This window comes from Mucilaginibacter sp. CAU 1740, from assembly GCF_039839285.1.
In the GTDB taxonomy this organism is placed as follows: Bacteria; Bacteroidota; Bacteroidia; order Sphingobacteriales; family Sphingobacteriaceae; genus Mucilaginibacter.
The window spans coordinates 114535-172205 of sequence record NZ_JBDOQS010000018.1 but is presented as its reverse complement, the minus strand read 5'-3'; the positions used below and the strand labels follow the sequence as shown (position 1 = coordinate 172205).

The 57671-nt window shown below is 44.2% G+C and carries 43 protein-coding genes (2 of these 43 only partly in view); 19 read left to right on the top strand and 24 right to left on the bottom strand.

Annotated features, from left to right (window positions below):
• The 11 genes from AAFN85_RS29600 to AAFN85_RS29550 all read right to left on the bottom strand — a co-directional run.
• Window positions 1-1442, bottom strand: the 5' portion of a protein-coding gene (locus tag AAFN85_RS29600) for a zinc-dependent metalloprotease (protein WP_347531583.1). It extends 1090 nt beyond the left edge of the window; 1442 of the gene's 2532 nt are visible here — the first part of the coding sequence; the start codon lies at window positions 1440-1442; the stop codon falls past the left edge of the window.
• A gap of 196 nt (window positions 1443-1638) precedes the next feature.
• On the bottom strand, window positions 1639-3072 hold the full coding sequence (locus AAFN85_RS29595) for a RagB/SusD family nutrient uptake outer membrane protein (protein ID WP_347531582.1): 1434 nt from the start codon (window positions 3070-3072) through the stop codon (window positions 1639-1641).
• A gap of 12 nt (window positions 3073-3084) precedes the next feature.
• Window positions 3085-6360 carry a SusC/RagA family TonB-linked outer membrane protein gene (locus AAFN85_RS29590; RefSeq protein ID WP_347531593.1) on the bottom strand — a complete coding sequence of 1092 codons (3276 nt, stop codon included), beginning with the start codon at window positions 6358-6360 and terminating at the stop codon, window positions 3085-3087.
• Window positions 6361-6588: 228 nt separating this feature from the next.
• Window positions 6589-7743, bottom strand: a complete 1155-nt coding sequence (locus AAFN85_RS29585; protein WP_347531581.1) for a FecR domain-containing protein — start codon at window positions 7741-7743, stop codon at window positions 6589-6591.
• A 76-nt stretch (window positions 7744-7819) separates the two neighbouring features.
• Window positions 7820-8419: a sigma-70 family RNA polymerase sigma factor gene (locus tag AAFN85_RS29580; RefSeq protein WP_347531580.1), complete on the bottom strand. Its 600-nt coding sequence runs from the start codon at window positions 8417-8419 to the stop codon at window positions 7820-7822.
• A gap of 582 nt (window positions 8420-9001) precedes the next feature.
• The gene (locus tag AAFN85_RS29575) at window positions 9002-10081 is read right to left on the bottom strand and encodes a hypothetical protein (RefSeq protein ID WP_347531579.1); all 1080 of its coding nucleotides are present in this window, start codon (window positions 10079-10081) and stop codon (window positions 9002-9004) included.
• Window positions 10068-11747 (bottom strand): FAD-dependent oxidoreductase, encoded by a 1680-nt coding sequence (locus tag AAFN85_RS29570; RefSeq protein ID WP_347531578.1) that lies wholly within the window; start codon window positions 11745-11747, stop codon window positions 10068-10070. The genes AAFN85_RS29575 and AAFN85_RS29570 overlap by 14 nt, the downstream gene beginning before the upstream one ends.
• Window positions 11725-13233, bottom strand: a complete 1509-nt coding sequence (locus AAFN85_RS29565; protein ID WP_347531577.1) for a polyamine aminopropyltransferase — start codon at window positions 13231-13233, stop codon at window positions 11725-11727. The genes AAFN85_RS29570 and AAFN85_RS29565 overlap by 23 nt, the downstream gene beginning before the upstream one ends.
• A gap of 5 nt (window positions 13234-13238) precedes the next feature.
• Window positions 13239-13418 (bottom strand): hypothetical protein, encoded by a 180-nt coding sequence (locus AAFN85_RS29560; RefSeq protein WP_347531576.1) that lies wholly within the window; start codon window positions 13416-13418, stop codon window positions 13239-13241.
• A complete protein-coding gene (locus AAFN85_RS29555) occupies window positions 13415-14872 on the bottom strand; it encodes a DUF4178 domain-containing protein (protein WP_347531575.1) in 1458 nt (485 codons plus the stop codon). Before AAFN85_RS29555 ends, AAFN85_RS29560 begins: the two co-directional genes overlap by 4 nt.
• Window position 14873: 1 nt before the next feature.
• The gene (locus tag AAFN85_RS29550; protein WP_347531574.1) at window positions 14874-15227 is read right to left on the bottom strand and encodes an S-adenosylmethionine decarboxylase; all 354 of its coding nucleotides are present in this window, start codon (window positions 15225-15227) and stop codon (window positions 14874-14876) included.
• Between the two features lie 518 nt (window positions 15228-15745).
• On the opposite strand from AAFN85_RS29550, the gene AAFN85_RS29545 reads away from it, so the two are divergent.
• The 11 genes from AAFN85_RS29545 to AAFN85_RS29495 all read left to right on the top strand — a co-directional run bounded on the left by AAFN85_RS29545 (window position 15746) and on the right by AAFN85_RS29495 (window position 28986).
• Window positions 15746-16336: an RNA polymerase sigma-70 factor gene (locus tag AAFN85_RS29545; RefSeq protein WP_347531573.1), complete on the top strand. Its 591-nt coding sequence runs from the start codon at window positions 15746-15748 to the stop codon at window positions 16334-16336.
• A 63-nt stretch (window positions 16337-16399) separates the two neighbouring features.
• Window positions 16400-16729 (top strand): metalloregulator ArsR/SmtB family transcription factor, encoded by a 330-nt coding sequence (locus tag AAFN85_RS29540; RefSeq protein WP_347531572.1) that lies wholly within the window; start codon window positions 16400-16402, stop codon window positions 16727-16729.
• A 32-nt stretch (window positions 16730-16761) separates the two neighbouring features.
• The gene (locus tag AAFN85_RS29535; protein WP_347531571.1) at window positions 16762-17616 is read left to right on the top strand and encodes an arsenite methyltransferase; all 855 of its coding nucleotides are present in this window, start codon (window positions 16762-16764) and stop codon (window positions 17614-17616) included.
• 13 nt (window positions 17617-17629) lie between these two features.
• Entirely contained in the window at window positions 17630-18046 is a 417-nt protein-coding gene (locus tag AAFN85_RS29530) for an arsenate reductase ArsC (protein ID WP_347531570.1), read from the top strand.
• Window positions 18043-18714, top strand: a complete 672-nt coding sequence (locus AAFN85_RS29525) for an aquaporin (protein ID WP_347531569.1) — start codon at window positions 18043-18045, stop codon at window positions 18712-18714. The genes AAFN85_RS29530 and AAFN85_RS29525 overlap by 4 nt, the downstream gene beginning before the upstream one ends.
• A gap of 378 nt (window positions 18715-19092) precedes the next feature.
• Window positions 19093-20181, top strand: a complete 1089-nt coding sequence (locus tag AAFN85_RS29520; RefSeq protein WP_347531568.1) for a FecR family protein — start codon at window positions 19093-19095, stop codon at window positions 20179-20181.
• A 169-nt stretch (window positions 20182-20350) separates the two neighbouring features.
• Window positions 20351-23695 carry a TonB-dependent receptor gene (locus tag AAFN85_RS29515; protein WP_347531567.1) on the top strand — a complete coding sequence of 1115 codons (3345 nt, stop codon included), beginning with the start codon at window positions 20351-20353 and terminating at the stop codon, window positions 23693-23695.
• A gap of 30 nt (window positions 23696-23725) precedes the next feature.
• Window positions 23726-25282, top strand: a complete 1557-nt coding sequence (locus AAFN85_RS29510; RefSeq protein ID WP_347531566.1) for a RagB/SusD family nutrient uptake outer membrane protein — start codon at window positions 23726-23728, stop codon at window positions 25280-25282.
• A 215-nt stretch (window positions 25283-25497) separates the two neighbouring features.
• Window positions 25498-26979, top strand: coding sequence for an arabinan endo-1,5-alpha-L-arabinosidase (locus AAFN85_RS29505; RefSeq protein ID WP_347531565.1), 1482 nt, complete (start codon window positions 25498-25500; stop codon window positions 26977-26979).
• 180 nt (window positions 26980-27159) lie between these two features.
• Entirely contained in the window at window positions 27160-27594 is a 435-nt protein-coding gene (locus AAFN85_RS29500; protein WP_347531564.1) for a CBS domain-containing protein, read from the top strand.
• Window positions 27595-27690: 96 nt separating this feature from the next.
• Window positions 27691-28986 carry a DUF885 domain-containing protein gene (locus AAFN85_RS29495; protein WP_347531563.1) on the top strand — a complete coding sequence of 432 codons (1296 nt, stop codon included), beginning with the start codon at window positions 27691-27693 and terminating at the stop codon, window positions 28984-28986.
• 237 nt (window positions 28987-29223) lie between these two features.
• On the opposite strand, the gene AAFN85_RS29490 is transcribed toward AAFN85_RS29495, so the two are convergent.
• Window positions 29224-29850, bottom strand: a complete 627-nt coding sequence (locus tag AAFN85_RS29490) for a CatA-like O-acetyltransferase (protein ID WP_347531562.1) — start codon at window positions 29848-29850, stop codon at window positions 29224-29226.
• A gap of 82 nt (window positions 29851-29932) precedes the next feature.
• On the opposite strand from AAFN85_RS29490, the gene AAFN85_RS29485 reads away from it, so the two are divergent.
• The gene (locus tag AAFN85_RS29485) at window positions 29933-30781 is read left to right on the top strand and encodes an isocitrate lyase/phosphoenolpyruvate mutase family protein (protein ID WP_347531561.1); all 849 of its coding nucleotides are present in this window, start codon (window positions 29933-29935) and stop codon (window positions 30779-30781) included.
• 231 nt (window positions 30782-31012) lie between these two features.
• Window positions 31013-32257 (top strand): beta-ketoacyl-ACP synthase II, encoded by a 1245-nt coding sequence (gene fabF / locus AAFN85_RS29480; RefSeq protein ID WP_347531560.1) that lies wholly within the window; start codon window positions 31013-31015, stop codon window positions 32255-32257.
• A 324-nt stretch (window positions 32258-32581) separates the two neighbouring features.
• Here the strand turns inward: fabF and AAFN85_RS29475 are convergent, their stop codons facing one another.
• Together AAFN85_RS29475 and AAFN85_RS29470 are read right to left on the bottom strand one after the other, a co-directional pair.
• On the bottom strand, window positions 32582-34282 hold the full coding sequence (locus tag AAFN85_RS29475; protein ID WP_347531559.1) for a patatin-like phospholipase family protein: 1701 nt from the start codon (window positions 34280-34282) through the stop codon (window positions 32582-32584).
• 87 nt (window positions 34283-34369) lie between these two features.
• Entirely contained in the window at window positions 34370-34543 is a 174-nt protein-coding gene (locus AAFN85_RS29470) for a hypothetical protein (RefSeq protein WP_347531558.1), read from the bottom strand.
• Between the two features lie 151 nt (window positions 34544-34694).
• On the opposite strand from AAFN85_RS29470, the gene AAFN85_RS29465 reads away from it, so the two are divergent.
• Entirely contained in the window at window positions 34695-34988 is a 294-nt protein-coding gene (locus AAFN85_RS29465) for a VOC family protein (RefSeq protein ID WP_347531557.1), read from the top strand.
• 83 nt (window positions 34989-35071) lie between these two features.
• On the opposite strand, the gene AAFN85_RS29460 is transcribed toward AAFN85_RS29465, so the two are convergent.
• The 3 genes from AAFN85_RS29460 to AAFN85_RS29450 all read right to left on the bottom strand — a co-directional run bounded on the left by AAFN85_RS29460 (window position 35072) and on the right by AAFN85_RS29450 (window position 39049).
• Window positions 35072-36256 carry a GAF domain-containing sensor histidine kinase gene (locus tag AAFN85_RS29460; protein ID WP_347531556.1) on the bottom strand — a complete coding sequence of 395 codons (1185 nt, stop codon included), beginning with the start codon at window positions 36254-36256 and terminating at the stop codon, window positions 35072-35074.
• Between the two features lie 136 nt (window positions 36257-36392).
• A complete protein-coding gene (locus AAFN85_RS29455; protein ID WP_347531555.1) occupies window positions 36393-37220 on the bottom strand; it encodes a hypothetical protein in 828 nt (275 codons plus the stop codon).
• 11 nt (window positions 37221-37231) lie between these two features.
• On the bottom strand, window positions 37232-39049 hold the full coding sequence (locus tag AAFN85_RS29450) for an ATP-binding protein (protein WP_347531554.1): 1818 nt from the start codon (window positions 39047-39049) through the stop codon (window positions 37232-37234).
• Window positions 39050-39479: 430 nt separating this feature from the next.
• Here AAFN85_RS29450 and AAFN85_RS29445 point away from each other — a divergent pair, with 430 nt between their 5' ends.
• The 5 genes from AAFN85_RS29445 (at window position 39480) to AAFN85_RS29425 (ending at window position 45423) form a co-directional block, all read left to right on the top strand.
• On the top strand, window positions 39480-39947 hold the full coding sequence (locus tag AAFN85_RS29445; RefSeq protein WP_347531553.1) for a hypothetical protein: 468 nt from the start codon (window positions 39480-39482) through the stop codon (window positions 39945-39947).
• A gap of 300 nt (window positions 39948-40247) precedes the next feature.
• Window positions 40248-43154 (top strand): two-component regulator propeller domain-containing protein, encoded by a 2907-nt coding sequence (locus AAFN85_RS29440; RefSeq protein WP_347531552.1) that lies wholly within the window; start codon window positions 40248-40250, stop codon window positions 43152-43154.
• Between the two features lies 1 nt (window position 43155).
• Complete coding sequence (locus AAFN85_RS29435) at window positions 43156-43782, top strand: response regulator transcription factor (RefSeq protein ID WP_347531551.1); 627 nt, start codon at window positions 43156-43158, stop codon at window positions 43780-43782.
• Window positions 43783-44178: 396 nt separating this feature from the next.
• Entirely contained in the window at window positions 44179-44541 is a 363-nt protein-coding gene (locus tag AAFN85_RS29430) for a VOC family protein (RefSeq protein WP_347531550.1), read from the top strand.
• Between the two features lie 15 nt (window positions 44542-44556).
• Window positions 44557-45423, top strand: coding sequence for an AraC family transcriptional regulator (locus AAFN85_RS29425; RefSeq protein WP_347531549.1), 867 nt, complete (start codon window positions 44557-44559; stop codon window positions 45421-45423).
• 699 nt (window positions 45424-46122) lie between these two features.
• Here the strand turns inward: AAFN85_RS29425 and AAFN85_RS29420 are convergent.
• From AAFN85_RS29420 to AAFN85_RS29390, 7 genes are all read right to left on the bottom strand, one after another.
• A complete protein-coding gene (locus AAFN85_RS29420) occupies window positions 46123-48195 on the bottom strand; it encodes an alpha-galactosidase (protein WP_347531548.1) in 2073 nt (690 codons plus the stop codon).
• 245 nt (window positions 48196-48440) lie between these two features.
• Window positions 48441-50780, bottom strand: a complete 2340-nt coding sequence (locus AAFN85_RS29415) for a glycoside hydrolase family 95 protein (protein ID WP_347531547.1) — start codon at window positions 50778-50780, stop codon at window positions 48441-48443.
• A 32-nt stretch (window positions 50781-50812) separates the two neighbouring features.
• The gene (locus AAFN85_RS29410) at window positions 50813-52120 is read right to left on the bottom strand and encodes an alpha-L-fucosidase (RefSeq protein WP_347531546.1); all 1308 of its coding nucleotides are present in this window, start codon (window positions 52118-52120) and stop codon (window positions 50813-50815) included.
• A gap of 94 nt (window positions 52121-52214) precedes the next feature.
• A complete protein-coding gene (locus AAFN85_RS29405; protein ID WP_347531545.1) occupies window positions 52215-53450 on the bottom strand; it encodes a DUF4998 domain-containing protein in 1236 nt (411 codons plus the stop codon).
• A gap of 20 nt (window positions 53451-53470) precedes the next feature.
• Window positions 53471-54709, bottom strand: coding sequence for a DUF5000 domain-containing lipoprotein (locus AAFN85_RS29400; RefSeq protein ID WP_347531544.1), 1239 nt, complete (start codon window positions 54707-54709; stop codon window positions 53471-53473).
• A 49-nt stretch (window positions 54710-54758) separates the two neighbouring features.
• Window positions 54759-56669, bottom strand: a complete 1911-nt coding sequence (locus AAFN85_RS29395) for a RagB/SusD family nutrient uptake outer membrane protein (protein ID WP_347531543.1) — start codon at window positions 56667-56669, stop codon at window positions 54759-54761.
• 26 nt (window positions 56670-56695) lie between these two features.
• Window positions 56696-57671, bottom strand: partial view of a TonB-dependent receptor gene (locus tag AAFN85_RS29390; RefSeq protein WP_347531542.1) — the final stretch only. The gene runs 2360 nt beyond the window's last position; the window shows 976 of its 3336 coding nt (coding positions 2361-3336); its start codon lies beyond the right edge, outside the window; the stop codon is at window positions 56696-56698.

The following is a 57671-nucleotide window of genomic DNA, read 5'->3' as shown; positions in this document are numbered from 1 at the left end:
ACCGGTACGGTTGACGATGAACCGAAGTTGTGCATCAAACCCAAAGTATGCCCGATCTCGTGCGATGATACAAAGCGGATCAGCTGGCCCATCAGTTCATCATCCAGCTGAGGTTTGCGTGCACGCGGATCAATAGCGCCAGCCTGTACGGTGTACCAGTTTTGCACCAACGTCATTACGCTGTGGTACCAGTTAATATGTGTTTCCAGGATCTCGCCGGTGCGGGGATCTTTAATGCTTGGTCCGCTGGCATTTGGTACCGATGATGGCTTATAAACCAATACCGAATGGCGGGCATCATCAATACTCCAGGTAGAATCATTAAGCGGCGCGTCTTTAGCTACGATAGCGTTTTTAAAACCTGCTTTTTCAAAAGCTGCCTGCCAATCGTTAATACCTTGTTTCAGGTATGGTACCCATTTTTTGGGCGTAGCCGGATCAACGTAGATAACAATTGGTTTTTGAGGCTCAACCAATTCGCCACGTTTGTACTTGTCCATATCCTCGGGCTTGGGTTCCATGCGCCAGCGCCATATGTAGCTGGTACTGGCAACGCCGTGAGGGTTTACATCAAAATCTACGTAAGAGTTAGAAAAGAAACCTATCCTCGGATCGGCTAAGCGGGCTTTCATAGGTACAGAAGGTAACAGCACTATCGAGCTGTTAAACTCGAACGTAAAAGGAGGAGGCGTACCACCAAAAGGTGAAGGTTTCTGGTTGTATGTTTTTACCGAGCGAATCTCCACATTGGTAGGGAAAGCTTTGGCATCGTCAATAAAGCCCCGGTCTACAGCCATAAATCCCAATAAACCACGCACAAAGGGATCGCCAAGGGCAAAAATGCTATTATCAGCATTGATAAAATCAGTCATGTCTATCACACTGCTTTTACCTTCCTTGTTTAATGCTTTAATAGGGAACGCGCCTTGTATGGTTTGGTAATTACTGTTGATCAATGAGCGCGATAAGCCGTTTTCGGTAGTATCGTTCGAAAACTCGCGGAAAGCTACAGAGCGCATCACAATTTTATCGCCCGGTACTTTTTCAAACTCAATTACCGATTGTGCCGCCTCATCACCGGCATAGCTCATGTAGCCGCCCGGCAACCTGAACCCTGATGGCGCTTTATCAATGCGCGTTACCACAAGGATATCTTTATTCAACAACGAGTCGGGAATTTCGAACAGGTATTTATCGGCAACAAGATGCAGCGAGAAAAAGCTTTTCAGCGTTTTAGCCGTGGCCGGTACCACTTCTTTATAAGGTTTAAGTGAAGTGGTTGGCTTGGCTGCTGCCAGTTGCGCCAGTGATTTAGCCTTGGCAGTATCAACCGCTGCGGTGGCTTTTTTTGATTTTTTCTGGGCATCGGCAGCGCCAACGGCCAGGCTAAGCACGGCGGCGAGCATCAATGCCCGGCCGGCTTGTTTTTGATAGTTATACATTAGTTTGATTAGTTTGTTCTCTGTTTAAAAGCAGGGCCATGCGCGATTCCCCTCTCGAGAGGGGTGGAGGGGTGTGTTTAGTAAAGCGGCAAAAAATATCGCTGAAACACACCCCTTCTACCGCACAGTTCCTCCGCTCCCCCTCTCTCAAGAGGGGATTAAAAAAGCTTTCGAAAAGTAGCCAGTGGCTTAAATTTTAATTATAACCTGGGTTTTGTACAAGGTTAGGATCCGCCAAAATATCGGATGGCGGTATAGGCATCAACTGTTTATAAGTGGCCCATGTACCACCTTTGGCTGGCGCAACGGTATTCATTACATTGTTTAACAAATTGTTACGTTTTAAATCAAACCAGCGGTGTCCCCACTCGGTAAACAGTTCTACCTGTCTTTCGTGCAAAATGGCGGTGATCATATCCGCCTGGCTTGATGCTGTTGTAGCTCCCAAACCCGCACGTGTGCGGATGGCATTCAGGTCGGTAGCTGCACCGTTGATGTTGCTTTGCTGTGCTCTTGTTTCGGCGCGGATCAGGTACTGCTCAGATAAACGCATCACTATAGGATATTCGGTAACCGCAACACTCGAACTTAACGACGATACCTTGTATTTATTTGCGTAATAAAAAGTAGTAGGCGTAGCGGTTGCGGTAGTAAATGTGCCTACCCAATTGGCAAAGCGCGCGTCGTTAGGTTCAAAAGCATTTTTTAACTGCGTACTTATCGGAAACTGGGTAAATAAAGTATATGAAGCGTTAACAATTAAATATGCTCCATCAATGGTATTAAGGTACGTGAGCGATGTTGGCTGTAGCGCCCAAATGGTTTCTTTACTTCCTTTTAAAAATACTTGGTTTAGGTCGTTCACTAAGTTATAATTGGAGCTGGTAATAACTGTACCTGCTTGATCTTCGGCATTTTTCCAGTCGCGTAAATACAGGTATTCCCTTGCCAGCATAGCGGTTGCTGTTAGTTTGTTTGGGCGTACGCGATCGGTAACCTTCGCACCATTGGCATCAACGTAATTATCCGGCAAAGCGGCCTGCGCGGCTTTCAAATCGTCAAGGATCTGCTTGTTCAATGCATCGGTAGTGCTGTTGCCTATTACATTGTTTATCGTGTAATCTGTGCTGATAGTTAGCGGCGGCGTGCCATACAGGTTTTGGGCATAAAAGAAAATAAATCCTCTTAAAAACTTCACTTCACCCAGCAACTGGTTTTTTACATTCCCGGTAACCGCGGGGGAGTTAGATATACCCTCGATAGCCGTGTTACAAAAGTAAAGGAGTCTATAAAACTCGCTCCAAAAAGCAGGCGGCGTAACCGACGAATAAGTGTTGGTATAAAAAGGACCGAAACTTGAGTTAGAAGTACTGATGTTAGTTAGCTCATCGGCAGCAAGGCCCATATTAAGGCTCACACTGTTTACTCCTTGAAAGAAAGATCCTTGCGACATAATTGAATAAATACCTGCAACCACAGACTGTGCAGCGGTATTTGAAGAAAAAGCGTTGCCACTGTTGGCGTTGGTTAACGATGGGCCAACTTCGATAGCTTTTTTGCAACTGCTTGCTAAAACCAGCATAAGCACGGCAGCACCTATATGAATTGATTTTACATTTAAAAGTTTCATGTTTTACTCTGATTAAAGTGATGCCTGGATTCCGAAAGTTATTGTTCTTAATGGCGACAAACGCAGGTAATTCTGGGTCTCGGGATCGGTGAATTTATACTTGCTGATGGTAGCCAGGTTTTCGCCCAATGCGTATACTTTAAGCGATCTTAAATGCAGCCTTGTGGCCAATTGGGTTGGAAATTGGTAACCAAGCGATGCATTTTGCAGGCGGATATATGAGGCATCGCTATAGTAAGCATCCAGGTTGCGGTTGATATTAAGTTTGCTTAGCAGGGCAGGGCTAAATGAACTGGTTGCTTTTTGATACGTTGCAACATCTCCCGGTTGGCGCCACCTATCAAGCAGTTGTACCGGCACGTTACTATTGCTAAAGCCAGGGAAGGTGGCTGAAACAATTTGCCCGAACGGACTTTGACCAAGCTGTTTAATTCCGCGGAATAAAACATTAAGTGAAAACCCTTTATAAGAGAATGTATTGGCCATTGAGCCGAAATAATCGGGGTTAAGGTTTATCAGTTTAATCTGATCGCTGCTGTTGCTGGCCGGTGCAGATACGATGGCTCCGTTACGATCGTAAAACTGGTATAAGCCTGTTTGTTGGTTAACACCTGCATAACGGTTAACAAAAAAGCTATTAACTGATTGATTAAGCATTTGCAGGTAAGCTGATGACGCTGCATTAGGGAAAGCTAAAAGCTTGTTTCGCTGCCTGCTGAATGTAAGGTTTGTTGTCCATGTAAAATCGCCTGATCGTACGTTAACCGTATTAAGGGTGATATCAAAACCCTTATTCTGTATTTTGGCCGGAATATTTTGCTGGATGGTAAGGAAGCCGGTTGTTGATGAAAGCGGAACCGCCGAAAGGATGTTAACCGTTTTGTTAATGAAATAGTTAGCATCAATGCCTATACGGCCGTTCAGGAATTGCAGCTCGGATCCAAAGTTAAGTTTTCGGGTGGTTTCCCAGGTAAGATATGGATTGGCAAGATTATTTGGTATCAGGCCCGGAGTGCTCTGGTATGGGGTGCTTGATGTTACCGGGGTAAAGTTTTGCAGGTACAGGTAATTACCTATCTGGTCGTTACCGGTTTCGCCGTAGCTAACTTTTAATTTACCAAAGCTCAGGAATGGGGCAACCCGTTTAACCAGGTTTTCCGAACTGAACAACCATGCGCCGCCTGCGGCGTAAAATGTATGGAATTGACGATCTTGGCCAAAACGGCTGGAACCATCGTACCTGCCCGATACATTAACAATGTATTTGTTATCCCAATTATAATTAGCGCGACCAAAAAATGCAGCGTATTTGTAGTTAAATGCGGCGTAACCCTGGCCAAGAGGCGTTACCCCGGTGCCGGCGGCCAGGTTATTGATCAGCAAATCGCTGGTGTAACCATTAGCCTGCAATTGTGTGGCATCGGTCATTTGTTTTTGCAAACTCCCGCCAAAAGTTAACCCTAACAGGCCTTTGCCATCTGTGCGGCTATAGTTTAATTGTGGTTCAACGCTCCAGTAACTCCTGTTGTTATAAGTATAGTTTGCCGAACCTTTTGATCCCAACGCCACCGACGATGGAAGTATTGACGCAACCGTGTTAGCTAAAAACTCGGTATTGTTTTGTTTATTATAGCCCATGGTAGCCTGCGCTGTAAGGCCTTTTAAAAGCTGATAACTTAATTGCAGGCTGCTGTTAAAGTTGGTTAAAGCTGTGCGGGCAATAGTTTTGCTTGCCAGCAATGGGTTTATAAATGTGTTATTTTCAAAATTAAGTGAACCATCCGGTTTATACAGCACGGGGCTGTTGGGTGCCATAGTGAAGGCAGAGCTGCTTAAATCGGCATTAGAGATGTTATTATCGCTATTGGTATAGCCGCCGCTAAAAGCCATATTAAAGCGTTTGTTGCTGCTTGATGAGTTAAGGCTAAAATGCAATGATGATACCTGCTCGCGGCCGCCTATCAATTCCTGCACGTTGGTTTGCCTGCGGAAGTTACCGCTCACCAAATAGGAAATATTGGGTGCACCGCCCGAAATACTTACCTGCGCGTTGGTGTTATGGCCCTGTCCGCCTAAAAATAATTGAGGGTAGTTTGTATAACGGGTTGTATCCCATGTGCCGTTCAGGTCGTAATCATTGGGCCCAATGGCCGCGTTATCATTCTTTTTAGCTTCGTGACGCAGGGCAAGATACTGTTGTGTGTTCAATAACTGGGGGAGCTTAGCTTCCTCGCTGAAACCGCTAAAAACATTAACATCAATTTTGGCATCTCCACTTTTGCCTTTTTTAGTCGTGATCAGGATAACACCATTAGCACCCCTTGACCCATATATCGCGGTAGCATCAGCATCCTTTAAAACGTTTACGCTTTCAATATCCAGCGGGTTAATTAAGCTTAAAGCATCGTAAGCCCTGCTGGTTGAACCCAGGTAGTTAGATTTTTGGGATGAGAAAGCACCGCCATTAAACGGAACTCCATCAACAACATATAGCGGATCGCTACTGGTGGTTAAGCCATTTTGCCCGCGGATAACCACAGAATACGTGCTGCCTGCCTGTCCGGAAGCCTGGGTTACCACCATGCCCGGAACCGTACCCTGTAGTACCGATAATACGTTACCTACCGGATAGTTTTCAATTTGTTTGGCAGTAACGGTTGTTTGATCGCCGGTATTGAAACGTTTGGTGGTTTGGCCGTAACCAATAACCTGGATCTCATCTAACTGCCCAACATCAGGCTTCATGGTAATGGTAACGCCAATTTTTAGGTTTTTTATCAGGATCTCCTGGGTTATGTAACCAACGTAGGTTATTTGCAAAGCGGCATTATCGGCCGGGTCAACAATAACCCCGGTAAATAAACCTTGCTGGTTGGTGATCCAAACGTTTTGGGCGTTTTTTAGCTTGATAGAAACTCCTGGCAGGGGATGCCCGGTTTCGTCAACAACTTTGCCCGATATTAAAACGTTGTTCTGCAAAACAACAGTGGGCAAATCTTTGCGCTTAACAACAATGCTTTTATCTACTATCAGATAGTCAAGCGGTTTGTTTTTAAAGCATTTTTCAAGTACCTCATCAATGGTGGCGTTATCAATTTCCACATTGATCTTCGGCATATTTTTGAGGGCATTGGCTTTGTAAAAGAAGGAATAGCCGCTTTGCTTTTCAATTTGTTTAAAAAGAGTTTCGATGCTGATGTTGCTCGCATTAATATTAATGCGCTGGCCATAAACGGCTGCGTTCACCTGCATGAAACCGATAAAAATGAGCAAAGTGGTTAACTTCATCACCAATAGTAATTTTTTTAGGCGCGTATGGGTAATACGCTGCAAACAAGAAGTAGAAAAATACATACTTTTGTACGGTTTTGGGTTTCAGTAAAGTTTGTTTAGTCAGATAAATTAAATGGAAGTTGGCCCAAGCTATTGGCCGGACAGTGTTGCAACCACTTTCCGGTTTTTTTGTGCCTTCCGGGCACGGATGGCCTCGCCACCACGCGGGTTATAACGAAGTAATTATTTTACAATAATCTTTCTCCCTTCTATTTTAAAGTTAACACCCGAAAATTCAAGTAATTTTAATGCTTTAGCGAGGGTCATATCGCGCGAAAATGTGCCCGTAAAAACATCGTCGGCCGCAATTTTGCCTTCATATTCTATCTCCACATCGTACCAGCGACTCAATTGTCGCATTACGGTTTTAATATCTGTATTACCAAAACGGAATTTGCCATCCTTCCATGCAGTGATCGCGTCAATATCTTCAACCTCACTTACTTTGATAGCGGCGTTGGTTTCATTATTGCTGATAGAGGATTGCTGGCCTGGTTTAAGCGTAGCAGTTAAAGCCCCTTTGGCGACTTTTACTGATCCTTCTAACAAGGTAGTGTTGAGTGAGGCTTCGTCTTTATAACCATTTATATCAAAATGGGTTCCTAACACCTCGATATTTTGCCCGGCCGATGCTACATGGAAAGGCATCGCCTTGTTTTTAACTACTTCAAAATAGGCCTCGCCACTTAGTTCAACATCACGCTCCTTGCCGTTAAACGCGGTTGGGAATTTTAATGATGATGCCGCGTTTAACCAAACCTGTGTGCCATCGGGCAAGGTAACATGATATTGACCGCCACGTGGGGTAGTAATAGTGTTGTAGGTTACTTCGGATGAACCCGTTCCCAAAGCCGCCGATAGATAGGAAAGCATACCGCTACCAGTTTTCTGTACCACTGTTTTACCCTGGGTGGCCAGTTTGCCGTTTTTACTATCGTCAAGCACCAGTTTCGAACCGTCGGCAAGGGTAAGGATGGCTTTGTTGCCGCCCGGGGCTATATCATTAAGGGCAAGGGCATTGCTGTTTTGCGCCGAATGCCTGTAATAATAAAACGTAATGCTTATGGATAGCAGCATAGCGGCCGCTATCCATTTTACATAGGTAAGGGTGATGATTTTGTTATTTTGGGTGGGGTATTGTTTAGGTTGGGTTGTGCTAATGTAGGTTTGCAGGGCGGCATAGGTACCCTGCTTCATTCCCTCCAGCTCTTCATCGCTTTTGGAAAGCTCGGCACCGTTTAGCTCATCGTACCAATTTTCAATAAGCACGCGTTCATCGGGCGTTGCAGTGCCCAAATTGTACTTCGAAATCAGTTTTTTTAACTCTTGCTCTTCCACAATATGTTGTTTATATATACATATGCGTTTAAGAAGCTAAAAGTACTATACGATTTTACAATTTATTTGAAAAAAGTTAATGGTGTAGTAATAAAGGTATGTAGCAAACCATAAAACCCACGGTGGCAATGGGCGAATTATAGTCTTTTAAACATAAACGTAACCTTCCGTAGGCGTTTTGGAGTTGATTTTTTACTGTTTGCTCGGATAGGTCGAGTTTTTCGGCTATTTCGCGGATGGAAAAGTTGTCTTCTTTTTTTAATAGATAAATTTCCCGCATACGCTCAGGCATTTTTGTAACCTCGCCGGCAATTACTGTTTCAAGTTCCTGGTTTAACAGCAAGTTTTCTGATGATGGATCGAAAGGGTTATCGGTAATAGCTGCCGATTGCGTGTATCTTAAATGTATTTCTGATTTTTCGAACTCACGCAGGGTTTTATTGCGTAGCGTGCCATATAAAAAGGGGAGGATCTCCTGCGGCTCGCCAAGTTTATCAAGATTATCCCAAAGCACCATAAAGGCTTCCTGAACTAAGTCCTTCGATATGTCCTCGGCCTGGGTTTTGCGGTAGGCGTGGCGGTAAAGCTCGTTCCAATACTCATTAAAAGCAGTTTCAAATACCTGGATCTTTTCCGACCAAACCACAGAAAGCTTATTGTGAGCACTATCCCGCATCAAAAATCAATTAGTTTTTTAAAGATACGAAAATATTGAAAAGTGAGAGATTAACAGTTGTGGATAACAACGGAATTGAATTTAAAAAGCCGTCATTGTGAGGTACGAAGCAATCGCGAACTGTACAGGGCGGCCTTGCCTACATGCGATTGCTTCGTAACTGCTCATGACGTAATTAAAATCTCCGTCGTGTTGAACTTGTTTCACTGTTGTCCGGGGAACTTTCGTTTCCTATCTAAAAACCTTTTTTAAGGCCTCAAAAAGGCCTTTTTTTATGCTGTTTTAAATGCAAGCCCCCTGTGTTTTTAAATTATTGAATCTCTTTTTAAAATCCGGCTGTCCGGTAAAAATTTAATCGAAACTAAGCTTTTCCTGCGGTTAGACCGTTTATGGTTGCGTTGTAGTGTTTCAAAAAGTTTTTAGTGTATAATATCGCAGCTATTTCGATACCGGCTGTCCGGTAAAACTTTTTGAAAAACCTTTCCCCGGACAACAGTGAAATAAATTCGGCATGACGATGGTGGGATGTCGTATATTCCTTCAGATGCCTTGGCTTTTTAGTACTGCCGATAATAACCTGTTTTAAACCTGCTTCTGTTTCCGCATCCGCCATATAAAACCATCCAATACATAGTGTGTTGATTGCGGTAACGCCAGTAAAGGAACCGTTAAAGCCAGTATAGTATCACTACTAATAGAAGGCAAACCCGAAAACAGACCGAATACCGAAGCATGCTCTTTCCAGATAAAGCCATCCCACAGGCCTTCTTCTACATAAGCAAACAAAATAAGGACGCCTACAAATGATAACACGCCATACTTACTGAAGGTGATTTTCATGAAACCTGTGCTTGGAGTTTTATTGTTGCTGAACTTTTTCTGCTCGTAAAACCAAACCAAAGCCATGTATGGGATGCCATGCGATACTACGTTGAGCGTTGTAAAAGCCATATCGCCATTATAATATACTATCCCAAAATACCAGGACAGGAAGGTGCCTAAAACTATGAGGTTTTTAGGTAGATTAAATTGGCGGGTTTTAATATAAGCCCAAATTTCTTTTAGGATGAATAAAGCAATGGTAAGCAGGTAACCAATTTGGGCGATGGCGAGCAAGCCATCAACATGAAATAAAACAAAATCGCCATCAACAAACCAATTAAAATTCTTTTTATAACTGCTGAAATGCCAGTAGAGCAAAGGGTAAATGGTTGCTATGTAAATAGCCGTATTGTCGATATATCTTAATAAAGTGCTATGATCTTCATTACGCGAATAGATCCGCAGGAAACCATATTGCTGCCTTATAAAATGGTAAACGGCAAGGTAGGCTAACGCCCGCCAAAAAAATATTCCACCCGCAATATAGAGTATCACGCCAACGGCATAACAAAATAGAGGGACACCGATAAGTACATGCGGCTGCCTTTTTAACTCGGCGGTGTTAAAATAGGTGCGGTAAAGGGTGCTGTAAACATGGGCCACATCAATCATCACAATTAATATAACCCAGTATTGCACTGGCATCAGCGCCGAGTTTTTAAACTGCACCGGGAAAAGCGCCACAACAAGCAAGGCAATAAACGGGGGCGACAGGATAAAGATCCCATCGGTAAGGCTGTTTTTTATCCATGGTTGAATGCTGGTTTTAAGCTGCTCCATGATCTAAAACCTGCTGTGCTGCCCTAATGCCGTGGTGAAAAGCCTCTTCAAAAATAGAGATCCCACTTAAGTCGGTATGCGCAAAAAATATTTGGTTATTAATAGCGGCATTTGCCTGCCTGCGGTTATCGCCCCAGATGTAATCAACTGTTGGCGCTATCATGCCGTGTCCCCAAAGCCAGATATCGGTTTGTTCAATATGCTCGGTAATGCCGGGGTGCATTTGCTCCATTTCGGTTATTACAATATCCATCCATTGCTCGTAAGTGCGGGTGTAAGCAGCGAGGCGGGCAAGTCGTGGTTCTTTATCGCATAGAGGGAGGTAATAAGTGATCACCTTTTTATTCTCTATCAGTTTTGTATCCTGCTGGTTGGCGTTTACGTAACCTACCGATGCTGTATTGTAAGCCACGTTATCCCAGCAAAGCACCATGCCCTTAACGGCGGTGGGTATTTCATTAACGGTTAAGTTAGCGATCAGCCACGGAGAATAGTGCAGTTTGCTTACATCAAAGCCCGGTCGGGGAATATTTTTAAGCAGCTTTTGATTAACGAACTGCGGCGAAGCCATGATCACCTTATCGGCATAAAAAACTGTGGATGTGTTCTTTTTAAGGTCGAGGACTTTTACGGCTACTTTACCGTTGCCTTCTATATTGATATCATAGGCCAACGATGATGTTTGAATATGATCTTTAACCGAAGCTTTCAGCTGTTTCATGAGCCAGCCATTACCTTCGGGCCAGGTAATTACCGCGTTTGGTTCGGCATTGGCGGCCGTACCTTTACGCGCCGAAAAATAATGCAGACCAGCCCAGGCGCTAACATTCAAAGCTGGTGTACCATAATCATCTTTGCAGCAGTAATTCAAATACCACAGTAGGTAAGGCGAGGTAAAGCCATTCTGTTTCAAATAGTCCTGAAAACTGATCCTGTCCAGCTTGCGATAGGTTTCATCGGCCGAACTATTATCCAACGGAATATCGAAAGCGTATTTGCCATCGTTTCCCTTAGCGTTTTTTAGCTGTGTTGTGAGGTTAAAAAAGCGGGTGATCTGCTTGCGGTCGTCATCGCTGACACCAAAATCGGGTACTATACCTTCCTGCCAGTGCCCGTTGATGAGCAGGCGCTCTTCCGGATCAAAACACAGGTAATACTCGTTGTAAAAGGGTAGGCCTTTATTATCAAAATGAGTGATAACGCCGGTTTCCTGTAGAAAATCAACAAGTGGTTTATCGTAGTTGTTTACTATTGGCAAATAATGCGCGCCTAATGGATAGGAAGAAACACTGTTTGTGCCAAAACTGGCGTTGCCGCCGGTATGATCTTCCAGTTCCAGTACCTTAAAATCTGTTTCGCCCTGTTTTTTCAACCACCTTGCTGCAGATAACCCGGAGATACCGCTACCGATGATTAGTGTTTTAACCGATTGCTGGGATGACGGAGCGGGCATTGGCAATTTATCGCGTAGGGCATGGCCGGCTTTAGCATTCGGACCGGATAGTTTGCCTTTAACATGCGCGTACTCCGGTTTGCCGCCGCTTATTTTGCGGATGCAACCGCTGAGATAAATACCTCCCGTAAGTAGCCCCGCCTGTAGCAGGAACGACCGGCGACTTAAAGGTTTTGGCCCCGATGCGCGGTTATAAAACAGTCGACCACTCATCCTCAAAGTATTTTACCAATATCTGGTTGTTCAGTTTATTTACCTGTGCGGGTACACGGGCCATATCTTTAGGGAAATACAACATCTGCTCCAGGCATTGTTTCGACATAAAGCGTAGCCCCGGCAGGTAATGGTCCGGCACTTTATAAACCGGTCTGTTCATGGCCATAATATAGCCCCATTCGCCAAAAGAAGGTACATAGTTATGATAAGGAACGGTATGCAAACCAACTGATTGCAAAGTTTTTTCGACTGTGTAGTATGATTTAGGAGCTACGTATGGCGATGTGGATTGCACCACCATAATACCATCGGGCTTAAGCAAGTGCTTTACAATGCCGTAAAAAGTATTAGTGTAAAGCTTGCCTACCGAATAGTTGGATGGATCCGGGAAATCAATAATAATGGCATCGTAAACCTTATGCTGCTCTCTCGCCCATGAAAAAGCATCAGCATTAATAACCGTAACTTTTGGCGATAGAAAAGACCGGTTATTCAGTTTCAACAGCATATCGTTGGTGCGGAACAGTTTGGTCATTTCCTTATCCAGATCAACCAGGGTAACGGTTTCTATCTGTGGATATTTCAATATCTCGCGTACGGCAAGGCCATCGCCGCCACCCATTACCAGCACATGTTTGGCATCGGGTACGGCTTGGAGCACGGGGTGGATCAGCGCTTCATGATAACGGTATTCGTCAACCGAACTAAACTGGAGGTTTCCGTTGAGGAACAAGCGCAGGTCTCGACCTTTTTTGGTAATGATAATACGCTGATAAGGCGTACTTTTTGAAAAGATGATAGTATCGCTATAGGTAAGGCTTTCCGAAAAATTGGTGATGGTATTGGCATAGATAAACCCGGTTAGCAATGCTACCAAACTAATGATGGATGCGCCCTGTAAATATTTAGCGCCTTTTATTTCATGCTTAAAGTTAACGCAGGTAATTAAAGCTACCAGTACATTCAATATACCGAAAAGGTACGCGGTGCGGACAATACCCAGGTAGGGAATAAGCAGTAGCGGGAACACCAGCGATGCTATCAAAGCGCCAATATAATCGAACGTAAAAACCTTTGATACAAGGTCTTTAAACTCAAACCTATCCTTTAAGATGCGCATCAATATCGGGATCTCGAGGCCAACCAGTATGCCGGTTATAGAGATAAGACCATAAAGGATAATGCGGAACGAGCTTACGCTTTCAAAAACCAGGAACAGGATTGATGAGCTTGTGCCACCCACCAGGCCAACCAGTATTTCAATGCGGATGAACCAGCCCAGCAGGTTTTTATCAAAATACTTGGATACCCACGAGCCTACACCCATCGAAAACAGGTACACACCAATAATGGTTGAAAACTGGGTAACCGAATCGCCCAGCAGGTAGCTGGCCAATGTTCCGGCTATCAGTTCATAAATAAGACCACAGGTTGCTATAATAAAAACCGAAACCAGCAGTAAAATGGGGAGTTTTTTGTTCATGGATATTATTTATGATAAAATCTTGCCCCGTAGCCCGAATGTGCTACCGTGCCGTGGTAGCCAGCGTTGCGCTCAACTGTGTTGCTTTGCCAAAAGGCTATGCCGTTAAAGGCATCGTAAGTAAAATACAGTACTACCGCCGATGCTACTGCGAAGTATGCTATGTTTGATCTGATCTGTTTCATTCGTCGTCGTCTGTTTGGTAAGGGGAAAAATCGCTGTTCATCCAGCGGCTAACTTCAAAGCGGCGCGCACGGTACCAGCAATACAGCGGGTACAGGCAAAGTATCAATAAGGTAACCAGTATATTACGCCATAAAGTGACCGCCTCGGTAACCTTAACATCAAGCGAGTTTAATAACCGTGTACCCGAATATGGATACATATTAATATGATACTTGCCCGGCGGAATTTCTGAAAGTAACACCGTTTCGTGCGTACCTCCTTCCGACCAGTTTTCTCCATCCTCATAACCATGATAATATTCGATGTTCTTTGTAAGGCTCCAGGTTTGGTTATCTTTTTCACTCACCAATTCGATAGTAGTTGAAAGCCAGTTATTATCCAATGGCGATGATAGCTCCACTTCCAGCGGTACAGGCCCATCCGGGATAGTGAAAGTTGGCGTTTTAAACGATTTAAATTCAAAATTGCCTACAACATCTTCATTAACCGAATTAATGGCTGTGGCACTATCCTGCAAAATATTGCCTATTGAAGTGGCCGTGCTATCGGTTGTTTTATGATTGCCGGTAACCATTACGCTTTTCTTTAATGTGGTGTCAACTGGTTTGGGGGGCAGATCGAGCGCGTAAGTATGTTCAAGCAAAACGGTTTCGGGGCGTAGCCAGCCTACCAGCAATTGTACCAGTAAAAAAGCGATAATGGCAAAGCCGCTTATGGTTAAAGCACCGTTCCAGCGTGTGCGGTGTTTTGAAGGCTCGTTTGCGCCTATGCCTTCCTTAGATGGGAAATTGCCCGCCGGGATCTTGAACGCCTCGGCTATTTCGGCAACCTCAATGTATTCGCCAAGGTACCAGTCTTCCTGTTGTGTGCTCAGGTTTTGTTCCATGGTGAGCAAAAAAGGTGGCCTGATGTATTCCTGCGCTTTGATCCGCTCGCTGCGGATATCCCAGTCAAACTCGCCTATCATCGAATCAATTATCGGCCGGTACGAGTTGAAAAGGTTAAATTCCATCTCATTGTACAAGGCAGTATTGCTAAAGCTTTTTTTAGCTTTTTCAAGCTCGGGGTAAAAACTTTTACCCGCTATTAGCGTCCAGTGCCCATCAAACTCAGCCAAAAAAGCGTAGCCTTTGGCATAATTGTAAAGCATGTACTCGCGCCATTTGTATTGCGTATAGGCAGCTTCCTTTTTTTCGATATAGGCAATTACCTTATACTCAATATCCCTCAATGTAGCCGTGGTACCGATAGGCAAAACAGGTTTATTGGCAATGCGGATAAGGCGTTCCTTAACATAGGGGTGACCGCTATCGCTAAATAAAGAATAAGTAAAACACGACGGACAAGCCACAGCCTCGGCAGCTATATGATCATATAGCGTGATACTTTGTTTACAACCCGGACAGATGATCTGATCTGAAAAAGGGAATGCTTTAGGGTTTAAAGTTGCCATACTACCTTTTTACTTCGTTTACCTGTATCTCGGTGCCTTCAAAAAATGCCATTACACCGTTATAAATAGCCCGTGCCTTATCGTCGTTTTCGCGCTGGTAATTTGAAAGGAATACATCAAAAGTGGCGGTACCGTACTCGGGCCAGGTATGGATTGACATGTGCGATTCGGTAAGGCAAACTACGGCGGTGAAACCGCCGCCGTCGAAATCATGATATACTTCACCTACTTTGGTTAACTCATGGTTATTAACCAAATCGTCAAAAAGCTTTCGGCAATCTGCGCTGGATGCCAGTAAGTTGTATTTGGCTGAAGTGAATTCGGATAAGATGTGAAGTCCAGGTTTGTAAGGCATTAGTTTAAATACAATTTGGATATAAATATAGGAAAATATTTATTGGAGGGGTTAAAGCATCAGGAAGGATTAAGCAGCGATTAAAATAGAGGTATATTGAAGGATAAATGCAGATACTGTTCGGTTACTTTTATTTAACTGGAGTAAACTGCAAGAAAAGATGAATAATGAAATTTTATTATTGTTTATATGACAATTAATATGGATTGTGTCAGTTTGAAATAAATTTAGATTTTTTACAGTAAAGCCGCGCTTTGTAGATATAATCTCTTTTTTATTGTATTGATACTATTTTATCAAATAAAACAATTTAGCAAGACGCTCTGCTCAATTCTAATCTTATCATCAAAAAATATTTTAATTGTTTTTTGAACAATTAAAATAAAATACCATATCTTAGATTTTAGTTAGCCCGGTAACCTTGCCGCGAATAATGCCAAACGCCAATTATATTAATTTGAACACGCCGAAACTGCCCCGCAGTTACGGTGAAAAATTGATCACAACCAATTAAAGGAATGTTGGATACCGAAGTACGCTACCTGCTTAATGATATTGCTTTAAATAGCAGCAGGGCTTCTTTTAAGAGGCTGTACCTTTTGTATTACAACAAATTATTTAGCCTGGCAAAATCGCTGTTAAAAAACGATGAGCAGGCCGAAGAGGTAACCAACGATGTTTTCATGAACCTTTGGGCACGCCGGACTTCACTTACCGAGATCAACAATTTTACCTACTACTGCTATACTTCGATTAAAAATAAATCACTCACCTGTTTGGCCAAAAATCAGCTTAAAAGTGTAAGTATTGATGAGGTGAATATCGATATTGCCGATGAGGGAACAACTGCCGAGGATAAGCTGGCCTGCGAGGACCTTAGCAAATTGATCAATACTACATTGAGTAAACTATCCGAACCATGTCGCCTGGTTTTTAAATTAGTAAAAGAGGATGGGCTGAAATACCGGGAAGTGGCCGGTTTGCTGGATATCTCTGTAAAAACCGTTGAATACCATATTGGCAATGCGCTTAAAGCTTTGGCCGCCGGGCTAAAAGAGGCTCAAAAAACACCTGTAACAGGCAACGCCGGGAAAAGCATAAATTATTAGTGTAATTATTTTTTGAAGATCATTTGCTTTGGAAAATATTAATCGTAATATTGCGATATAATTATGGGCGTTACCAAATCAGAAATTTTTACAGAAGAGCAAAACAAACTGGCAGTGCAATTAAAGGCAATAGCGCACCCTGCCCGTATTGCAATTTTGCAGGAACTGATCAAAGCCAATGCCTGTATCTGCGGAGAACTGGTTACCGAATTGGGACTTGCCCAGGCTACCATATCTCAACATTTAAAAGAACTGAAAAATGCCGGATTGATACAGGGAACGATAGAAGGTGTGAGCGTGTGTTACTGTATTGAACCAATAGCATGGAAAAACCTGCAAAACGAATTGAATGGCCTGTTTTCGTCTTACAAAACTATAAATAGCTGCTGCTAAAATTTTTTGTTTAAATCAATCGCAATATTACAATGAATAAAGAAGTCGACGATCAACTGAAAGAACTGGTAAAGCAAAAATATAGCGATATAGCTTTACAGGATAAAGAAACCAACCAGGCCTCCTGCTGTGGCGCAGGCGGCTGCTCGACCGAGGTTTATAACATCATGAGCGATGATTATACCCAAATGCAAGGCTACAACCCGGATGCTGATCTGGGCTTGGGTTGCGGACTGCCAACGCAATTCGCCAAAATAAAAAATGGTGATGTAGTTATCGATCTGGGCAGCGGTGCGGGTAACGACGCTTTTATTGCCCGCGCAGAAGCCGGCGAAACGGGTAAGGTTATAGGTATTGATTTTACACCTGCCATGATCGATAAAGCGCGGGCAAATGCGGAAAAACTTGGTTTCAATAATGTAGAGTTCAGGCAGGGCGATATAGAAAAAATGCCGGTTATCGCCAACGTTGCCGATGTAATTGTGAGCAATTGCGTACTGAACCTTGTACCCAATAAACAGGCTGTGTTTAAGGAGATCTACCGGGTGCTGAAACCGGGCGGACATTTCAGTATCTCGGATGTGGTATTGGTTGGCAACCTCCCAGATGCCTTACGTACCGATGCTGAGATGTATGCAGGTTGTGTGGCCGGTGCTATCCAAAAGGATGAGTATTTAAAACTTATTGGTGATACAGATTTTGAAAACCTAACGCTTCAAAAAGAAAAGGCGATCATAATTCCTGATGATATCCTGAACAAATACCTTGACGCCGCCGAACTGGAAAAATTCAAAAATGGAGATACCGGCATTTTCAGCATAACCGTTTTTGCCGCGAAACCAATAACAGAAAAGGCCGCGTGCTGTGAACCGGGTTGTTGTAACTAAAAAATAAATAAACATGAAAAATGTATTGGTGCTTTGCACCGGAAACAGTTGCCGTAGCCAGCTGGCCGAAGGTTACCTTCGTTATTTTGCTAATGGGAATGCAAATATTTATAGCGCAGGGATTGAAACACATGGTGTTAACCCAAAAGCTATACAGGTGATGGCCGAAGACCATATCGATATCTCAGCACATACCTCAAACCATGTGGATGAGTATATCGGGATCCCGTTTGATTATGTGATCACCGTTTGTGATAACGCTAATGAGGCTTGTCCGTTTTTTCCGGGTAAGGTGGAGCGTTTCCATTATAACTTCCCTGATCCTGCCAAGGCGAAAGGTACACCCGATGAGATCATGGACGAGTTTAGGCGTGTGCGTGACCTGATCAAAGCTTACACAATGGATTTTGCCCAATCTCATTTAAAATGAGAAAATATGTTGCCGAATTGATTGGCACGTTTACCATGGTTTTCTGCGGCACGGGTGCCATGGTGATCGATCAGCAATCGGGCGGGTCGGTTACCCATGTTGGCGTGGCCATTACCTGGGGACTTATTGTAATGAGCATGATCTATGCGCTGGGTAATGTTTCCGGCGCGCACATGAACCCGGCTGTTAGTATCGCTTTTTCGGTAGCAGGGCGTTTTAAAGCCAGGCTTTTGCCGGGGTATATTGCAAGCCAGTTGGCGGGGGCGTTGTTGGCAAGTGTTACTTTGAAATTCCTGTTTCCGGCAAATTCATTATTGGGGGCTACGTTACCCGCAGGTACAGCAATGCAATCTTTTGTTTTAGAATTACTGCTTACCTTCTTTTTAATGCTGGTAATTATGCAGGTGGCTCACGGCAGTAAAGAACAAGGTCTGTTTGCAGGGATTGCTATAGGTTCGGTAGTTGGATTAGAGGCCATGTTTGCCGGGCCTATCTGCGGCGCATCCATGAATCCGGCGCGATCAATTGCTCCGGCTTTGGTATCCGGACATTTGGAACATTTGTGGGTTTATGTTATCGCTCCTGTTGCCGGCGCGGTAATAGCTATCCCAATTTGGAAGTATTTGAATGCGTCTAACAACCTACCCCAACATCTGCCGCGGGTTTAGCTCAATCTGCCGCAGGTTTAGCGTAGCGTAACCTGTGGTTAGTAATAGCTTAAGTTTTCAACTTAAGCGCCACGCAATGAACCAATCTACAGCAGGTTTAGTGCAGCGTACCATCTGCCGCGGGTTTAGCGCAGCGTAACCCGTGGTTGGCAGGTGCTTAAGTTTTCAACTTAAGCACCTGCCAATCTGCTAATCTGCCGCAGGTTTTGGCTAAAGCTTAAGTTATTAACCCAAGCATCACTTGAGTTGATAAACTCAAGTCATTTTACACCACGGGTTACGCTGCGCTAAACCCGCGGCAGTCACCTGAAAAAATATTTTATCCTACCACCAGGGTATCCCAATTATTTACAGTCTTTATATATAGAACCTTAAATAATGATCAATAACATCTGGATACTTATTGGCAAAAAGTTAAATGGTGAAGCTTCGCCCGAAGAGTTACTTGAACTTGAGCAACTGTTACAGCAACAGGGCACTGCCGATCTGTACCCGGTTGATCAGCTGGAAGAGATCTGGAAAAACAATCAGCAAAACACCGACGATGAAAAGCTGCTAAGCAAATGGGATGCCTTTGATGCCCAGCTCGATGCTGCCGAAGAACAGGAAGCAGAAGAAGCCGCGCAGATCATCGCCATAAAAACAAAACAGAAAAGGGCGCGCATCATTAAACTCGGCTCATTACTGGCTGCCGCTTGTTTAATGCTTGGCATTTTCTGGTTCACCCGAAAAGAAACTATTTCCTCCGCCAAACCCAACGAAGTTTTAGCTCCTAAAAACGGCATCAGCAAAATTCAACTGCCCGATGGTAGCCATGTTTGGCTCAATATGGGTAGTAAGCTTACCTATGCTAATGATTTTGGTAGCGAGGAACGCAGGGTTTCTCTTTCTGGCGAGGCATTTTTTGATGTAGTTAAAGATCCACAGCACCCTTTTGTAGTTACCACGCAAACCATCAGCGTGAGGGTGCTGGGTACCAAATTCAACGTACGATCATACGATAACGATAAAACATCCGAAGCAGCCCTGGTTCGTGGTAAAATTGAGCTTACCGTTTTAAAAAATCCGGAGAAAAAGATCATCCTCAACCCGTCCGAAAAACTGACGGTGATCAATAACCAGGATGCACCGCAAAGAGGGGATAACCTTGCAGCTACGCGCCCTGTTGATGAAACTCCTTTTATAGCCTTGAGTCGCATCCATCAGGCCAAAAAAGATACCCTGCCATCAGAGGCATTGTGGCTTGAAAATAAACTAGCTTTTGATGCCGAGGATTTTGAAACCATTGCCAAAAAAATGGAGCGCCGCTACAATGTGAGCATTGTTTTTGAAAATGAAGAAGTAAAAAAACTTCGCTTTACCGGCAAATTCGCGACCGAACCAATTAACAAGGCCTTGCTGTACCTGCAGCGCACGGCCCCGTTCCGTTATAAAATTGATAGCACTAACCAAATAACAATTTATTGATCAGTAAACCTTTATTAAAAAACAGAAAAGCCTATGCGTAAATAAGTATTCAACCCGCAAGCCATAAAAAAATGGAGAGATGTTCCCGCATCCCCCCATTATAATGTGGTGCAGCTTAACTACCAGTCCTTCTATAAACCAAATAGTTAAACAACCTTAATGCTAAATTATGAAAAAAAATGCACACCGCGGTAACCCGCCGCGGCTGAACCAATTTTTGAAAGTACTTCTTATGTTTAAATTTATCTGTATCCTGGTACTCGTCTCCTCGTTGCAGGCGTTTTCAAAAGGGTATGGTCAGACCAAGATCAACGTTAATTTCCAGAACGTATCGCTAAAAAAAGCGCTTAAGGAAATTGAAAAAAAGTCTGATTACCGCTTTTTGTACAACGACGATATGTTGTTAAAAAACGACATGCCCGCCAGTTTAAATACAAAAGATGCATCGCTTGAGGAAGTGATGAGCATTGTACTTAATAAAACCAATCTAAGCTATACCCTAAGTGATAACAACCTGGTTATCCTTACCGAAAAAGGAAAAGCCATAGCCCCCGGAACCATCAACGGTAAAGTAACCGACGAGGCTGGTTTGCCTATACCGGGTGTTACCGTAAAAGTTAAAGGCACTAACGAAAGCACCCAAACTGATGTACAGGGCCGCTATACTTTAAATATTCCGGATGCAAGTGCTACCGATGCAGTGCTGGTATTCTCGTTTATTGGCTATAGCTCGCAGGAAGTACCGGTTAACGGCGGCTCATTGATCAGCGTACAGCTTAAACCAGCCTCTAACTCATTGAACGAGGTAATTGTAGTTGGCTACGGTAGCCAGAAAAAGGAAAATTTGACTGGTTCGGTAGCTGTGGTGAATGTTAAAGATGCCAACAAACGTGTAACGCCCGATGTGGCCCGCGCTTTACAAGGCCAGGTGGCTGGTGTACAGGTAAACGGTTCGGGTGTACCGGGCGAGGGTGTTTCTATTCGTATCCGTGGCGTGAGTTCACTCATTAACAATAACCCGCTTTATATTATTGATGGCGTGCCTACTATGGAGCCTTTTGATTTCCCTACTACCGATATTGAAAGTATGCAGGTGATCAAGGATGCTTCGGCGGGTGCTATTTATGGTTTCCGTGGTGCCAACGGTGTGGTGATCATCACTACCAAAAAAGGTAAGAACGGTGCCATGAGGATCAGTTACAATGGTTACGCCGGTTTTCAGAAAAATCCTAAAATGCTATCTGTTACCGATAGGGTAGGCTACCAGCAAATTGCCAACGCTGCCGAAACTAATGCCGGTTTATCACTTGCTCCGGGCAACGATCCATCATCAAGCAAATTCATCAGCAACGTAAATACCGACTGGCAAAAATCAGGTTTCAGAACCGGTTATACCCAAAGTCATGACCTGGGCTTATCTGGCGGTAACGAGAATATGAGCTATAACGTAGCTTTCGATTATTTTAACCAGACCGGTACAACAGTATCCGGTCCGTCATATACCCGTTATAACCTAAGCGGTAATATTCAGGGTAAAAAGGGTATCGTATCATTCGGCAGTAAGTTTGCCTATACCGAGGGCGATTATAATAACCTTGCCTACCCGCACCTGCATGGTACCGGCAATCAGATAGTTGATCTGGTTACAGCTATCCCAACTATGCCAATTTATGATGCCAACCGTGTTGGCGGCTACGGCGGCGTTGATCAAAATACCCAAAGGGCTATTTCCCTAAACATCATCGGCGTAAATAATATTCTGAACAGCACCGGGCAGCGTAACCGCATGCTGGCATCAGCCTGGATGGAGATCGAGTTTATCAAAAACCTGAAATACCGTTTAAACGCCAGCTATGATCGTAACGATTTTAAAAATACTTACTTCGATCCGATCTATGACCTTGGTTGGTTTTACCCCAACACATCAGCTTATTATAGCGACGCGCGGGGTAACTATTACACCGCCCTTATCGAAAATACTTTAAGCTACAAATTCGATATCAGCAAACACCATGTAGAGTTGCTGGCAGGTACCGCTTATCAAAAAGATAAAAATGATAACCTTACAGGTATAGCTTACAACCTGCCGCAACCATACCTGTTTTCGTTTGATAACGTAAGCAATACCACTGATAAAACAGTATTTGGTAACAGTAACGAGCGTAAGTTTTACTCGCCGATATTTGGCCGTGTAAACTATAATTATGATGACCGCTACCTGTTAACTGCCAACTACCGCCGCGATGGTACGTCGCAACTACCCGAGTACAACCGCTTCGGTAATTTCGCCGGTGTATCGGTAGGCTGGAATATCGCCAAAGAAAAATTTCTGCATCTGCCCGAAACTATCAGTCAGTTAAAAGTAAAAGCCGGTTACGGTACATTGGGTAACGTGAACGCGCTTGCATTTTACCCATACCAGGCTGTGGTAAACGCTAATGCCAGCTATGTATTTGGTAATACGCTTGCATCAGGTGCTACCCAAACCCAGGTGTTTGATCAAACCAATAAATGGGAGCAAAAACGCACCACGAACGTGGGTATCGATCTGAGTTTGTTTCATGATCAGTTGAGTTTCTCTTCGGAGTATTATGTTAACAAGATCAAAGGCATCCTTTTATCTGTGCCGATCCCTATCTCGGTAGGTGCTATCAATACTCCGCTGGTTAATGCGGCTTCGTTTACCAATAAAGGTATCGAGTTTACGGTGACTTACCGCAGCAGGGATACCGGGCCGTTCAACTATACCATCAGCGCTAATGCCTCAACAGTTAAAAACAAAGTAACCTCGTTAGGTAACGGCGGTAACCCAATTTATGGCGCGTACAGCAAAACGGCGGTAGGCGGCGAGGTTGGTCAGCTATATGCTTTTAAAACCGAAGGCATTTTTAAAGATGCTGCCGATGTTGCAGCTCATGCTACCCAAACAGGTGCCGCTCCCGGCGATGTTAAGTTTGTGGATACAGATCACAATGGCATTATCAATGATAACGATCGTGTTTACCTCGGCTCTTCTATTCCTAAATTGTATTATGGCTTTAACTTCAGCGCTAATTATAAAAGCTTTGATGCCTCGATATTTATCCAGGGCAACTACGGCAGCAAAATAGCCAATGGTGTTTACCAATCATTAATGACGGGTCAGTACACCAACGCCAGCACCGACGAGCTGAACTACTGGACGCCAACCAATACCAACACCAACGTGCCGCGCCCGATAATAGGTGATCCTAATGCCAATAACCGCAACTCGGACAGGTTTATTCAAAGCGGATCATACGCCCGTTTGCAAACCGCGCAGTTGGGTTACAGTCTGCCGCCAAACCTGCTTAACCGTACCAAAGTGATCAGGAGTTTGAGGGTGTACTTATCCGGCCAAAACCTGTACACCATTACTAAATACAAAGGTTTCGACCCGGATTTTATTAATGATGGAACCATTAACCGCGGCTTTGATTACGGTTCGTTCCCTAACCCGCGCACCTTATTGGTAGGCTTACAAGTAGGATTATAAAAACTGATTAACGATTTAACATTATTTATAATGAAAACGATATATACAAAGGCATTATTCACGCTATTGTTGGTAGCGGCATTTGCCATGGGCTGTAAAAAAGGCGACCTCACCACGGTGAACCCCAACGCCCAAACCACCCAAACCTTTTGGCAAAACGCCAGCGATGCCGTAAAAGGCATCAACGCTGTGTACGGTAGCTTGATCATCGATGGCTCATACATGCGTTTTTCGCCAATTGTAGAAAATACAAGGGGCGATGATGCTACCAGCTACAGCCCATGGGACCAGATCTATAACATGGGTAAATTCAACATGCAAAGCACCGGCGATGGCGTGCTGTTTTCATGGACAGCCTACTATCAGGGTATTTTACGCGCCAACGAGGTACTGAAATATGTACCCGATATCAACATGGATGCCGAGTTGAAAAAACGTGTATTAGGTCAGGCTTATTTTTTACGCGGATTGTACTACTTCCACCTGGCCGATTTTTATAAAAACGTACCGATGCCATTGGTGCCTGCCGGTTCGAGCGCCGATTATTTTCAGAAACAACAACCGCAGGATGTAATTTGGGCGCAGGTGATCAGCGATTTTAAAGCTGCCGAAGGGATGCTGCCAGTAACATACACCGGCCTATCGCCCTATGGGCAAACAGGTCGCGCTACTAAAGGTGCAGCTGCCGCGTTTTTAGGTAAAACTTACCTGTTCACTAAAAAATATGCCGAGGCTGCTGCCGAGTTTAAATCAGTAATTGATATGGGCATTTACAGTCTGGTGCCTAATTATTACGATAACTTCTTCGCCAATAACGAGAACAATGCCGAATCAATTTTCGAGGTTCAGTTTTCGAGGGATGCCGGAGGTACCGATCTGGGCTGGGGAGGCGACCCATCTTCTGGATGGGGACGTACATCATCGCGTGCTATTACGTTCGGCGCGGCAAGCTTTGGTTTTACCGATGTGCAGCCAACACCAGCATTATACAACGAATATCTGCAGGAAAAAACAACTACCGGCGGCACCGACCCCCGTTTAGATGTAACCATATATTATAACAAACCCGGCGAAAAACTTTACAACCAGGATTTTGCTACCCGCTACGCTGGCAGTTCATCACTAAACGCCCTGTTTTGCCACAAATATGAAAATGGCGACAGCGGCCAGGCCGACGAGTACGATTGGCGTTCAGGTATTAACGAACGCTTGATGCGCTATTCCGACGTTTTGTTGATGTATGCCGAATGTTTGAATGAGCTTGGCCAAACCAGCGATGCTTACCCATTCATTCAACAAGTGCGCAGCCGCGTTGGCTTGCCTAATTTAGCTACAGTTAAACCAGGCATGACACAGGCCGATATGCGCGAACAGATAGGTCATGAGCGTTTTCTTGAATTCTCGCTGGAAGGGCATCGCTTTGACGATATCCGCCGCTGGGGCTGGTTGCAGGATGCCACCAAATTGGCCTGGCTAAAAGCCCGTGATCCGGAATTTAATACTTATACACCGGGAAAAGAATATTTGCCTATTCCGCTTACTGAGGTACAAACTAATGTGGGTTTGGTACAGAATACGGGGTATTAAGCCCCGCCCAACCCTCACTTGAAGAAAAGATATAAAAATGTCATTTCGATAGAGCGGCGAGGGAATGAGCGGGAGGAGCGAAAGAGAAATCTTATACGCCATGCCAAGCGGCTATGCAGAGTTCGCAATGCGAGGCGTACAAGATTTCTCGCTATCGCTCGAAATGACATTGGGGTTTTGATAACAATGAGATGAATACGATGATGATGAAAGTGATGAAAAATATACACCTATACATAATAACCGCCCTGGCAACAGCCCTATTTTCCTGCTCAAAAAAGGAAACGCCAACGTCCACCAAAACGGATACCACCACAACGCCGGTAACCACCGCGTTTGATATCAATAGCATAAGCGATACCTATGCCGATATCTCCGCAGTTATTTTTTACCCTAAATGGACGGTGTATAACGTGCACGATCCATCCATCAAAAAGTTTGGCAGCTACTATTACTGCTACAGCACCGATGTGGCTTTCGGCACTGATGTGAGGCCTGGCTTGCAGATCCGCCGGTCTAAAGATCTGGTGCAGTGGGAATATGTTGGTTGGGTGTTTTCATCGTTACCGGCACAGGGTTCTGATTACATCAAAGGCAAAGGGGGCACGCCTTACAATGCTTTATGGGCACCTTATGTAATGAAAGTAGGCAGCGAGTACAGGTTGTATTATTCGCTTTCATCAGCAGCGGCCCGGCTTAGCGTTATCGGCATGGCGACGGCATCCGCACCAGACGGGCCTTGGACGGAGAAAGGTTTAGTGGTAACCTCGACCAACGATGCCAGCATCCAAACCAATGCTATCGATCCAACTGTGGTCACCACAACCACAGGCGAACAATACATGTATTATGGCTCGGCTTGGGATGGTATTTATATCCTGAAGCTTGATCCGTCTACAGGTTTGGCAGCTTCGCCGGGCGATAGGGGAAAACGTATTGCCAACCGAGGTTTTACAGGTGGGAAATATAATGGCAATATAGAAGGTGCCGAAGTAATCTACAATCCCGATCTTAAAAAATACTTCCTGTTTATCAGTTATGATTGGTTGCAAACTAAATACAACGTAAGGGTAGGACGGGGCGATAGCCCAACCGGTCCGTTTTATGATTATAATGGTCATGATGTAAATACCAACGAAGATCACGGCCCGATGATAGTAGCACCATATCAGTTCACCAATCAAAGTGGCTGGCAGGGTACGGCGCATTGCGCGGTATTTGATGATGGCAGCGGTCAATATTACATGGCGCACCAGGGCAGGCCGGGCGTAAACTCTTATTTTATGGACTTGCATGTACGTAAAATATCATGGACGCCGGATGGTTGGCCCATTGTATCGCCTGAGCGTTATTCCAACGTTGCGCAAACCGCCATAGCCAGTGCGGATGTAGCAGGCACTTACGAAAAGATCACGCTTAACTACCAAATAGTACCGGGATATGCCACCGAGCAAAACAACTCCGATTTCCAGGTTTCAACAGTATTTAAGCTGGATGCAGCCGGAACTATTGATGGCAATGCTGCTGATAAATGGACATTTACCTCGCCATGGCTCGAATTAAAATACAGCAGTGGTGATACTTACAAATTAAAAGTTGAACGTGAGCGCGACTGGGAAAACAAGGTTACATCTACCTTAATATTTACCGGTTTGGATAACCACGGCACAGCCATTTGGGGGAAAAGAAAACAATAGGTTAGTTTTATATAGGTTGGTTAGCCCTTCGGAGTAATTCCGCGGGGCTTTTTTTGTTTCTTGGGTTTCTATAATAACTATTGAGTATTGTGAGCCTTGAAAAAGAAATGTTTTCCACAATGTATTGTTTTTCTGGTAGTTATTCGTATCTTGAAAATACCAAATTAACCCTAAGTACTTATGAAAAGTGTAAAGCACATCCTGGCCCGCAAGGGGAGCAATGTTATTGCTGTACCCGCCGAAACCACTGTATTGAATGTACTGAAACTGATGGCCGAAAAAAATGTAGGCTCGGTGGTGGTAACACAAGATGGTAAATATATTGGTTTGATGACCGAGAGGGATTATTCCCGCAAGATCATCCTGATGGGTAAACACTCCGACGAAACCACTGCCGGCGAGATCATAAGTACCAATTTTCCGATGATCACCCCGCAATCATCGGTTGATGAATGTATGCTGATCATGAGCGAGAATAATATCCGCTACCTGCCGGTGTTTGATATAGCCAACCAGCTTTGCGGCATTGTTTCTATGAGTGATGTGGTTTACGAAACTATCCACTCGCAAAGGGAAACTATCGAGCAGTTGCACAGCTACATCCAATCAACATAATTAGCGCTTTTATTACGGTTGATGATTAACAGGATATTTGTTTTCGCATAAAAAAATCGAAACAAATAATATAGGTTTGTTCATCATTCCGTTTTTATGAAGCGTTTTATTGTTAGCTGTTGCTTTGTTATAATTTCTTTTGGCGCTGTTGCTCAGCAGCGGGCTTTCGCTGCTTTTTGCCGTGATTTTGTTGCCGGGTATAATGATCTGCATTTACCTCAGTTGGAGCTAAGTTATGTTAGCAGCCTGGAACATATAGGCACAAAAGCCGAAGTACAAAAGCAATTTGATTTTTTTAGCAGGATAAAAAGTAGGCTTAGTAATTATAAGCTTAGTCAACTTACCGAATCGGAAAAGGTAGATTACCAATTGATAAGTTATGAAACCGGTTTAAACCTGGAGCGTATAGCACTTGAGCAAAATTGGTTAAAGAACAAACCGACCACTATCCCAACCGGTGGTATCATTACCATCCCCAACGGCAAAGCCTGGTACGCTTATCTGTTAAAACGATGGACAAGCGCCGATGCCACGCCAGATGAGATCTACCAGTTTGGCCTTACCGAAGTTGCCCGCGTACAAAAACATATCGAAGCTATCCGCCAACAAGCCGGTTTAAGTGAAGATGAGTTTTACAAGCATTTGAACGATCCGTCTTTTTTTATTGATGATCCACAGATAGTTCAGCAATCGTTTGAGAATACTAAAAAGATCATCTACAGCAACCTGCCCAAACTATTTAACAATACCAATATAGCCCCGCTAAAAATTGTAAAAGGCGAAAGCAGGCAACTGGCCCAAACGCCGGGTTATTACGATAGTAATGTGTTTTACTACAACCTTTTTGATAAACCCTACAACAAACGCCAGGTTGATTGGCTGTTTATTCATGAAGGGGTGCCCGGTCACCATTACCAAACCAGTATAGAAGGACAAACCAAAACTTCGGCGGTACAAGAGCTATTCTACTATATGGGTTTTGCCGAGGGTTGGGGCGCTTACACCGAAGAGTTGGGAAAACAGCTCGGCGTTTACCAAACACCTTATGATGAATTGGGAAAATGGGAGTGGGATATAGTACGCTCGGTAAGGGTTCCGCTGGATGTAGCCCTAAACTATTACGGCTGGACGGATGAACAGGCGTTGGCGTTCTGGAAAAAGAATATCCGCGGGCAGGATGATATTGCCATGCGAGAGATCGCCCGCATCCGTCGCTGGCCAGCACAGGTGGTGACCTATAAATACGGCGCGCTACAGATACTGCATTGGAGGGAGGAATTGCAAAAACAGCAGGGCGCTAAATTCGATATCCGGGATTTCCATTCGCGCGTGCTTGACCATGGTTCATTGCCGCTGTTTATGGTGAAGGAGAATGTGTTTAATAAAAGGTAGAGATTTAATGTAGGGACGCATCACATGCGTCTCCCTTAGGACAAGCGGCCCTGCATGTCGTCCTGCCTCCGTAAATTGCACGCGGTAGACGCATGTGATGCGTCTCTACAAAAAAAGGCCACAATTAATAACCTATTAGATAGGCTGCCCCAGAGGGGCAAAAGCTTTGTAGCAATAAGTAAAAAATAATTTTAGCGTGCCAGAGGCACGCAACTTCAACATGCGAAAAGGAACTAACTAAACCCCTTTATTCAACAACTCCTGGTAACAATCAATATACTGCCCAAGGTGTATCCCATCAACCAAAGCATGGTTTACATGGATCGATAAAGGCATGGTGCGTTTACCATGGTACTGTGTCATTTTGCCGAAAGAGATCTTCGGGCAACTATCCACAAACGAAAATTTGCGTGCATGCGATAACGAACTGAATTTGATCCACGGCAATGAAGAAAAACGGATAGTATTATTTACGGTCGAAAGTTCCAGTAAATTATTGCTTTGTACCCGCTCAACCTCTTTAATGGCCGATGCGTTAAATTCTTCAAACGTAGGGTAAAACAGGAAAGTGCCGAACCCGAACGTACCATTAGCCCGTGGAACGGTAGCTTCGCCGTCTATCTGATCATAAATAAAAACATCGTCACCCTCAATACGATACCTGAATGGTTCGACAATTTGCGATGTAGCTATGGATTGGTACATGGTGTAATGAAAAAATGATACCCCATTGTCTTTTGCAAATTTGTAGGCTTCGGTTACGTCAATATCCACGTTTACGCCGTGATATGGCTCTTCAAAAGTTTTAAAAAAGTTGTAATGCTCTTTCCTTGCCCAGGTTTCAATATCTAATTGCTGTTTCATAATAGTACTGCAATAATAGCAATAACGGATAGCATTGAACCTGTTTTTCCTTAATTTCGAAGCCAACCAACATACCTTAAAAATGACATCTGCAACAAATAACACCCAATATCAAAAAGCCGAAACGTTTAAAGCCCTGCACCAGCGCGATGGTTTATTTATTATTCCTAACCCATGGGATGCAGGTACGGCTAAAATATTAACTGGCCTTGGCTTTGAAGCTTTTACCACCACAAGTGCAGGATTAGCCTATACCCTTGGCCGACCGGATGGATATGGGTTAATAACCCGCGAAGAAACACTTGAAAACGCGCGTTTAATAGTCAACGCCACGCATTTACCTGTAGCGGCCGACCTTGAAAACGGCTTTGGTGATACCCCTGAAATTTGTGCCGAAACTATTTTAGCGGCGGCAGGAGTAGGTCTGGTAGGCGGCTCGATAGAAGACGCGACCGGCAATGATCAGGATCCGATCTTTAACTTCGAACTTTCTGTTGATCGGGTGAAAGCCGCTGTTGATGCGGCGCGAAGCTTACCTTTTCATTTTACATTGGCAGCCCGGGCCGAAAATATGATCCACGGAAAAGTAGATCTGCAGGATACCATTAAACGTTTGGTTGCGTATGCCGATGCCGGGGCAGACGTGCTTTTCGCGCCAGGCCTTAAAACCCGCGAGCAAATAAGCGAAGTAGTAAAAGCAGTTGCACCAAAACCAGTAAACATTGTGCTGGGTGCCGCCGGGTTTGATATCAGCTTTAATGAACTGGCCGACCTGGGCGTAAAAAGGGTGAGCCTTGGTTCGGCATTGGCGAGGGCTGCTTTGGGTGCATTTCAGCGTGCAGCTGTCGAATTGATGAACGGCGGCCACGGTTTTGTGAATGATGCGGTGCCTTATTTGGAATTGAATAAGGTTTTGAACCGTGATTTTTAGGATTTTAGAATTGCCTTGATATAAATTTTACAACCCAGACTTGCGAAGTTTTTAAAACTTCGCAAGTCTTACCTGCTTGGTCGCCGTTTTGACAATCTTTTTGCATTAAAAATGCCCCTTCTTTACTGCCATAACCACGTAATATTCAATAGTTAATTTCATCTGCTCTAAAATTTTTTCTGCATACCATTTGGTATATTATATCTTTGCGCCGATTTTAATAAAACCATCATGTTAAAAAGAGTAGTTATTACGGGGATGGGTGCCTTAACACCCCTTGGAAACAATGTAAAAACCTATTGGGAAAACATAGTTGCCGGTAAAAGCGGCGCTGCTACCATCACCCGTTTTGATGCATCCCTGTTCCGCACGCAATTTGCCTGCGAACTGAAAGATTTTAATATTACCGATCACTTGGAAAAGGCCGATCTGAAACGTACCGACACTTTTACACAATACGCGTTGGTAGCATCAGACGAGGCTATTAAAGATTCGGGTTTTGATTTAAATAAAATGGACCCTTTTGATGTAGGCATCATTTGGGGAAGCGGCCAGGGCGGTATGGAAACCTTCGAAGAGCAGGTAACCGAATACGCTAAAGGAAACGGTCAGCCAAGGTTTAGCCCATTTTTTGTGCCTAAGTTCATCTCCAACATGGCTTCGGGCATGATGTCTATCCGCAATGGCTTTATGGGTATTAATTATACTACGGTTTCGGCTTGTGCTACATCAAATACCGCTATTATGGATGCATTGAACTACATCCGTTTAGGCAAAGCTAAAATTATTGTTACCGGTGGTTCGGAAGCGCCTATTACACCTGCTTCAATAGGTGGTTTTAGTTCGATGAAAGCTATGTCGGGCCGTAATGATGATCCTCAGCATGCTTCACGTCCGTTTGATATTGATCGTGATGGTTTTGTTATGGGCGAGGGTGCAGGCGCATTAGTATTGGAAGAGTACGAGCACGCGGTTGCACGTGGCGCACATATTTATGCCGAAGTTACCGGCGCATCAATGACTGCCGATGCTTACCACATGACAGCTACCCACCCTGAAGGTTTGGGTGCAGCACGTGCCATGCAACAGGCATTGAATGAATCGGGCTTAACCATTGCCGATGTTGATTACCTGAACATGCACGCTACCTCAACCCCGGTTGGTGATATTTCGGAAGTGAACGCGGTATTGGCAGTTAGCAAAGGTCAGGATATCAATGCTATCATAGGTTCAACCAAATCAATGACTGGTCACCTGCTTGGTGCTGCCGGTGCTATTGAGGCAATTGCGGCTGTTAAATCAATTGAGAACGGTATTATCCCGCCAACTATCAACACAACTACTATTGATCCAGCTATCCCCGGTAACCTGAAGTTTGTATTGAATGAGGCTATTGAGCATAAAGTGAAAGTAGCAATGAGCAATACTTTTGGCTTTGGTGGCCATAATGGTATCGTAGTGCTTAAAGCGATATAAGTTTTAAGTCACGCAAAGGCGCGAAGACGCAAAGCTTGCTGAATATAAAAAAGTCGTCATTGTGAGTAAGTAAAAGCCGAGGCATCTGAAGGAGATATGACATTTGCGGGCAGGCCTGTCACTCTGAGCTTGTCGAAGAGTCGTGCGCAGAGGCCTACCCACCATGCTTCGACAGGCTCAGCATGACACCCAATTTAAACTTGTCATGGGTAGGTACGAAGCAATCGCACATAGGCAGGGCCGCCCTGTATAGTTCGCGATTGCTTCGTACCTTATAATGACGTTTTTTATTTGTGCGAAGTACCAAGAATGTTTATAATGCCCCTACGGTAACAACTTCCACGTTTTAAGCTCATTTTTAATCACCACCATTATTTTGTTGGTGATCATTCGGTTCAGGATAACTTTGGCACCTATCCACAGCAGGCCTTTGGTAAGCCAGCCAAAATCTGCCACGCTTAAAATGATAGTCTGAAAACGGTCTTTTAATCCTCCTTCAAACCTATCAATGTCCTTTTCTTTTAGTGTAGGCCAGTTAGTGCCCGAACTGAATTTCATATCCGGGAATTTGATCTCATCTTCAAAAACAGGGATGATCTGGTAACTATCTTCTTCTCCATCTTTACGTGGTGCTTGCGATTTAAACCTGTCTTTATCGGCACCTGCGTAGCCATCTTTAAAAATTGGATTAGTATCCAGGGCTTTGGCCGGTATCGTGAAATAATCGCGCAAAAAGATTTTGCAATTGTGTCTGCCTAAAAAATAATCGTGTACCCGGAATTCCTTATTTAAAAAGCCGCCAAAACCACTTAAAGCACCGCAGGCAATAGCCTGTTCGCCGGTTAGGTCGCTGGATTCGCCATTAGGCAGGTCAACGCGACGGGATGGAGTGATCAGGTATTGACCAGCGCAATTATCGTCCATCGCATCTTTAATATTGACCGGCTTTGAACGCATTTGAGATAACATAGATGATAGCGTTAACCCAATAACATTTGAAAGCACTCTCGACATTTCGATGGGCTTCGGCGGTTGGGTAGGGAAGGGTTCTATCATCAACACGGTAGAAACAAACTTGTTGAAGTTATTATAATCATCCGATGGTTGCCCTGTAATGTCGTCTAACACACTACGCACCCTATCAAATGGTTCGTTGTTGATCATCCCTCCATCTACGTTGAGGGTTTGATAGTTGCCGCTTGGGTCAGCAGTAACCTCGGTTTTGGCCAGGTAGTCTTTTAACCAGGGATTATTATTTACATATATAGGATCCCGTTTAAGCGTTCTTGATTGTAAACCTACCGGAAAAGCCCCGGTTGCCATAGCTGCATCGGCCGCTACATCAGTGTTGACGTTGTTTTTTAAGTTAAGCGGCATCCATCCGTTATTATGCCCTTCTATTTCGGTTTCGGTAAGTTCAAAACAGGCGTAATCGTTATGGATCCGCATGTTATACTTAGTGGGTGTTGGCGAATTAGCCTTAAAGGGAACATTGTAGGCAAAACCCTGTAAATTGGTTAAGGTGGTAAACAATTTAAGGCCCGGTTTGATATAGGGAGGAAGGGATTGCCATTTATTCGGATCGGCAGATACTACCCGTTTGGCTATATCATTAATGAAATCTGAGTTGAGCGCCGAAATCACCCCATCTTTTTTAATATCGGATGTATCCAGCATCTTCGAAAACATATCAGCCTGGATCAAATCAACCCACGAGTGGTAAAGTTTATTTTCGGGATGTTCAGCTAAAATATCTGCCGATGGCTTATCGATAGGGGTGATGGGATTGTTGAGCACGGATGCTGCCATAATGCTGGTCATGCCCCCGGCAGATGCCCCGCCCATTACCGGGATCTGTACTTTGTGGGTAGGTACGCCCGCTTCGCCGCGGTGTTGTTCCCATTTGGTTAGTGCTTCGAGCAGGTAATCCATTACGCCAGCAGTGTAGGCTCCGGCAGATACGGCCCCGGCCATACATAAACCAACGTAAAATACCGGTTGGTCTTGGTTGTTTTCTTGTGCCATGAAGTTAGGTTGTGTTTATAAATGTAACATTGCGGCCTTATAAACAGATGCGTGTTTTTACGCTATTTGATAGCGGGTTTTACCTGTTTATAAGGCTTTTTTATCTTTGCCGGGTTTTTTATGCTCCTTTGGCTTCAGTTCCGATTCAATGATCTCTTGTTCAAAATCCTTCTCGTCGCGCATATTTGTTTTTACGATCCATACCACAAGTATTATTATGGCAACGATAACCAGGCCAACTACCGGATAATTGATTTGCATGTTTTTTGTATTTTCCTTTCTAAATTTAACCCGGCTGTATTAACTAACGATTAAATTTGAAATACATCACGAAGGGCCGGAAAAGTATTGCTTGCAAAGTCCCCTGGCTGGTTTAAAAGAAAAAAATATCAAAAAATAAGATCAGGCTGTTATGACAACCCATGTAAACGCCATAACATTTGCCGTTAAAAACTTAGCGCTAATGAAGCATTTTTATACCGAAAAGTTCGGTTTGGAAGTTATTAGCGAAAATGAAAAGGTAACGATATTGAAGTTAGATAACCTGTTACTTACCCTTTGCCAGGAAGCACTGTTTAACCAGTATGCAAATATAAGCAATCGGGCTGGTGGGAAAGGCTTTTATCTTACAATTAACCTGCCATCGAAATATGCGGTAGACGAGCGGTTTGCCGAATTAAGAAATGACGGCATACAAATAAGCTGACAACCGGAGCTTGTTTTTTGGGGAGGCTATAGCGGGTTTGTTGTCGATCCGGAAGGCAACAGCTGGGAAATTTGCTATAACCCTTATGCTGGTAACTGAAATGTGAATACGGTTGCTTCGGCTGTTGATGTTACGCCGAGTTTACCTTTATGCGCCCTCGCTATTTCTGCTGCGATATAAAGCCCTAATCCCAACCCCTGCTGACCGGATTTTACCTGCCCCCGCTGAAAAGGCTGGAAAAGATATTTTATGGCCGCTTCGGGGATGGCCTCACCAGCGTTTGATACCGAAAGCTCGAATTTTTGATCATACGCATTTGCTGAAACATACACAGGCGCATCTTTTTTACCATGGGTAATTGCGTTACCTAAAAGGTTTGAAAATAATTGCGCTATGCGGGTATCATCGCAAAATACGCTGCCATTAATGTTAATATCAGTGATGATCTCTCGTTTGGGCGATGCGATCTGCAACTCGGTTATTACATGGTTCAAGGTATTTTCAAAATCGTTATGATGCTTTAAACTCAAACTGATACCGTCGCCAAGGTGCCCGCGGGCAAAATCAAGCAGGTTATCGATAAGCCCCTTCATCCTTACCGACGAATCCTGTAGAATTGTAGCAAGGCGCTTCATCCGCTCATCAAGCGGCATGCGCAGCATTAGCTGGCCAACGTTTGATACTGCTGTAAGCGGGTTGCGGAGATCGTGACCTAAAATAGCAATGAATTGTTCGCGTAATTCGGCTATCCGGCGTTCTTCTAAAAGTTTGGTTTCGGCAAAAGCCAATTGCTCAACGGCTTGCAGGTGAAAAGAGATCAGATCGGCATAAAGCTTAAACATGTTGATCACCTCGGGCGTTTTCAGCCTGGCCGGGTTAGGATCGATAGCGCAAAGGGTACCAAAAAATGAACCATCTTTACGAATGATAGGCATTGAAATATAGCTTTGAAAGCCATACATCAATGGGGTATGATGGTGGCGGAAATTCTCATCTTCGGATACGTGATCAATAACTACCGCTTCCTGGTTTTGCCTTATTTCGTGGCAAATAGTTGTTTCGAGCTTAAGCTCGCCGCCCGGTAAAAGGCCAAATTGAATATTATCTAAAACAGCGCAGGCGATCCATTTGTGTTCGGTAACCCTGGCGATGGCCGCGAAGCCCATGCCTGTAGTACGGCAAATTACCTCGAGTATGGAGTTTACTACCGGGATCTGGTTTATAGCCTCAAGATCGGCTTGAAAGTTAGGCTCTAAAGTACTTGCCATCTGCTGTCTAAATTCTTAATTAGGACTGAAAAGTACAAAATAATAGCCACTTATATACATTGTGTTTTTTCTTGTTAGGATTAAATAAAAGTTTTAAGTTAAATAAATGATTTATTTAAAATTGCCGGGTTAGGTTTTATAATTGAACATGGATATGATCATCATGGCGTACCGCCCTACAACCATGAAATCGTATTTTTACCGTAGTGAGACCAAGCCTTGTTTTTAAATGAGGTTCGATGAATATCTTGTGTATAGCAGGCTGTACGGCAAATAAATTTACAAGTGTTTTGGTTTTTAAACTATCAAAAGTATAGTTCTGTTTATCGCCCTGCGGGACTAATTTGGTCAGGAAACTGTATTGCCAGTAACCTTTCTCCTGGCAAAATTGCGTGGTGTTTACTTCGCCGGCACGTGGCTCTTCGCTTACGCCATAACCAATTGGCGATGGTGCTTTGCTTGTTGCTGTATGGGTTTTGTTATCAATATAAAAGAAAGCCAGATCTAATTTCTTTCCATCATTATGGCTCAGGTGCGGGAATAGTGGGAAGCCGTTAAAAAAAGGAAAACAACCGTCAAGATAATTGACAACGCTGCCCGGATATTGCTGACTCATTTTGTCGGCAACATCTAATGCCGCCTGTTTAAGCTGTGGCCTTACATAATTGCGGTTTAAAAGGCAGGTTAGCCGGTTTAACGGCCTCAGATTGCCTGCTTTTGAAATGGGCAGAGGCACCCTGCCAAACAGTCTGGCTACGGGCGGAACAACAACTAATGTAGTAAAGCAATAAAGAATAATGAAAGCCACGAAATTCAAACTCCGGCGGTAATATTTATTACTAACCCGATTTCGGATAGCTGAATGCAGGCTGATGGATAGAAGATAAACAACGCCACCTATTTGCGTAAAAACGGTAAGTAGGCAGAACAAAAGCACAGCTAATAAAACCCGTAGTATTTTCAATTGATGTGATCTCAGTTTAAAGGTATCGTGAACCAAAAAGTACTGCCTTTGCCCTCCTCACTTTCCACACCCATTTTGCCCCCGTGGCGGTTAATGATCTCGGCGCTGATATACAAGCCCAGCCCCAGGCCGGAGTATTGAACCCCGCTCGCATCAACCCGGTAGTAGCGTTCAAATAAATGGGGGATTTTATCAGTAGGGATACCCCTGCCAAAATCCTGTACCGAAATTTTAGCCATATCATTTTCCTTGCTGATGTTGATCATGATATCCTTGTTTTCGGGGGCGTATTTTACCGCGTTGTTTACAAAATTTACAACCACCTGCTCAATCCGGTTCCTATCCGCAAATAGTTCTAATTCAGTATCACCGGTAAGTATCAGGTTATGTGTGCCTGCCAGGCGGATATGATCGCAGCAATCATTGATCATGTTAGCCGCCGGGAAATAGGTTTTAGAAAGTGCCAATTGCCCGGCGTTAATTTTTGAAACGTTGAGCAGGCTATCAACCAGTTGCAACATTTTGTTAAGGCTGTTATTACCGCGATCAATAAATTGGGGGATCTTATCGGATGTCGGGTCAACTTTTATCAACCTGTCCAGCAGTTGCATCGATGCTTTGATAGATGTCATCGGTGTTTTAAGCTCATGGCTTGCTACGCTTATAAAATCATCCTTTTGCTGTTGCAGGCGCTTAAACTCGGTGATATCAAGCAGGGTGCCCAAAATGCGGGATGGTTTACTGATGGAGCCGTAATACACTTTTCCCTGCACGCGCACCCAATGTTCCGAGCTGTCGGGCCAAATTATGCGGGCTTCATAAAACAGGTTGCCGGTTTCAAAGGCACTGCGATGCGCAGCATCACGTATTTCCCTATCGGCAGGATGCAGGCTATCAACAAGGGTATCGTGCGCAACTCCATCTTCGAAGCCAAAAATGGCATTGAAACGCGGAGAGGTTACCACGATATCTGTTTGCAGGTCATAATCAAATGTGCCCATTTCGGCAGCTTCTATGGCCAGTCTTGCACGTTCTTCGGCTTCTTCAATTTTGCGGCGGGCCATTACCTTTTCAGTAATATCGATGGCTATAACCATTAAGGCGCTTATTTCGCCATCAAAACCTGTTACGGGCTCATAAACAAAATCAACAAAAACAGTTTCGGGGATGCCGTTTCTTATTAATAGCAGCCGGTGCTCTTTGGCAATTACAGATTTGCCTGTCCGGATAGCGTTTTCCATCACCGGTTCATAAGCTTCGGCCGCCTCGGGTATGGCCTCCCAAATGTGGCGGTTTTCCAGTTCGACGCGTTTTTTGCCAACCAGTTCCAGGTACGAATCATTAACCACTTCTACGATCATGGTATCGCTGTTGATGATGCAGATGCCAACGGGGGCCTGCTTTACCATGTTATATAACGTATGACGGCTTTCTTCCATGGCCTGGCGGGCATGTTCTATCTCGGTAACATCTGTTGAAAAACAAATAACCCCAACTATTTTACCACGCGAATTGCGCATGGCCTGGAAAGTAAACTTGTAATAATTAACCTGCCGCTTACCGTCAATCAGCATTTCGGCAGGCTCGTTGCTGCCATGATAGGTTTCGCCCGTATGGTAAACATTACTGATCTGTGTGCTGAAAGGTTGGCCTTGTAACTCGGGCAGGGCTTCATCAAAAGGCTTACCTATAACCGATTTATCCTTACCCCAGGCCTTTAGCGTAGCATCATTGGCAATGGCTATGATCTTCTCTTCGCCCATGCACATATATACAGGAAAAGGCGAGCCTTCAACAATGCTACGAAAAATGTTTTCGGTTGGTTCCAAGTAGGTGTCGGTAAAATAGGGTAAACGATGCTCTCAAAAATAAAAATATTTTCGTACAGATTTAAATCCTTGCCGCACTATAAAAGATAAATCCTCATCAAAATATATTAACTTATTTGAGTTGCAGGAAAGAGGCATTTTTACACTAATTGATCATCAAGCCGATCACAACTTATCGAATGTTAATCGACACCAATTGAAATTAGTGTAATTCGATAATTCGTAAAAATTTGTGTGGAAATTTCTTTCTTATCTATCGTTGTTGAACTTTTCTATTTTTTAAAACTGTTGCCAATATGCCAAAATACCTTTCCGTATGCTAAAAACACTTATAACTAAGTAAATAGTTGGTTGGGGGAGCGGATGGTGTTTCAGGCACATTTTTATATCAAACTGCTGCCCACATTTGGTGTATAAACACACCAGCAATATGAAAAGAACCCTTTTTTTGGCATGCATAATAAGCTTATTATCGGCCAGCCTTTTAAATGCCAGCACTCCCGGTAACAGGGATTACACAAGCGTTATCCGCGATTTTATCGACAGCCATATGACTACCGATGTTAAAAAATTTAAAGATATTATGGACGACCGCGCCACGCTAAAAATACCCCGCGGCGAAAAAGTTTTGGTACAGGAAAAAGACGACCTGGTAAACAGCATGAAAGGCGAAGCCGGTACCCAGCAAAATTGCACTTCCGCTTATGAAGTACTGGCCAAAAGCGATGCCCTGGTAATTGCCCGGGTTGATTTTAACTACGAAAACACCATTCAGCACCATTACCTCATCATCGAAAAAAATGCCAATATGGATTGGAAGATAACCCAGGTTTGCAAAATGTTTGATGATATCAAGATGCCGGAAAATGGGAATAACAGTATTGCGGCGAGGAATTGAAGAATGCTATGTTGCGAAGGAGGAGAAATGGCCTGTCATGCTGAGCTTGTCGAAGCATGGTGGGTGGGCCTCTACGCGCGACCCTTCGACAAGCTCAGGGTGACAGGCCATCCCTGTCCGAAGAAGCGTTCCAAACCAGCAGATAATTAATCACCCCAATGGGGTGATTTTTTTTATTTTAATTAGCTTTAATTTAACTTTTTAATTGTACCCCTATACAAGTATTTAATTTGACTGTAATTGAGTAAGCTATCACGTTTTCGGTCCCTTGTGTTTTTGTGTTCGCTGGGATTTATATTGTTGGGTATAAACCGGGCCGAAGCGCAGAAATACATTTTTGCGCATTATGATATTGAGGATGGTTTGATCCAATCGCAGGTTAATAAGCTCTCGCAGGATATTGATCATCGCCTGTGGATTGCCACTTTTGGTGGGGCCTGTAGGTTTGACGGTAAAGAGTTTACCAGCTATAACCGCCGCGCGGGATTGCCGGATAACTATGTTTCAACCATTTTTTCGGATAAAGCAGGCTGTACCTGGTTCGGTACCCTGAACGGGTTGGCCCGGTTGTATAACGGCCGTATAGTTAAATATAAGCCCGATATAGCCGTAAAAAGATATTTTATTGCCAATATCACTCAGGATGCTGAAGGTACAATCTGGACAACATCGGGCGGAATGCTGTTTAAAGTGAAGGACGGCAAAATGCAGCATGTAACGGTTGATGATAACGATGAGTTGGTGGTTACCAGCATTGAGGTAAACCCTGCCGGCAATTTATATGTGGCAGTTTATAAAAATGGCGTTTATAAATTAAGCGATAAAAAATGGCGGCATGTAATTGACGTTGATGCCGATTATGCCGACCAGCCCGTTAAACGCATTTTTTTCGATCGTTTCGATCCGCAGAAAACCTATCTGCTAACCCATGCCGACCTTTTGTATGCTAAAGATGGTATGGCGAAGCCCTTACCCTCCGAAATTTTTTCGCCCAAAGGAAAAGGACAACTGCTGTGTATTGAGCAGGATGCTGAGGCCAACATTTGGTTAGGTACCGATAACGGCGCTTATTGTATTTGCAGCGATGGCGGCACCCTGCATTATAACTCGGCAAACGGGCTTACCGATAACTCCATAGCCGATATTTTTTTAGATGCCGATGAAAACCTATGGCTGGGCAGCTTGGGCAATGGCCTGTACCGTTGTGAGGGTGATAGATATACGGTTTTCGACCGGTCGCAAGGTATTCCCGAATCAAAAATTGTAATGTCCTTAGCAACCGATTGGAATAATAATGTACTGATGGGGATTGATGGCGGCGGCATTTTGCGGTACGATGGTAAAAAGCTAAGCAGCATACCGGTACCAGCCGGAACCGATGCTTATTTAAAAGGTGTGCAAAGTTTATATACCGATAAAAGCGGAACCGTTTGGATAGGCACGGGGCAAACCGGCTTATGGCAGTACAATAAAAGCGGTTTTAAACAGGTAAAGGATAGTTGGAACTACTCGTACAATTTTATTACCGGCGGTGACGACGGAACCGTTTGGCTGGCAACATCATCGGGATGTTTCTACTACCAAAACGGGCAGCTAAAACAGTTAGAAGGTATCCCATCATATTCGGCCTCAATGGTTACAATGGGGCGCGATTCTGTTTTTATTGGTACGCAGGGTGGGGTAATGCTGGCGGTTAATAAAAGGATAATCGGAAGTTTTAAGCTCAAATCGTTCCCTGCCACTTCGGTTTATAGCATGATCATTTATGATGGGATGTTGTTGGTTGGTACCGATGATAGCGGCCTGTACACCTGGGATATGGAAACGGGTGCAACGCATACTTACACGGTTAAAGATGGGTTAAAAGCCAACAGCATTTACAGCCTGGCAGCCGATGAGCGCGGTCGGCTTTGGATGGGTACCGGTCGTGGCATAAACCGCATGAAGTATGATCCCGAAAAGAAAACCTTTTGGGTGATTGATAACATCGGCTCGAAAGAGCCGGTTGTTGAGGCCAACCAAAACGCCATCCTTCACCGCGGGCGCGAGGTGTGGATCAGCACCACTAAATCGGTAATGGTTTATAATACCAAAACTAAAATGGAGCCTTCGCCGCCACCACATGTCATTATCAAAGCGGTACAGTTGATGAAGGAAGACGGCGAAAAACGCTCGTCGATCGATCTGAATGACTGGGTCAAGCTTGATCATAATCAAAATCATCTATCCATAGCCTTTTTGGGTGTTTACCTTAAAAATCCTGACGCAGTATCGTACCAATATAAAATGGTTGGGCTGGATAGTGCGTTTAGCGCGCCAATGCATAATAATGTGGTGAATTACCCTTCGTTGCCGCCCGGTAAATATACTTTTAAAGTAAAGGCAATCAGCCCGGATGGGCTGGTATCGCCCCACATGGCCGATTTTAACTTCGAAATTATCCCGCCATTTTATCAAACTTTTACCTTTAGGCTGCTGGCCATCGTTTTATTGGTGTTGCTTGGTTTCGGTGTGCAAAACCTGGTGCATCAGCGTAAAATAAAACGACAAAAGGCTATTGAAGCTATGAAGCGGGAAGAAAAGCTGAAGATCCGCCAGCAAACTGCTGAGGATTTCCACGATGATCTTGGTAACAAACTTACCCGAATCACGGTGCTCTCCGAAATACTAAATGCCAAAATAGACCAGGAAAAATCCGATCAGCGGGGCATCGTTGATCAGATCAAACAAAACGCGGCATCGTTATACAATGGAACCAAAGACATCCTCTGGGCGCTCGATCCCAAAAGCGATAACCTGTACGAAACCTTGAACCATATCCGCGAGATAGGGGTAGAAGTTTTTCATGATGTACCTGTAGATTTTGAATTTGCGGACATTGATGAAGATATCCAGCTCGTTAAACTACCCATGGAATACAGCCGCAACATCACCATGATATTTAAAGAGGTGTTGAACAATATTTTAAAGCATGCCGACGCCTCGGTAGTAACATTTGAGCTTGAGCAGCGTCATAAGAATGAGATAGCCCTCAAAGTAACCGATGATGGTAAAGGTTTTGACAGCGCTGCCGCCCATCGTGGCAGAGGTATTAACAATATCAATGCCCGTGCTAAACGCATCAATGCTAAGCTTGAGATCAGTTCATCGGAAGGGAAGGGGACTACAACAATATTAACATTCAGGATAAACCAGTTAAGCTATTAATATGGGGCGTAGTATTAAGGTAAGTATTATTGAGGATGATGAAACCCTGCGCGAAGGTTATGCCTTTTTAATTGGCGCTACCGAGGGTTATGATGTGGTAAGCTCGTACTGCTCGTATGATGAAGCTGCAAAAAAGATCGCTATCGATAGGCCGGATGTTATTTTATTAGATATCGAGTTGCCTGGCGTAAACGGCATCGACGCCATCCCCAAGTTAAAAAAGTTGCTGCCCAACTGCTATATACTAATTCTTACGGTTTACGAATCGGAAAAGCAGATCTTCAATGCGCTGGCTAACGGTGCTTCGGGATATCTTACCAAAAACACCCCATCGGCCAAAATCATCGAATCGATAAAAGAGGTACGTGAGGGTGGGGGGCCAATGAGCATCAACATTGCCCGGCTGGTGATTCGTTCATTCCAAAAAAACCAGGAATCCCCCTTATCAAAACGCGAAACGCAAATTTTAGAGTTGATAGGCGAAGGTAAAAGCCGTGGGCAAATAGCAGGTGAGCTTTTTATTGATCTGGAGACGGTTAGGAGCCATATTAAGAATATTTATCTGAAGCTGGATGTGAACTCGCGTGCTGATGCTATTAAGTTGGCGAGGCAGAATAAGTTGATATAGGCTTAATATCCCATGTCATTGCGAGCGCAGCGTGGCAATCGCACGGATGCAGGGCCACCCTGTATTGTATGCGATTGCCACGCTGCGCTCGCAATGACATGGTTTTATTTTACTTCTCTACTCCGCTGCCCGTAGACTCCGTCTACAGACCACTATGCCTGTAGTTTGCAACTACAGGCCGAAAAACACACTCCAATCCCCAAAAATACTAATTCACAAATCCCCCAAACAGGGGGATACTATCCCCCCTTGCTTACCCTACCTTTGGTATGTTAAGTAGTTTTAACTGACCGGCTACTACGTCGCCCGCCAAAACAAAATTATTCTGTAGGCATCAATAGTCAACAGGTTGATTTGCCCGGTTTAATGCTGGTTACTGTTAAAACTATTTACCAAATGAAATTGAAATATATACCCGTTTATACTGCCGACTTTGATAGTCAACTTAACTTTTACACGCAGAAATTAGGCTTTAAGGTAACCGGGACAATGACGTTTCATGAGGGTAGGGAAAGCACAGTGATCCGGTCGGATAAATTAAATGTGGCATTGTTGGTAACCAATAATGATAGCCTGAGTGATAAGAGTAATATCATCCTTAACACGGCAGATTGTTTAAACGACTACCACAAGCTGAAAACCGCAGGGGTATTTTTTTGCAAATCGCCTGCTTACTTACCGGCTGGCTTAGTCGCCGAATTTATGGACCCGGCAGGTAACAGGTTCATGCTACTGGAAGAAAGAAATTATAACGAATAATAAACTCATATCACAATGGATTATTCAAAAGTATTACGCAACAACAACAAGATAGTAAGCCGCACCGGCGGTCAGGGACTGGGCGTTCAGCACAATTCCGACCTGAGCCTGCGCTTTGTTTTAAGCGGAAACGAACGTTATGATATCGGCCGGAGGCACCTATCCATTTATCCGGATTCGTTCCTGATCCTGAACCGCGGAACAAAATATTCAACCGAAACTGATGCCGGCGATCCGGTACAGTCATTCGTTATCAACTTTGATCAGCAATTTTTACAGGATTTTAAAGAATGCTGGACTTTTGGTGATGAAAAATTATTAGATAAAGGCGGCGATGCTATCAGTGTACAACCCGAGTTTAGCGAAACTATTTACCCTTTCGCTGGCGACATCAGGTATAATGTATTTCACCTGAAACAACATCTTGACGAAGGTATGCAGGATGAAATGCTCATCAACGAGTACCTGCACCATACTCTCATCAACTACTTCAATATTTATAATGATGAAGTGTACAAAAAAGCCGAAAAACTCGACTTTTTAAACCAGGGCACCAAGATCGAGATCATCCGCCGTTTAAACCTGGCCAAAGAGTACATGTACAGCAACTACAACCAGAATATTAACCTGGAGGATCTGGCCGAACATGCCTGTCTTTCAGTTAATCACCTGTTGCGCACTTTTAAGCAGGCCTTCGGTTTAACGCCGCACCAGTTTTTAATTCAGCTGCGTTTAAAACGCTCGTTGATGTTGTTGAAAGATACCCGTTACCCTGTTAATGAGGTGGTTAGTATGGTAGGTTTTGAATGCCCGAGTTCGTTCATTCGCCTGTTCCGTACGCATTATAATATTACGCCGTTAAAATACAGACAATCAGCGTAGTATAATTGAAATTAAAGCTTTTTAGATGGGTGTTTTTCACACATAGCGCCACTAAATAAGCCCCTATGTTTGCATTACCAGATAGTTTTTTCAAGGATATTTGGTCAGTTAATAGTTAATTGAAAAGTCAGTAACGCGAGGTTAGTGACTTTTTGTTTTTAGGGGGAGGGGATGCTCTCCACATCATGTCATTGCGAGGAGGCACGACGAAGCAATCGCACGGAAGCGTGGCCGCCCTGTATAGCATGCGGTTGCCACGTCGCCCCCAATTCACTGGCCTGTTCAGCTCCTCGCAATGACATTTGGATAGATGTTAATTATTTGCATATCAGTTAAATACCCTGTAAAAACATGCGAAAATCAACATTTGCAACTTTCCTGTAACATTCACAAAAAATTGCCGTCTCTTTATGTAAAACCAATTAGCTATGAAAATTTTTACGTTGTTGGCCGTAACCGGCGGATTGTATTTTAACACCTTACAGGTTGAAAAGATTAGCCTTGCTGGTTCAAAACGTCATACAAATAAATGTTGCCCTAATGCTAAAAAAGCAAAATGCCCGCTTGCTATGAAACGGGCAAAATGTGTAAAATATAACGCTTAAAAATATACGGGTTTCATCCACCCTAAAAGGCATCCGGTAACTAAAGCAAGGGGAATTAAATCTGTTACCGGTGCCTTTGCTTTTACTTTTACTTTTACTTTGTTTTCTCTAATTTAAGCATCATCGCGTCGCCTGCTTTTACCACAACACTACCGTTGGTATTTACCGTGTAATCCTGCACAAGCGATTTAATACTTAATTCTTTATCATCCTTAAGGCCTAATCTTTTCCTGTCTATTGTGTAGTTTTTATCCTCGCTGCCATAGTTAAACACGGCCAGGTAGAAGCTGTTCCCAATTTGAATGGTAAATTGCTCAGTAGTTCCTGTTTCGGTATTACCCTCTACCGGTTTAAATGCTTTGCCATTGGCAACTATTTTTAAGATCTCCGGGTTTTGATACAAGGCTTTAGCCCTATCGCTCCATTGGCCGTGAGTTGAAAAATCATCACCGGTAATGAATGTACCGGTTACTATTGCCGAGAGCATTCTGGCGCGATTAGCACCTTCGCTTTCGGTTGATAAAACCACGTGATCGGCATCAATGTAGTTGTACAAATAGGTTTGCCACCAGCCATAGTTTACACTATTTAGTGTGTAACGGGTATCCTTAATGGTTTTGAAAGCATCGCAGGCGATACGGCGCATATGGGCGTAACGGCCGGTTGCCAGGCTTGGGGAGATGGCTGCATAAACTAACATTTGATCGCCAAGCTGATCAATTAAATGCTCCATACCTTTTTTATAGGCCTGCATACCTGTAGTGATTTTCGGATCGTAGAAATGGCTCGATTCTGCGGCGGCATGTCCTAAAAAGTCGATCTTGATCATTTTGAAACCGCATGCTTTTAGTTTGCCTATTACATAATCAATATGTTGCAGGGTACCGGGGTGAGTTGGATCTGTAGCACGGGCACCGTCGATATCGTGGTAGCTGTCGCCAACTTTGGTCCAGGTTTCGCCGTAGGTGTAGTTACTGCCCAATACTTTACGGTCAGGTCCGCCTTTCCATCCCCAATCGGTAAAAGGTGCCCAGTAAACGCCGGGTTGCAAGCCTTTGCTTTTACAATAATCGGCAAAGGCTTTCAGTTGTCCGAAGTCACCTTCCCAACCGCCTTTTATCATATTATCCCAAAACGAATCAAGATCGATAAAAGCGGTATTACCATTGCGGAAGGTTGGTATGCTATCAGCAAAAAAGTCGGCTACCCTAAGTGCCTTATCGTAGCTTAGCTTTTCCTGCATTACGCCCCAGCTGTTCCAGCCAACAGGAGTGGGCTTTGTCCAATTAAAAATGTAAGGAGGCTCTGCAATGCGGTTGGCTTTGCCAAACTCTTCCAGGCCAGTGCGCCAGTCGGCAAACCAGCCTACAAATATTTTGGGCGATTTAACAACATCGCCGCTGATCTCGCCATGAGCAATTTTATCACGGTTCACAGCCTCTTCAGTATAGCCACCCCATACTTCAAAAGCGTTGGCGCTATCTTTTTTGGCGATGGTACGCACGCCTGTTTTCCAGGTTTCGTGTTCCACCGAACCAAACACTACACCATTGCGGCTATCGTTATCAAAAACAGTTCCTACCTCGGCGCTGGTATTGGTAAGTGGGGCTTTAAAGGCTTTTGAATCGTAGCTGATAAAAGTATCATTATCAAAAGGAACAAAAAGCGAGCGGGTATCACCATTTATTGAAGCCATATCGCCGGCAATAGGCTCCATGTAATTGGTTTTAAGGTTGCTGCCTTTCAGGCTTACTTCAGTAAAGAAATAATCTTTCCCGTTTAAAGGATAGCTGTAAAAGGTTTGCACCATTACCGGCAGGTTTTTGCCGGTTAAAGTAACATCGTATTTAACACCTTTTCCAAAAGCATCTTTAGTGGCGGTGGTTTTAAAGCTGATCTGCTTATAATCTTTAGAGGTTATAAACTTGCCGCCTATCTTCACTTTGGCGTAGCAGTTAGAAAGCACAGTTTTTCCGTTTTCCTGTACCGAAAAAGTGCCGTTTTTTTGATCGTAAATAATCTTCCCGGTTTTGCTGTAGGGGATCGATGTGTCTTCCGTTTTAAACGATCGGTTAGTTCGGGACGCTGAAGCAATTGCCGGCTGCCAAACGCAAAGCAAGCCAGACAACTGAACAGCAATTATAAAGCGGTTAATAAATTTTTGCATGAATTGATGGTTTATAAATGTCAAATATACATTTTACTTTTTAGGCGCGATCTTTTTTTGAAATCATAACGGTTTCTTTACAAAAGGGACCGAAACGAGCTTGAGATGTACTACGCGGCTATGATAAAGCGGCGAAGACTTACGAAGTTTTAAAAACTTCGTAAGTCTGGCTCTACAAGTTGCCATGTGCTTGCATGAAGCAACGATATTTGGGAAGGCTTAGGCTTATTCAGCCATCCAACAGATTAGCTTTTAGTAGCCATAATATTTTTAACCACACCGTTAATTTTTACCTTAACCATGCGCGGGGTAGGAGAAGTTACTTTGTAGGCGGTTACTTTACCATCTTTCCATTTCATATCCACAGTAAAATTACCACGGGCTTTCAAGCCTTTAACTTCACCTTGCGCTTTCCATATATCCGGGATAGAAGGGATAAAATCGATAAACCCTGCATGACTCTGGATCAACATTTCGGCAATGCCTGCCTCGGCACCAAAGTTACCATCGATCTGAAACGGCGGACCGGCCGATAACAAGTTAGGATATACACCACCACCTGCACCGTAATTGATATCGGTTTTGATGGTAGGTTTCATCAACTCTTTAAACAGTTTGTAGGTACGGTTGCCATCGTGCAAACGTGCCCACCACAATATTTTGTAAGCGATAGACCAGCTTGGGCCGTCATCGCCCCTTACTTCTAACGTTTTCTTAGCGGCTTCGGCAAGGGCTGGGGTAGCCTCTGGCGTAATTTCAGATGCAGGGAACAAGCCATACAGGTGCGATACGTGGCGGTGCTGCGGTTCGGTTTCTTTATAATCTTCCAGCCACTCCTGGATGCGGCCATCTTTGGCGATAACACCCGGAGGAGGCAGTTTTTTTACTTTAGCAGCCAGCGTTTTGCTGAACGCTTCGTCTTTACCCAACACCTTGCTTGCGGTGATCACATTGTTAAACAACTGACGGATGATCTGGTTATCAATAGTTGGCCCCATGCAAATGCTGGCGTGGGTACCATCAGGCAGATAAAAACTGTTCTCGGGCGATGATGATGGTGAGGTTACCAGCCAGCCGGTTTTAGCATCGCTGATGAGCATGCTGTTGTAAAACTGGGCCGCACCTTTTAGTATCGGGTAAATCTGTTTCAGGTAGTTTTTATCACCTGTAAAATCATAATGCTGCCAAAGGTTATCGCAAAGCCAGCCCGAACCAACTTTACAAACTCCCCACGATGCGCTTTCGCCCGGCTCGGTAAAGCCCCATGGGTTGGTAATTACGTGTGCCACCCATCCATCGGCATTATAATAAGCTTTGGCTGTTTTTTCGCCGTGTGGTACCATGCCTTTAACCAGGTCGGCAAGGGGAAGGTTTAATTCTGACAGGTTGGAAACCTCAACCGGCCATTGATTCATTTCGATGTTGATATCGAGGTGGTAATCGCCGTTCCATGGAGTATGGACTTCGTTAGCCCATAAGCCTTGCAAGTTTGGTGGCAACAAACCTACACGGGTGCTGCAAATGCTCAGGTAACGGCCAAACTGGTAAAACAGAACAGGTAAGGCGTTATCTGCATCCGGGTTACTGCGGAAAGCGATCAGCCTTTGGTCGGTAGTCAGTTTCTCAGCTTCTGATGATCCTAAATCAACTTTTACCCTGTTAAACAGTTTTTGAAAGTTGGTGATGTGCTGTTGCTTTTGCAGATCATAAGGCTTAGCCAAAGCCGCGCCCATATCTTTGTTCAGTTTATTAAGGTACTGTGGATTTTTAAAATCGGTACCGGCAGATACGTAGATCAAAACTTCGGTAGCATCTTTAATAACAAGCGAAGTAGGGGTAGTGCTTAATGTGCCGCCGGTTAGCTTAGCTTCAACCGCAGCTTTGTAGGCTACGCCTTTACCATCTGTACCATTATCCAGCTGACCGATCAGATCCAGCTCGTTACCGGTGGTTGATGTTACGCCACGTTCAGGGCGGGTAATGCCGATGTTCAAATTCAACATGCCCGGTTTATCTGCACTTAGTTTAATTACATCTACATCATCGCTAAAACTGGTGAAATATTCGCGCTTGTAAGTAACGCCGTTTATTTTGAAAGTGGTTTTGGCCAGCGCGTTGTTTAATGAAAGTTCACGCTCGTAATTTTCAAATGCTATTTGTTTATCATCCGTGCCTTTGTACTGGTAATTGATGTTCAGATCGCCCAGCATCTGGAAACAACCAAACGGCACACCGCCAGATCCTTTGCCTGTACAAACAAACGATTTGTTGATGATATCCTGCGCTTCAACATTTTTGCCGGCCGCAAGCAATCTCCTGATCTCGGGCAATTGTTTATAAGCCTCGTAATTATTGGCATCCTGCGATGACCCCGACCACATGGTGATATCATTCAGTACCACTTTCTCGCTGGTAATTCCCCCATCGGGCATCATGCCCAGGCGGCCATTGCCCAAAGCCAGGGTTTCTTCCCAGCGCTGTGCAGGCTGTTTGTACCAGAGTTTTAATTGTTTGGTTTGCGCTTGTGTAAACGTTGTAATACCTGTTAGCATTACAGTTATTAGCAGCGGCGTTTTTATCGACATAAATTATTAATTGGGTTTCTTATTTAGGTTGTTTACTTGCCCGCGGTAATTGCAGGGATCTCTTCGGCGTTTTTATTCAGCTCAAGTACTATCACATTGCTGTTGGCATCGGGCAAAGTTTTAGGCAAAGTAATAACGTAGCCTGTTGCGTTAGTTGTATAATTGATTTTGGTACCTCCCATTACCGATGCATTGGTTATACTGATGCCGGGCAGGTTTGGTAATACAATTTTATCATCTTTTTTCTGAAATACGTGCAGATAGATCTTATTAACCTTGCGTGTAACAGCATAGTTATCATTAGGTGTGTAGGGGCCACCTTTGGTGCCGTAAATACTTTCACCATATTTTTTTAGCCAGCTGCCCATTTGTTGCAGGGCTGCACCCTGGCGCGCCTCGATCCGGCCATCAGGCATTGGTCCAACATTAAACAGCAGGTTTCCATTACCGGCGGCAGTTTTCACCAGCGTTTGGATGCATTCCTGTACGGTTTTCATTTTATCATTAGGCTTCCAGGCCCATTGCTGGCAAATGGTGATGCAGCTTTCCCATGGCTCGTTCATATTCAATTGACCAATGCGCTGCTCGGGCGTAAGGTAATCGCCTACTGATTGATCGTTGAGCTTCTCGCTCTCTTTACCCAAACGGTTGTTTACGATCACGTTGCGATCAATACTTTTGATGAATTTGTAGATCTCCTGCCCGTCGGCGTTGGTCCATGGTTTTTCCCAGTAACCATCAAACCAAAGCAGGTAGGGGTGATATTTAGTGATGAGTTCTTTCAGCTCATTCTTCATTTGCGTTTTAAAGGCTACCATATTTCCCTTTACATTCTTTGTGCTGTCGTAAGGGTTTTGAATAGGGTAGTTGGGGTCGTGCCAATCAAGCACGGTGTGGTAAATGCAAAATAATACGCCCTGCTTTTTACAGGCCGTTGCCAGCTCGGCCACCATATCGCGTTTATAGGGTGTTTGGCTGATGTTGTAATTGGTAAATGCTGATGGCCATAAAGCAAAGCCATCGTGATGTTTGGCGGTGATCACCAGGTATTTCATCCCGGCATCTTTAGCGGTTTTTACAATGGCATCGGCATTAAATAAAACCGGGTTAAATTCTTTGTATAAGTTGTCATAATCTTCCTGCGCTACTTCTTTATTGCGGCTCCAACCAATTTCGGTGCCACGTAAAGTTACCGGGCCAAAGTGTATGAACATGCCGAAGCGTTTGGTCATGAAATCATCAAGCACAGCTTTGGGAGTTTTAACCACTCCGGTTTGCTGGGCAAAGCCAATTCTGAGTATTAAAAGCAGGCTCAGAAATAGTAGCGCTGTTTTTTTCATGGTTATTATTTTAGATGGATATTTAAACAGAGGTCAGTTGTTTAAAATAAAAATATGACCGAGCCGCCTAAGCAGCCCGGCCATGTGGTTGTTATTATAGTAGTGCGTTGTTCCAGAAGGTAAGCTCACTCATGTTGGTGTAGTTGCCTTCACCGTTGGCATTATGTTTTATCCTGATGCGGATATAACGTACTGGCGGCGGATTAGGATCAAAGTTAACCTTCAGCGGCGCGCTGCCATCATCTGTCCTTTTTATTTCCTTAAGCAATTTCCATCCTTTGGCAGTAGCTTCGGCAGCCCAGCCGGCATCGTTAGCTTTTAAGTTGGTTGTGGCGTTGGTTAAATCGGCTATACCCCAAACCTCAAAATCATCCGGATTGTGGCAGCAGTTACGGCCGGTTTCTTCAATGGCAACCAAACCTTTATAAACCGCGCCCATATCAAAAGTGATAACCACCGGCAGCGGACCGTTTCCATCACTGTGGAAAATGTTAGGGAAGCCCTGCGGACCATTACTACCATCCCAAAGTCTGTCAATATCAGTATCGCCTTCGTATGGTTTTGCATCGTTAGTAAGGTATTTCTTTGCGAAAAGCTTTTTATCGCAAATGGCAACTGAATTTATGGTTGCAAAATCTTCATAGTCGGATACATAAAAGGTATCGATAGCTGTTTTTGCTGGAATAAATGCCGAACGGAACTGGATCTTAGTGTCGGCTTTATAATCGGGCAGTATAATTGAAAGGCTATCAGCATTGATCCTGGCAAAACTTTCTTTGTCGGCTTTGTTAGTGTATTTAATAACCGTGAACACATTGTGCGCGCTGGTATCCATCAGGTTAAAGTTAAGTTTAACCTTGCCATCGGCACTAATGCCATATGGGTTTGTTAGGTTATAGTTACGGCTTGAAAGGCCCGACTGGTAGATAGGCCCGTAAACCTTAACATTATTAACATCGCGCGGAACAGAGCGGTTACCCTTAGCATCGTACGAGAACACCGTGAACGAATAAATGTATTCGTTAAGGTTGGGTACAATAACCGTTAAACTATCCGATGGGTTATGATTATCCGAAGTATAAACAATCGAGTCGGCACGGTTATTCCAATATACTACGTAGCGGGATACGCTTGGGTCGCTGCTTGGGTGAAAGGTTATTCCCGCACGGAGGTTACCCGGGCGAGGGGTGATCTTGCTGATGGTACCGGGATATTTAACCTCTTTTCCGTTCAGGAAGGATTCAAAAGCGGTGTCTTGCTTGCTGCAGCCGTACATCAGGTATCCCACTAAACCCAAAGCAGCTATTCTGATAATATTTTTCATTTTCATTTTGATCTGGATTTTAATGCTTATTGGGGGTTACCATAAATTGAAAGCTCCATCATGTGGGCAAAGTCACCGTTAGACCAGGTGCTGTGCGCCATAAACCTGAAATATTTAATAGGCGTTGAACCCGGCGGAACGTTAAAGTTTACACCGGCGGCAACAAATGCGGCATCGGCCGCGTTGGTGAAGCCCGGCGTAAGGCCCGATGGCGGATTAGGGTAATGATAGTTACCAATGTTTACCCAATCGCCAACTACGGTACCAACCGGTGCATAATCAGGCAGTCTTACATCCTGCGGAGCAGTGACGTTTGATCCCCAAATCGAGAAATCTTTAGGGTTACCGTGTCCGTAAGCGTATTGATCTGGGCGTTCCCATAAAACAAAACGGCTTAATTGGGCTGATACACCTAAGCTGAAGGTAACCTGCATTGGTGCAGGACCGCCCGGAGCGGTATGCCAGCCGTTTGAATAACCGTCGGTTTTATTATCCCACAGGTAAGGCACTTCCCAGCCATAAGCTGTTTGGCTATCGGTAGGGGTTTTATAAACCGCGAAGTTGGCTTTGTTAAGCAGGGTTTCAAAAATTGGGGTTATGGTAACTAAGGTAGTATCAGATATATTGCCAAATTTATCGGTAACATAAACGCCAAATTGCCGTGCCACTGCCTGGTAACCCCTTATGGAATAATTGAGGGTATCTGTATTGGTATAATGCTGATCGGCAATTTCAAGTGATTGAGTTGATTTTTGAAAATCGAGCAATACTACGCCTATATCGCGCTTTTCCGGGTTTAAGGCTTTAATGTTTATACCTCCAAAATCGGAAGTGACGGCAACGGTAGCTTTGATCAGCCTGTAAAAAGGCTCATTGGGGTGCACCTTAACTACTAATGGATCTGATTTTACGTTTGCCCTGCTTACCGAGTAAAGCGTTACCTCATAATCCTGGCTTTTGGCAAAACCATCAACCGTTACTGTATCAGAGTAATAGCTTGATTTGGTTTGGCGGGTGGTTTTATCATTGATACGATACTCGGCCTGTACATACAGCAGGTTATCTGAATTTGGCAGATCATAAGTGATATAAGCGCCGCCGTTAAAGTTTTTAACCTTTACATTGCTAACATTGGCAGGTTTACTTAAATCATTAGATACCTCTTTAATATACCCGTCGTTTTTTTTGCATGAGTTTAGGCATGCTGTAAACAGCAGCGCCAGGAGGGCTAATGCTGTCACCGGATAATTTTTAATGCGTTTCATAATTCTTATTTATATGGAATTAGTTCGTTTATAATTGATGGGCAATGGCCTACCAGTAGGTGGTTTGTACCAGGTTATTGTTAACCGTTAAATCGTAATCTTTTATCGGCCAGAAATAATTGCGTAACCCAAAAACAGGGGTCATTACCGTGTTTGGACGATAGTAGTTACCAGCTTCGGTTTCGTAAATGTTCCAGCCCTGCATTGGTACGCTTAGCACTTGCTGAATTTCTTTCCAACGGCGCAGGTCCCATCCGCTTTGCGCTTCAAAACAAAGCTCGATACGGCGCTCGCGGTGAATGATATCGCGCAAACCTTCCTTGGTGGTTGGCTTATTTGGATTTTTCGAATAAGTAGCCCATGAATCAAGTACGCCTTTCAAACCGGCCCTTGCACGCACCCTGTCAATATAATCGTAAGCCTCTGGTGTTGGGCCGTTTACCTCGTTTAGTGCTTCAGCATAAAGCAGGTATAAACCGGCAAGCCTCATTAAAGGCAGGTGAAACTCTACAGATTGAAAGCCATCGTCATAAACAGAGAGATAATTAGCTAATTTTTTAGGCCAGTATCCGGTGATATTTAGCGTGTTACGGTCTTTAGGGCCGGCGAGCGAGGTATTACCCCTTGCTTCTACGTGATAGGCTTTGTCCTGATCATAAATACCATTGCCATACCATATGGCGCCATCAAAAGCGATGTTAGCGTAAAAACGGGTTTCGCGACCGTAATGCTCGTTAATGGTGGTATAACCTTGGGCTATATAATATTTATCAGCATCGCCTGCTGTTTTAAGCGAATAGCGGTTGGCATAATCATAATTCTTATCCTCATTAACCGGGACACCATTAGCAGTATAAAAAAGCTCCTGGGTTGAAATAGGTACCGCGAAGGTTGATGGGTTTGAGAAGATGTTTACTGCCGATTTTGGTGTTAACCTTGGTGTAGCATAACCCTGGCACGGGAAAGTTGGGTTCAGCGCCCAGATCAATTCCGGGTTTTGGTCCCATTTTTCGGTAACCGCGTTTTGAATGGTTAATTCGCCACGTATCTGGTCAGACAGGCTGCCAACTACCGGCGGCGCAACAAAGGTGTACAATTTAAGGCCATTTGCAGTACAAGCATCAATAGCGGCTTTGGCGGCATCAGCGGCGCGTTTCCATTTTTGCGGATCGACAGTAGTTGAAAATAACAGCTGGCCATCCTTGTTTTTCATGCTCGCATAATCGGGGTTGCCGTTAAACAGCGGACTGGCCTGGGTTGCCAACATTTCGGCCTTGATAGACATTGCTGTTAACTGCGTAATACGGCCTAACTCTTTAGCCTGGTTGGTGATAACCGGTGGCAGGTTAGGGATAGCCTCATCAAGCAGTTGCACACAGTAGTTAAATACAGAATCGACCGGGGCGCGTTTTACCCTAACTTCTTCGGTGCTGGCCGAGATATCAACGTTGGTTTTGATCAAAGGTACCGGGCCGTAAAGGCGACACAGGTAATAATGATAATAGGCTTTTAAAAACTTAACCTCGGCAATCCAGCGGGCTTTTTCGGCTGGTGTAAGATCATACGCCTCGTCAATATTTTCGAGGAAGATGTTACACCTGCGTAACGAGCGGAATAATGCTTGCCCGCCATTTGCACCATCCCACCAGTTAATACCGGGGTTACTGCTGTTTTGCGTACCGCGGATAAGGTTAAAGCCGGTTTCGTTAAGCGGTTTATTGGTGAGGTTGTTGGGATAAATAATTTCTGACGAGGTTGTGAAGCCTACGTTTGATGTAGGATCATAAAACTGCTGCAACGTTGCGTAGCAGGTAAACAGGTAGTTTTCGGCCTCGTTACGGTTCCTGAAAGCGTACTCGAGGGTGCCGGTATTATCGGGCGTTACATCAAGGTATTTTTTACATGATGCGCCCGAAACCAGGAGCCCTACCAGTAATAAAAGTTTATAATATTGTTTCATAATACTAAGTATTGATCAGTAAAAAATTATAGGTTAACGTTGATACCTAAGTTGAACACCTTTTGTATAGGGTAGGCAAAACCGTTTCCGCCCAACTCCGGATCCCATAGTTTAAAGGGACTCCAGGTGTACAGGTTTAAGCCGTTAAAGTAAATGCGGCATTTGGTTAGGTTTAAGTGTTTCAATATTGATGGCGGCAATGAATAACCTATCTCTACCGATTTTAAGCGTACAAAGCTGCCGTCGCGCATCCACCAGGTACTGTTTTGGCGGTTGTTTTCGATTTGGTTGCCGGTAACGCCTAACCTTGGATAAGTGGCATACAGGTTTTGGTTTTCTTCGCTCCAGTGGTCATCGGCAAAAGCTTTGATCAGCTGGGTGTTGCCATAAATGTATGGATCAGGACTTTGGATGAACGGGCTAACACGACTTGGATCGATAAAGAACGAAACACGGGCCTGTCCCTGGAAGAAACATGAAATATCGAAGTTTTTGTAACCGCCTGATAAACCTGCACCATACACAATTTCGGGTACCGTTGGGTTGCCTATAAAAGTTTGGTCGGCACCGTCAATTTTACCATCGCCGTTCAGGTCGCGGTATTTGATGTCACCGCCGCCCGGGGCAATGCCATTGGTCGAAAATATTTGTGATGGAGAGTTTCTGGCCTCGTTATCATCAACAAATAAACGTTCGGCAATGTAACCAAACTGCCTGTTTATGGTTTGGCCGGTTTGGTAGCGATAGGCCTCGGCCCATTGAGGTTCTTCGTAGTTACCATATTTGGTGGTTGCCAAGGTAAAGTTACCGCGGCCCTGTAACCAGCCGCTACGGCCAACCTGGGCTTTATAATCTGCCGATAAGTCGATACCTTTTGAATCGGCTGTGCCTATGTTGGCGGTTACTTTAGGGTTGCCATTATCATCAAGCGCTTCAAGGCCCATGGTGGTAGGCAATGTTGAACGTGTTTGTAAAATGTTGTAGCGGTGGTATTTGTAAACT

Excerpts from the sequence above, each read along its gene's own strand:
- AAFN85_RS29595 (WP_347531582.1), bottom strand. The coding sequence starts at position 3,072 with ATGAAACTTTTAAATGTAAAATCAATTCATATAGGTGCTGCCGTGCTT.
- AAFN85_RS29590 (WP_347531593.1), bottom strand. The coding sequence starts at position 6,360 with ATGAAGTTAACCACTTTGCTCATTTTTATCGGTTTCATGCAGGTGAAC.
- AAFN85_RS29580 (WP_347531580.1), bottom strand. The coding sequence starts at position 8,419 with ATGCGGGATAGTGCTCACAATAAGCTTTCTGTGGTTTGGTCGGAAAAG.
- AAFN85_RS29575 (WP_347531579.1), bottom strand. The coding sequence starts at position 10,081 with ATGGAGCAGCTTAAAACCAGCATTCAACCATGGATAAAAAACAGCCTT.
- AAFN85_RS29570 (WP_347531578.1), bottom strand. The coding sequence starts at position 11,747 with ATGAGTGGTCGACTGTTTTATAACCGCGCATCGGGGCCAAAACCTTTA.
- AAFN85_RS29565 (WP_347531577.1), bottom strand. The coding sequence starts at position 13,233 with ATGAACAAAAAACTCCCCATTTTACTGCTGGTTTCGGTTTTTATTATA.
- AAFN85_RS29560 (WP_347531576.1), bottom strand. The coding sequence starts at position 13,418 with ATGAAACAGATCAGATCAAACATAGCATACTTCGCAGTAGCATCGGCG.
- AAFN85_RS29555 (WP_347531575.1), bottom strand. The coding sequence starts at position 14,872 with ATGGCAACTTTAAACCCTAAAGCATTCCCTTTTTCAGATCAGATCATC.
- AAFN85_RS29550 (WP_347531574.1), bottom strand. The coding sequence starts at position 15,227 with ATGCCTTACAAACCTGGACTTCACATCTTATCCGAATTCACTTCAGCC.
- AAFN85_RS29545 (WP_347531573.1), top strand. The coding sequence starts at position 15,746 with ATGTTGGATACCGAAGTACGCTACCTGCTTAATGATATTGCTTTAAAT.
- AAFN85_RS29540 (WP_347531572.1), top strand. The coding sequence starts at position 16,400 with ATGGGCGTTACCAAATCAGAAATTTTTACAGAAGAGCAAAACAAACTG.
- AAFN85_RS29535 (WP_347531571.1), top strand. The coding sequence starts at position 16,762 with ATGAATAAAGAAGTCGACGATCAACTGAAAGAACTGGTAAAGCAAAAA.
- AAFN85_RS29530 (WP_347531570.1), top strand. The coding sequence starts at position 17,630 with ATGAAAAATGTATTGGTGCTTTGCACCGGAAACAGTTGCCGTAGCCAG.
- AAFN85_RS29525 (WP_347531569.1), top strand. The coding sequence starts at position 18,043 with ATGAGAAAATATGTTGCCGAATTGATTGGCACGTTTACCATGGTTTTC.
- AAFN85_RS29520 (WP_347531568.1), top strand. The coding sequence starts at position 19,093 with ATGATCAATAACATCTGGATACTTATTGGCAAAAAGTTAAATGGTGAA.
- AAFN85_RS29515 (WP_347531567.1), top strand. The coding sequence starts at position 20,351 with ATGAAAAAAAATGCACACCGCGGTAACCCGCCGCGGCTGAACCAATTT.
- AAFN85_RS29510 (WP_347531566.1), top strand. The coding sequence starts at position 23,726 with ATGAAAACGATATATACAAAGGCATTATTCACGCTATTGTTGGTAGCG.
- AAFN85_RS29505 (WP_347531565.1), top strand. The coding sequence starts at position 25,498 with ATGAAAAATATACACCTATACATAATAACCGCCCTGGCAACAGCCCTA.
- AAFN85_RS29500 (WP_347531564.1), top strand. The coding sequence starts at position 27,160 with ATGAAAAGTGTAAAGCACATCCTGGCCCGCAAGGGGAGCAATGTTATT.
- AAFN85_RS29495 (WP_347531563.1), top strand. The coding sequence starts at position 27,691 with ATGAAGCGTTTTATTGTTAGCTGTTGCTTTGTTATAATTTCTTTTGGC.
- AAFN85_RS29490 (WP_347531562.1), bottom strand. The coding sequence starts at position 29,850 with ATGAAACAGCAATTAGATATTGAAACCTGGGCAAGGAAAGAGCATTAC.
- AAFN85_RS29485 (WP_347531561.1), top strand. The coding sequence starts at position 29,933 with ATGACATCTGCAACAAATAACACCCAATATCAAAAAGCCGAAACGTTT.
- fabF (WP_347531560.1), top strand. The coding sequence starts at position 31,013 with ATGTTAAAAAGAGTAGTTATTACGGGGATGGGTGCCTTAACACCCCTT.
- AAFN85_RS29475 (WP_347531559.1), bottom strand. The coding sequence starts at position 34,282 with ATGGCACAAGAAAACAACCAAGACCAACCGGTATTTTACGTTGGTTTA.
- AAFN85_RS29470 (WP_347531558.1), bottom strand. The coding sequence starts at position 34,543 with ATGCAAATCAATTATCCGGTAGTTGGCCTGGTTATCGTTGCCATAATA.
- AAFN85_RS29465 (WP_347531557.1), top strand. The coding sequence starts at position 34,695 with ATGACAACCCATGTAAACGCCATAACATTTGCCGTTAAAAACTTAGCG.
- AAFN85_RS29460 (WP_347531556.1), bottom strand. The coding sequence starts at position 36,256 with ATGGCAAGTACTTTAGAGCCTAACTTTCAAGCCGATCTTGAGGCTATA.
- AAFN85_RS29445 (WP_347531553.1), top strand. The coding sequence starts at position 39,480 with ATGAAAAGAACCCTTTTTTTGGCATGCATAATAAGCTTATTATCGGCC.
- AAFN85_RS29435 (WP_347531551.1), top strand. The coding sequence starts at position 43,156 with ATGGGGCGTAGTATTAAGGTAAGTATTATTGAGGATGATGAAACCCTG.
- AAFN85_RS29430 (WP_347531550.1), top strand. The coding sequence starts at position 44,179 with ATGAAATTGAAATATATACCCGTTTATACTGCCGACTTTGATAGTCAA.
- AAFN85_RS29425 (WP_347531549.1), top strand. The coding sequence starts at position 44,557 with ATGGATTATTCAAAAGTATTACGCAACAACAACAAGATAGTAAGCCGC.
- AAFN85_RS29420 (WP_347531548.1), bottom strand. The coding sequence starts at position 48,195 with ATGCAAAAATTTATTAACCGCTTTATAATTGCTGTTCAGTTGTCTGGC.
- AAFN85_RS29415 (WP_347531547.1), bottom strand. The coding sequence starts at position 50,780 with ATGTCGATAAAAACGCCGCTGCTAATAACTGTAATGCTAACAGGTATT.
- AAFN85_RS29410 (WP_347531546.1), bottom strand. The coding sequence starts at position 52,120 with ATGAAAAAAACAGCGCTACTATTTCTGAGCCTGCTTTTAATACTCAGA.
- AAFN85_RS29405 (WP_347531545.1), bottom strand. The coding sequence starts at position 53,450 with ATGAAAATGAAAAATATTATCAGAATAGCTGCTTTGGGTTTAGTGGGA.
- AAFN85_RS29400 (WP_347531544.1), bottom strand. The coding sequence starts at position 54,709 with ATGAAACGCATTAAAAATTATCCGGTGACAGCATTAGCCCTCCTGGCG.
- AAFN85_RS29395 (WP_347531543.1), bottom strand. The coding sequence starts at position 56,669 with ATGAAACAATATTATAAACTTTTATTACTGGTAGGGCTCCTGGTTTCG.